A 56,849-nucleotide genomic window follows, 5' to 3' on the forward strand; every position below is an offset into this window, starting at 1 on the left:
TAGTACCTTGTTGCAGCCCAAGCCACGCCTGAATTCGAAAATGCGTCAAATACCGCTTGAATCTCGGCTTCTGAATACTTCCATCCCGGTGACCAACTGTTCCACAGTGCGCGAATTCGACCAAACTGGTTGACCAACAATTTGGCTGGCGCATTGCTCGATTGCATTTCAAGCATGTAAGCCGATTGCCTGAGTTGCCGGGGCATTAAACGCCAGGCTCGCTCCACTTTTTGAAACGGTGGTATGGCCAACAGGCTCAGTGATTTCCAGGCCTGCGCATCGGTGGCAGCGGCGGCCATTGCGGCCACAGCACCCCAATCGTGCCCGACCAGGTGAACATCACGGCCTTCAAATTTTGCACGCCACGCCAACAGGTCCAGCCCGGCATTGAACGGATCGTAAGCCGCATCAGGATTTACCGAGCCCGGCGTGTACCCGCGAAGCCAGGGTCGCACCACTTGGTAGCCTGCCTGCACCAACCCTTCGGCCACGCCGTTCCAGCTGTGTGGTGTATCAGGAAAACCATGTACCAGTATGGCAACAGCGCCCTGTTCAGGACCGTCAACCAAAGCGCTGAGCAGCAAGTTGTCTCGCTGCAATTGTAGAACCGAACGGGTCATAGGGAGCGGCTGAAGTTGCCCCGGAAGAATGCCTCCAGACGGAAGGTCAAGGCCACATAGGGATCGCGATTGCCTTCGGTTGGAAAATGAATTTCCGGAATGATGTCCATGAACAAAACATTCTTGTGAATATCTCGGCGGTAGTGAGCCTGCAAAATATAATCCTTAATCGTGTTCTCGCCACGGTCTTCACCCACAACAATCAGGGCGTAACGCAAGGCAGTGCGTGAATCCAGCACCTTGTTAATTTCTGCGGTTTGAGAAAACACGGTGGAATCACGCCTTTCCTCGTACTCGGCATAGGTCTGAAAGCGTAAGGTGTTTTTCTCGTCGAGCGGCTTGTTGACATCAAAATTTGTTCGCACCTGCAAGCCGCGCTGATTGAACTGGGTCACCCGGCTTGAAGAATTGATTTGCCATTTGCTCTCGCTGAAATTCCACTGCCGCAGGGCGGAATAACGCACATAAGGGTCAAGTGGTGTACCAAATTTCACACCCAAACCCAAGCCTTGAACCCATGCTTTGGTTGGGTCCTTTGAAGAACGCTGCTCCAGGCCAACGGCGGAATTGTTGGTGCTGAATCGTTCGCCACCGCGCACCTCGCGGACGCCCTGCTCCGAAAGTCGGCTCAGGGGCTCTTCAATGTCACTTTCAATAATCAGGCGCAATCGCTTTTTGGTCGTGGGCAAGTCCACCCGGAAACGAACGCTGGGATCGATCTTGGACTCCCCGGGCTGAAGCCGGGTGTCCAGCGCAACGCGAAGAAAAGATTGGTTTTCTACAAACAGGCTGTCTTCCGTACCAAAAAACTGGTCGATGCCGCGTGCCGTGTCATCAACCATTTCAGTCAAGTCGTAATGCACTGGCTCAAAACGTTCTTGAAGCCAAACAGGCAAATCACTCTCAGTGTTCGCAGCGTGGGCCACATTGCCCAAAGTAAACACGCACAAACCAACTGCAACAACGGCGGGGCCTATTTTCAAAGCCTTCTCCTGATCAAGCTGTACTGCAGGTCAATACACGATACCAATTTACGCCTTTAAACAAGGGGGCGTAAGTCCCTGAATCCAGTGATCAATGCTGCTAAACACATCGAATTCAAGTGATTGAATTGCCCTCCCCACTTTTTCTGCGTAACACGCTGACCACCAGGGTGATCACAGTAATGGGCACCACAAAACTCAACATAGTGTTGGAATAAAAGTCGAGCGCATCATGCCCCTGCGCATCGAGAATCAGATACACCACGTAAGCAGTGTAGTAGGCCATAAACACACCGCCTTCCCAACGTGCAATTTCCCTGCCTGTGAGGAAAATTGGCAAACAGGCAAAGGCCACAGCCAACATCACCCACATATCAAACGCCAACAGCGAAGGCGCAACTTGCAAGCCTAGCGGGGCTGCCACCAAGCTTGAAATACCCAAGCACGCAAAAATATTGAATGTGCAACTGCCGACCACATTGCCCACTGCAATGTCGCGCTCGCCTTTAAGCGCTGCTGCAATTGAGGTGGCGACCTCGGGCATGGAGGTACCGGCAGACACAATGGTCAGCGCAATCACCACATCACTAACCCCCATGGCCTTCGCAAACACAACAGCGGAACCCACCAACCACTCCGAACCCAACACCAGCAACACCAGACCCAACGCAATCAGTCCCAACTGCACGGGCAATCTGGAATCCCAACTGCCTTGATCAGCCGGGTGTAATTCTTCTTCAAATTCTGCCTGGGCTTCTTTGACCTGAGTTCGCGACTGAATAATGAGAAACGCGGTGTAAGCCACCATGAGCACGGCGAGAATACCGCCATCACTCCAAGACAGTTGCCCGTCCAGACTTAACAAAAGCAAAAGCACAGAGGCACCAATCATGATGGGCACCTCTTGGCGGATCAATTGAAGATTAACCACCAAAGGGGTAATCAGGGCGCTTAAGCCCAAAATGAAAAGCACATTGAAAATATTGCTGCCCACCACGTTTCCGATGGCGATGTCTGTAGTACCTGCGATGACAGCACCAACTGAAACAGCAATTTCAGGCGCGCTTGTACCAAAGGCCACAACAGTCAACCCCACCACCAAGGGTGAGATACCAAACCAGAAAGCCAAATTCGAAGCGCCGCGCACAAGCACATTGGCACCAAGCACCAACAGAACCAAACCGGCCACAAATAAAAATACATCGACAAGCATTCAACTTCCCCTGCGCAACAACCCCATTGTGAGGGATGAGAATTCGCTCGATTTCTCAACCCGGAACCATTTCTCGTACGATACAGATGTTACCGCCTGAATTCTATGAACGCATGAAACCTGTAATTTTCTGCCTCGAAGACTTTGAAATGCATCGTTTTCTTTTGGAAACGCATTTGACACGTCTACTCGCAGACCGGGTCGAGGTGAAATACTTCAGAAGCCTGTCGCAGCTAAAAGCCTCGCACGGCGGTTGCCAGTTGTTGATTTCCGACCTGAATGTGAGTGACTCCAAAGCAGAAAACACCGCCCGATTCCTGCTCGATTATTGCGAACACACCCCTGTCATTGTTCAATCCACTGAGGAGGACCTGCCAGGTCAACTGGAACAACAATCTGCAGGCCGCATTCAGGCCGCGGAAAAAGGGGGCCAAGGCCACCGATTTACCGAGGCGATTGAACATTTCATGGCGCAGTTTGATCAAAAAGTACTCTGAATAACAGGCAGGTTTTACAGCTTGTCACGGAAAATAAAATAGGCCGCGCCCACCAGGCAGAAACCGGCCCACAGGTAATCCAGCTTCAACGGTTCTTTCATGTAGAACACAGCAAAAGGCACAAACACAGTCAAGGTGATAATTTCCTGCATCACTTTCAGTTGCCCCACCGACAACACGGTGTATCCGATCCGGTTGGCAGGCACCTGAAACAGGTATTCAAACAAGGCAATTCCCCAACTCACCAGTGCCGCAATAATCCATGGTTTCTGGCTCATGTCTTTCAAATGGGCATACCACGCAAACGTCATGAAAATATTGCTGATCAACAACATGGCAATGGTGACCGGCACAGCGGGCATGGCAACTCCAAATGAATTGACGAATCTGCGGTAGTGTAACCAAATTGCCGTACCGAGCGAATACGCTAAACACACTCAATTCCAAATAACGGTGCCATTGATTCGCCATGCTTAAATTTGTTAAAACATTGTTACTGACTTTTGCCTTGTCACTGAGCAGCACCAGCTTTGCCGCCGAGTTTGACCACAACTACTCAGCCTGGAACAACCTGCTGGCCAAACATGTGAAATGGCTACCCGACAACAAGCAAACTGCCGTTGATTACGCAGGATTTCAGAAAGACCGGCAGGCCTTGAAAGCGCTATTAAACGACTGGTCTGCCGTTGGCCAAACCGAGTTCAACAGCTTTTCGAAAAACCAGCAAATGGCTTTTTTAATCAATGCCTACAACGGTTTTACCATTGAGCTGATTTTGACCAAATACCCCAAAATCAAATCCATCAAAGACATTGGCGGCGTATTCAGCAGCCCATGGAAACAGGAGTTTTTTACGCTGCTGGGTCAAAAGCGCCACCTGGACTGGATTGAACACGAACAACTGCGCCCCAAATACAAGGAACCCAGGGTGCATGCTGCGGTAAACTGCGCCAGCCTGGGCTGCCCCGCTTTGCGCAACGAAGCGTTTACAGCCGCCAAACTGAATGCACAACTTGACGACGGCATGCGCCGCTTTTTGGGTGATCCAAGCCGCAACCGGGTGAAGAACGGCGAACTTCAGATCAGCCCTATTTTCAAGTGGTTCGCCGAAGACTTCGAAAAGGGCCATCAGGGGTTCAATGAAGTGAAGGATGTATTTGCAAAATGGGCCAAAGAGATGTCAGCGGACCCGGAAATAGTGGATAAACTCGCATCCAAATCACTTCCTGTTGCGAATACAGAGTACGACTGGTCGCTTAACGACATCAAACGCTAACCTTACTTGCTATTCACATGCCTCATCCAAAAACACTGCTGCTGTTCAACTACGACTGGGATGAGCAAGGTGCAAACCGGCTTCGAACCCAGTGGCCCAGCGTGGTATCTGGTTTCGATTTATTCAGTTTCCCGAGTAATGCGCGCTTGGCCTGGTTTGACACCGAACGATTTGTAGCCAAAGCGGCCGTGTTCGCCAAATTACACGGTGCCAAGGCAGTGGCCTCGAACCATGAGCAGTTTGGCGCGCTTTGTGCAGCCTTACTTGCCGAGAAAATGGGGTGGCCGGGCACACCTGTGAACGCCATTCTGGCCTGTCAACACAAGTTATACGCCCGCAAGGTGTTGCAGCAAGTAGCCCCCGAGGCCAACTTGCCATTTGCCAGGCTTGACGCGGCATATGGCGGGCCTGTGCCCCAGGGCATTGACTATCCGCAATTTGTAAAACCGGTAAAAGCCGCGTTCTCGGTGCTGTCGCGGCAGGTCAAGAATGCCGAGGAACTGCACGCCCACACCCGCTTTGGCCCCTGGGAGCTGTGGGTGATCAAGCATTTGGTGGAGCCCTTCGAACGTATTGCAAAAAAGCGACTGCCAGAAGCCGGAACCGCGCACAGCATGATGCTTGAAGCCCCCATGCGCGGTCGACAATACAACCTGGATGGCTATGTCTGGCAGGGTGATGTTCGCCCGCTTGGTGTGGTTGACGAGGTGATGTACCCGAACACCGACGCCTTCATGCGTTTTGAATACCCCAGCAGGTTGCAGGCAGACGTGCAGGCGCGGGCAGCCGACGTGGCACGACGTTTTCTGAATGCTGTGGGCTTTGATCACGGATTGTTCAACATGGAATTTTTCCATGACGAGGCCACCGACAAAATCACGGTGATCGAGTTCAACCCCCGCATGGCTTCGCAATTCTCGGATTTGTATTTGCGTGTCGACGGCATCGACCTGCACGAGATTGCATTTGCGCTGGCACACGGCATCGACCCTGCAACACTGGCCCGAGCGGTGCCCACAGCCGGCGCTACAGCCAGCTTTGTTTACCGCTCCTTCAATCCGAAAGCCGCTGTACCATTTCCAGGTTTTGTGCAAAAAGCGGCCTTCCGCAAAGCATTTCCCGATGCCTTGCTGTTTGAGTACCCCAAAGACACCAAAGAACTGCACCGCGACTTCAAATGGCTGCGCAGCTACCGTTACGGCATTGTCCACCTGGGTGGAGAAAACCCGCGCGACTTGCGCCAGCGCTGCGAGCAGGCCAGCGCCCTGCTGGGTTGGCCTGCACCATATCTTGAAGATTTGCGGGAACAAGTCATTGATGCAGACAAATTGCCGACGGAACTGTTTGCAGGCAAACCAGTCAGTTAAAACACCAAATCGATTCAAACAAACAGGAGAAGTATTTTGACTTTGACACGCACACACAAACTTTTAATTACGGGCAGTTTGTTGTTGGGCCTAGGCGGTTGTTCCGCAATGACGGCGCAAAACCCCTCTACCAAATTGAGCCCGGTGAATGCAGCTGAAGTGGCCGGAGATGACCGCGTCATGCTGTTTGGTGCCGACGTGGTGGCATACATCACTCAAAACGCTTATGTCCAGGGCAAGCCCGAGTTCAGCAGCACTTACCAGGAAGTGGATTTTCATTTCTCAAGCGCTGACCACAAAGCCTTGTTTGACGCAGAACCCACCAAATACATTCCCCAGTACGGCGGCTATTGCGCCAACGGGATTATGTTCGGCATCCCATGGGGCGGCAATGCAGCCGACTTCAAAGTGGTCGACGGAAAAACCTACATTTTCGGCGGATTCGTTTCACAAGCCGCCTTCGAACTTGAGCTTGATAAGAACATCGCTTTGGCCGACGATTACTGGGCCCAGGAAGTCAACGGCAACAACAGTTTTATTCAACGCGCAAAGCGCTTGGTGATCCGGGTACCCCACTATAAAACCGGGGAAGAACAGGCGGCCGAAGTTCAGGCCGCTGGAAAACTGGGCAGCTAATTGTCTCAGTTCATCAGCCGGGTTCGGCTGATGTAACTGAGCACATCGACCAAAGCCACCAGAATCATCATTGACAGCAACACAGTGCTGGTTTCGGCCATTTGAAACAGACCCATGTGGTAGGACAACATTTGGCCCAGACCACCAGCACCAACCACACCCAACACGGCAGCGGCGCGAATATTGTTTTCCCAGCGATACAGGGTGTAGCTGATTAACTGCGGAAGTACCTGCGGAAACGTGGCGTACCAAAACACAGCCACTGAGCCAACACCCCGAGTGCGCAAGGCAAAAGCAGGCTCATCGGTTGCATTTTCAATACTTTCGGCAAACAGGCGTCCCAATACACCGGTAGTGTGCAGCGCCAATGCAAATGTGCCAGCGAAGGGACCCAGTCCCACCGCAATCAATAACAGCGCAGCCCACACCAATTCAGGAATACTACGCAGCACATTTAACACGCCGCGACTTAATGTGCGCCAGCGCGCAGGGTCTTCCACATAGGTTTTGCTGGCAGGCAAGGCCCAGAGCAAACCAAAAACAGCAGCGAGCAAAGTACCCAAGGCTGACATGGCCAGAGTCTCCACAGTCGCCCAGGCAACCTTGGCGAGGAATTCGGACTCGAAATTCGGACTCAGTAACTCCCCGATGAATTTGCCCATTCTCGCCATCGCGTCCATGGACGCGAAACGAGACCATTGCAAATCAAGGCTCCAAAAACTCAGGAATATGAGCACGATCAAACCAAAGACCATCCAGCAGGACTTGCATCGGGCATTGAACATGGGCTCGGGTAATTTAGGAGCAGAATTATTCAGGCGTGTATTCATGCCAACACACTCCGTAGCCAACTACTGACCCTGTCGGCCAACCACACCAGAAAAACAAAGACCAGCAACATGGTCCCCACTTCACCACCAGCAAACATTTTCATGGATGAGTCCAACTGTTGACCCAGACCACCTGCACCTACAAAACCCAACACCGCAGAGGATCGAATGGCACATTCCCACCGGTATACGGTGTAGCTCGCCAGCTCTGCGGCGTTCTGCGGCAATGCGCCGTAGAAAAAAGCCTGCAACCGCCCGCTGCCATTGCGCAATAAATTCTGGGTCACATGGGGATCGCCCGATTCCAGAATATCGGCGTACACCTTGCCCAACATACCCCCGTAGGTAAGCGCTATTGCAAGAACGCCAGAAGTGGGGCCCAAACCAACCACACGAACAAAAACCAAAGCCCAGATTAATTCGGGCACGCTACGCAAGACGATCGCAGCCCAGCGTACCAATTGGCGACACACTGCGGGCAAAGCGGCCATTCTTCCGGAAATGGCCGATATGGAAATAACACGAACTGACAACAATGCGATAGGCACTGCCAACAACCAGGCCAGTGCCAGGCCTGCTGTTGCAATTGCGACAGTGCGCCAAGCCTCCTTGACAACCATAGTTAGAAATTCCGGATCCGTCTTGGGCGGAATCATGTCACCCAGAAAATTCAAGGTAGGCCGAAAATTTTCCTCTTCCAACAAAATCCAGGGTCTGAATTCTGTCAGTTCAAACATGGGCCACACAATGACCAGTGCGGCCAAACACCAGAACACACGCATACTCCAGGCGGGGTCGCGCAATGCCGGGTTCTTGGATACAGGCGAGAGATTCATGAAATTACCTGCAATTCATCGCCACAGGCGCTGGTTTCGTCTGGCTGGGCGGGCGTTCGGGTGCAGGACCCGTTAATTCATCCAAATGCTGTGCATACAAATCAATGAGACGCTGTTCAGTAACTTCGGCAGAGGGCAAATCAAATGCCAGCTCACCGTCACGCAGGCCAATGACGCGCGGAAAATGCTTCAAGGCCATTTCCACCTGGTGAAGGGTAGAAATCAGGGTGGCGCCCTGCTCTCTAGCAGCCTGCGCCAAAGTTTGCATCGCTTGCTCGGCACGTGCCGGATCCAAAGCCGACAGAGGTTCGTCCACCAGGAACAAATTAGCGCCGGAAACGAGTCCCCGTGCCAAACCCACCCGCTGACGTTCTCCACCTGACAACCTGTCTACCCGCTCAAACAGTTTTTCAGCCAGATCGAAGCGTGCAAGGGCATCATGCGCTGCACCAGTATCCACCGGATAAAACAGGCTTCTCAAGCTAGTCCAAAAACCCATGTGCGGCAATTTACCAGCCAGCACAGAAGTCACCACCCGTTGGCGTGGCGGCAAAGGCGGTACCTGAGGTGCCAAAAACAGCCTGCGACGTACGTCGCGAAGTCCGCGCTTGCCCAAAGCCCAGGGATCGGTGTTGTCGAGCAACACCTTTCCTGCTGCAGGCTCAAGCGCGCAGGCAAGCAAGTGCAAAAGCGTTGTTTTGCCTGCCCCTGAGGGACCAATAATGGCGACCTGTTCACCCGCCTGAACTGAAAAACTGACGTTTTTCAAGGCAGGCGAGGTGTCGCGGCTGGCCGCCGGATGGCGGCCAGCAATTTGCTGCAGTTCAACTATCACTTCAACAAGCCCGCCGCACGTGCTGCACTTTCAATACCCGCATAATTTTCAACTTTGGTGGGTACAAATTTTGAAGCGCGTTGCAATTCCAGAATTTCTTTGCCCTGTGGAGTCGAAGGATCAAGCGCTAAAAACGCATCAACAATTTTCTTGCGTGTTTCAGCAGACACACCACTGTGTACAGTCCAGTTGTAGTCGTAATAAGCCGGGGTGGTATAAATTACCCGCACCTTGTCCGTGTCGACTTTTTTATCAGCCACAAACTTTTCCCAAACAGAAATGTTCAATGCGCCTGCGTCCACTTTACCTGCCGCTACGGCTGCAATCGTCGCGTCATGTGCGCCAGAGAAAGAGACTCGCTTGAAATCCTTGTCAGGATCAATTTTCGCTACAGTATTTAAAAAACTGCGGGGCATGAGGTGCCCGGAAGTGCTGGATGCTGAACCAAAGGAAACACTTTTTCCTTTCAGATCATCCAACGACTTGATATTGGGGTTGCTGGTGATGAAAACGGATTTGAATTTTTCATCTTCCGCACGTTGGATCAAGGGGATTACCTGGCCATTGGAGCGAACATTGGCCTGAACAAACGTGAATCCGCCAAACCAGGCCATGTCCACTTGTTTGTTAGCCAGCGCTTCAACAGAGGCTGCGTAATCCGTTACGGGGGTGTACTCGACTTTCATGCCGAGCTTGTCGGAAAGGTACTTCATCAGGGGAGCCGCTTTGCGCGCCAGTTCGGTGGGGGATTCGTCCGGAATGGCTGTGACTCTGAACACTTGCTCCGCATGCGCTAATCCGGCCAGGCCGATCATCGCGCAAGTCATCAAACACTTAAAGGTACGAGAAGGTGAAAAGCTGATCATTGCTAACTCCTGATAAATTAAAAGACCTTACCGACAGGTAAGATTTTCAGTATAGGGTAGAAAATAAGCCACAATGCCCGGGTAGACTCTAGGCAAGGTTTTGATTACTGCCCATTTCATTATTACACCGACCAAATATGACACCCACACCACAGTTCATCCAGATCTATCAAGCGCAAGCGGAGCATATCCGGGAAGAATTGCTGAGTGGCCTGCGCGCCAGCAAAGCTCACACTTCACCCAAGTATCTCTACGATGAATTGGGCTCCAAACTGTTTGAAGCAATCACTTGCATACCTGAGTATTACCCCACCCGCACGGAAGCGCTGATTTTCAACAGCCACGGGCATGACATGGCACAGCAAGTGCCCAAAGGCGCTGCGTTCATTGACCTGGGTGCAGGCAATTGTGAAAAAGCAGCCCGGTTGTTCAATGTATTTCACCCAGACCGCTATGTCGCGGTGGACATTTCCGTGGACTTCCTGAAAGGCTCACTGGAATGCCTGCAACGCCAGTTTCCAGATCTGGAAATGAGTGGGGTGGGCATGGACTTCTCAACTGAATTGAATTTGCCAGCTGGCCTGGCTCTGAACCCTGCACAACCCCGGGTCATGTTTTACCCGGGATCCAGCATTGGCAACTTCACCCCCGAGGAAGCACTGCTGTTTCTGAAACAGGTAAAAACGGTGTGTGCAGCGGCAGCCGATGGCGGCCTGTTGATCGGTGTTGACCTGGTGAAAAGCAAAGCTGTGCTTGAAGCGGCTTACGACGATGCCCTGGGCGTAACAGCTGCCTTCAACCGCAATATGTTGCTGCACTTCAACAAACTGGCTGGCACCAATTTCAAGCTGGAAGACTGGAAACACATTGGCCTGTTCAACACTGAACTCAACCGCATTGAAATGCACCTGGAAGCACTTCGGGATGTTTCGGTGAACTGGGAAGGTGGCGAGCGAGCCTTTGTAGAGGGTGAACGCATTCACACCGAGAATTCTTACAAGTGGACACTGACCGGGTTTGAAGACTTGCTCAAGCGCGCAGGTTTTGCCGAGAGCAAGGCTTACATCGACCCGGAACAAAAATTTGCGGTGTTTTGGGCAAAGGCTTGAAAGTCCTTAGGCAGCAGCGAGTCGCCACAAGCTGGTGACTTCCTTGCAACGTGCATCAAACAGCGCATCACTAGAATCAAATGCCTTGCCATGTTTCGGCTTGGCATCCATGCGGCTCAACACTTTCAAACCAGCCAGCTCGATCCAGCCCAGTAACTCTTCGCGTGTGCGCAGTTTCAGGTGTTCGGCCAAGTCGGACAAAATCAACCAGCCCTCACCGCCTGCATTCAAGTGCGCAACCAAACCCGCCAAAAACGCCTTCAGCATGCCGCTGTGTTCATCATAAATGGCGCGTTCAATCGGTGAGGTGGGCTTGCCCGGCAACCACGGTGGGTTACACACAATCAAATCGGCTTTGTTTTCAGGAAACAGATCGGCTTGCACCACCTTCACCTGCTTGCCCATGCCCAAATTCTGAATATTGAATTGCGCACATTCCAGCGCACGCGGATCGTTGTCGGTGGCCACAATATTGCTCAACCAGCGGTGCGCCAACACAGCGGCCAGCACACCAGTACCAGTGCCCACATCCACCGCCGAGCCATTGACTTCACAGGCTTTGGGCAATGGGGCTTTCAACACCAAATCCACATACTCGCCACGCACTGGCGAGAAAACGCCGTAATACGGATGAATTCGGTTGTTGGGCGGATCACCAAGCGCAGGCACATCCACGCCTTTTTTGCGCCATTCGTACGCACCCACCACGCCCATCATCTCCCGCAATGAACACACAATCATGGGGCCATCGGCCTGTGGCTCGCCCCATGCTTCAGTGCAGGCTGCCAACACATCGGGTGCACGGCGCAAGGAAATGGTGTAATCAGCGTTAAACGGAATCAGGATTGAACCCAAAATACGTGCGCGCTGGGCTTGTGCCTGGCGGTACAAATGAAATTTTTGTGGGTATTCAACATCGGTCTTGCTCGCTTTGGCAGCTTTGCTTTTTTTGTGCTCTGCGCTTTTATCCACCCGGCGAACCAAGGCCTGCATCAATTGGCGGGCATTTTGAAAATCACTTTGCCACAGAAATACATTGCCCTCGCAAGCCAGTCGGTAGGCGGTGTCTGCGGTCAACGTGTCGTCTGCCAGCATCACTTTGCCCGGCACGGCCAGGTTGCGCTCCGACTGCCAGCGTGCACGAAAGGTTTCTTCGCCCTTGGTCCATTGAATTACAGGGTTGTCTTGGGCTGGGTGCATGCGGGTTCTCGCGGTGATTGGCAGGGCATGGATCGTGTAAACTTCTTCAGGGTCGCAGTGTACCACCTTGGGTGGTTCATGCCCGAGTTTCCCTTCTGTCAAATTAAGTGGCTGTTGTCTTGATTAAACCGTCTGTCGTCATCGTAAGCCCCGCACTTGCCGATTCCAATAATGGCAATTGGCAAACCGCCCGCCGCTGGCAGCTGTTTTTGTCCGAGCACTTTAATGTGCGCATTGTGAAACATTGGGAAAACACGCCTGCCACCGTTCACGATGCAGTCATGATCGCGCTACACGCTCGTCGATCTGCCGATTCCATTGCTGCTTGGGCGCACAGTCGTGGCGTGAATAAACAAGGCAGCCCTGGCTTGGTGCTGGCCCTGACCGGGACCGACCTGTACCGAGACATTGAAACCGATGAAACCGCACAAAAATCGTTGGAACTGGCGCAGCACCTGATCGTGCTGCAAGAAAAAGGCATTGAGAAACTGAACGAAGCACTGCAGCCGAAAACCGCTGTGATCTTTCAGTCCACCTCGTCACGCAAAACACTGCCCAAACCCAAGCGCCGCTTGAAGGTGATCATGGTGGGCCATTTGCGCGATGAAAAAATGCCGCAAACCCTGATGGAAGCGGCGGTGCTGTTGCGTGGCTATCCGGAAATTTTCATTGACCACATTGGTGGCCCCCTGGACCCGGAACTGGCCCAAGCCGCTGAAGAAACCATGCAGGTGTGCCCCAACTACCGCTGGCTTGGCAACCAAGCCCACGGTGCAACCCGCACCCGTATTCAGCGTGCCCATGTGCTGGTACACGCCAGCAAAATGGAAGGTGGGGCACATGTCATTATGGAAGCGGTGTGCAGCGGCACACCTGTGGTGGCCAGTTACATTGATGGCAACATTGGCATGCTGGGTGCAGGCTACCCCGGTTACTTTCCACTGGGCAATTCCCATGCACTAGCCAACATGCTGACCCAGTTGCTTGAAGACATTGTGAATCCGAAACCCTTGCCACCGGGTAAATCCAGTGTGTACACCAAGCTGAAAAACCAGTGCGCCGACCGGGCCAGGTTATTTGCACCTGAAAACGAACAAAACCAGTTAATTCGACTCGTACAACGAGCCAATCAAAACAACAACGAAGTAGAAGTACACCATGCAAACATCTGACCAACCCATTCTTCGTGACATCGTGCTGGTAGGCGGCGGCCACAGCCATGTGGGTGTGCTGCGCATGTTTGGCATGAAGCCGTGGCCCGGTGTGCGGCTTACCCTGATTTGTACCGACATTCACACCCCTTATTCCGGCATGCTGCCTGGCTACATTGCAGGCCATTACAGTTACGACGACGTACACATTGACCTGGGCCGACTGTGCGCCTTCGCAGGGGCAAGGCTGTTCAAAGACGAAGTGGTGGGCATAGACCGCGCCAATCAAAAAGTCATTTGCAAAAACCGCCCCCCGGTTGCTTACGATGCCCTGTCGATCAATATTGGCAGCACACCGCAAGTGCAACTGGTGCCAGGTGCCCTGGAAAACGCAGTGCCGGTCAAGCCGATTGCGCGTTTCAACCAACGCTGGGTCAATTTGCTTGAACGTGTAAAAACCCATGCTGGCAAAACCACCATTGCTGTGGTCGGTGGCGGTGCAGGCGGTGTAGAACTGGCCCTGGCCATGCAGTTTCGCTTGCGCAATGAATTAAGCACCATGGGCCGCAACCCCGACGAACTGGAATTTCACCTGTTCACCGCAGATGCCGATGTACTGCCCACCCACAACCCCGGTGTGCGCGCACGGTTCGAAAAAGTATTGAATGAACGTGGCGTGGTGCTGCACCGCGATGCGGAAGTGGTTCAGCTGGACGGCCACACCCTGCAAACCAAACAAGGCGAGCATTTACACGCCGACGAAATCATGTGGGTAACACAAGCCGGTGGCGCTGCATGGCTGAAAAACACCGACCTTGAACTAGACGACCGCGGTTTCATCAATGTGGGCCCTACCCTGCAAACCACGCGCGATCCAAAAATTTTTGCAGCAGGCGACATTGCCAATTTAACCAGCACACCGCTGGAAAAAGCGGGCGTGTTCGCGGTGCGCATGGGCAAACCATTGACCAAAAACCTGCACCTGTTTGTGCAGGGGATCGACCTGCTGGAATACCGCCCCCAAAAAACCTGGCTGGCCTTGATCAGCACTGGCGACAAGTACGCGGTGGCATCCAAAGGAAATCTCGGTTTTGCGGGTGCTTGGGTGTGGCAGTGGAAAGACTGGATTGATCGCCGCTTCATGGCGAAGTTCAGCGAATTTCCCCAGATGGATCCGAATGCAAAACCCGCAGGTGGCAACACGCCCAACCTGGCACTCACGCAGGAAGAAAACCTTCAGGCCATTTCCGCAATTGCCATGCGCTGCGGTGGTTGCGGTGCCAAAGTGGGTTCCACAGTTTTATCTCGCGCCTTGGGTAACTTAAAGCCGGTGGATCGCGAAGATGTATTGGTGGGCCTGCACGCGCCCGACGATGCGGCCATTGTGAAAGTACCGCCCGGCAAAGCCATGGTGCACACAGTTGATTTTTTCCGGGCGTTTGTAGACGACCCCTATATTTTTGGCAAGGTGGCAGCCAACCACGCTTTGGGCGATGTGTTCGCCATGGGTGGCGAGGCGCAATCGGCCACCGCCGTGGTGACCGTGCCACCCGGCCTTGAATCCAAGGTAGAGGAATTGTTGTTCCAGATGATGAGCGGTGCCGTGGAAGTATTAAATGACGCTGGCTGCGCACTGGTGGGTGGACACACTGGCGAAGGCCGTGAACTGGCACTGGGTTTTGCAATCAATGGTTTGGTCGATGAAAACCTGGGCGGCGTGATGATCAAAGGCGGCATGCGCCCCGGCGATGCCATTTTGCTGACCAAGCCAATTGGAACCGGAACGCTGTTCGCCGCGCTGCCGCAGCTGAAAACCAAAGGTCGCTGGATTGATGCTGCACTGGAATCGATGGTGAAAAGTAATCGCGTGGGTGCTCAATGCCTGCGCGAATACGGATCCAAAGCCTGCACGGACTTGACTGGTTTTGGGCTGCTGGGCCACTTGGTAGAAATGACACGGCCTTCCGAAGTGGATGCTGAACTTGATTTAAGTGCCCTGCCCTTGCTGGACGGTGCCCTTGAAATGGTCAGTGCGGGCATTGTCAGTTCTCTGCAACCGGCCAATGTGCGTTTGCGCCGAGCCATTCGCAATCAGGCTGATTATGTGAACGATCCGCGCTACCCGCTAATTTTTGATCCACAAACCGCAGGTGGTTTGTTGGCGACAGTACCTGGCGAGCAGGCCGAGGCCTGTGTGGCCGCCTTAAAGAAACTGGGTTATGAACACACCGCGATTATTGGTCGAATTTTGCCGCAAGGCGATGCGATTGAACCGATTGTATTGAAAGGCTAAGGAAGCAGCGCATGCCCCATACAGTTCAACAACACTGGAAAAAAACAGCACTGCTGCTTGTCGCAGCTTTGCTGCTGTTGGTGTGGCTGAACACTGATGTGTCCCTGCAAGACATGCTAATGGCTCAACGTGAACTGACCATGCACTTCATGGACAACCCCACGCTGGTCACCTTGATTTACTTCGGTGTGTTTGTTCTGCTCACCGCGCTGTGCCTGCCGGGTGCGGGCGTGCTGATGCTGGTATGCGGTGGCTGCATGGGATTTGGTTTGTGTTTGGTGGTGTCTACTGCGGCGTCTGCCTTCGGCGCTTTACTCACCATGCTGTTTGCGCGCCACTTTTTTCGGTCCTCGGTAGAAAGCAGATTTACCAACAAACTGAATGAGATCAACAAAGGCATTGAAAAGAACGAAGTGACTTACCTGCTCAGCCTGCGCTTGGCTCCCATCATCCCATTTGTTGCGTTCAATTTGCTGGCTGGCCTTACGCGGGTAAAACCATGGACCTTTCTGTGGACCAGTTTCCTGGGTATGTTGCCCGGCACCATGTTGTATGTAAATGCAGGCAGTGAACTGTCCAAGGTCAACAAGCTTGAAGAATTGATCTCGCTGGAAGTGGTGGTGTCGCTGACTGCACTGGCCTTGGTGCCGTTCCTGATTCAATGGGGAACGCGGCAGTTTCAACTACGCAAAGTGGCTTGAAAACCCAATCAGCTTGGATTTCAATCTCTCGCCTGAAAACCTGTATTTCCCTTTTTGAGATTCACCCTGACTCACCTCGCTCGGCAAAAGGGCGGGCCGAGTCTCGGTGCCGGCCTATGGCCGACCGCGGCGGGTGAATTCAAACGGGCAGGTTTTCTTGAAGGCGAGGCGATCGAAACTCCGCCGCCGATTGGGCATTGAACCGCGGTGAGTTGCGTGGTGGTGGAGAAACGCTGGCGCCGGTTTAAGCCAACTCGGTAGTGGGAGTGCTTGGGGCGCACTTGAAGAAAACCGCCCCGATTGAATTCACCCGCCACGGTCGGCCTAAGGCCGACACCGAGACTCGGCCCGCCCTTTTGCCGAGCGAGGTGAGTCAGGGTGAATTTCAAAAAGGGATCAAGCGGTTTTCAGTGCGACACAAGTAACCCATGCCGAGTTGAGCTATATACCGCAGCAGCGACCCTTCAAGTTCAGATCCGGAGTCACCAGTGACAGGCGACACAAGTAACCCGCTATCCGCTTATCGGATGTCGAACAACTCCACATCAAACACCAAGTCCGTATTGCCGGGAATTGGACCCGCACCACGTGCGCCGTATGCCGTGTCTGAAGGACAGAACACGATTGCACGATCACCCACCACCATTTCGCACAAGGCCTGTGTCCAGGCAGGAATCACGCGGTTCAGCGGAAAGGAGATCTTTTCATTGCGCTTGATGGAGCTGTCGAACACGCGACCGTCCAGAAAGGTGCCTTCATAGTGCACTTCAACGATGGAGTTTGGTGTAGGTTTTTGTGTGCCAGTACCGCGCTTTTTAAAAGTCAGCTTCACGCCGGAAGGCAGTACGAGTTCGTCGCCAGCAGCGGCATTGTTTGCAGTTGAATCAGTCACGGCATTACCCCAGGGAAGAATTAAGACAAGCGCTTATTCTAACCCGGGGCGTTTAGCTGACCTGGAATTCGACCTTGAAATCAATAGGTTTTGTAAGGCAAGAATTTGCCACTCATGTTGATGCTCACCCGATCACCCATGGGGTTGGGCTCACGCTGCAAGTCCATTTTGAAGTCGATGGCGCTCATGATACCGTCACCAAACTCCTCGTGAATCAACTCCTTGAAGGTGGTGCCGTACACACTGATCAATTCATAGAAGCGATAGATCAACGGGTCGGTGGGCACGGCTGTTGGCAGTGATCCTTTGTAAGGCACCACTTGCAAACAATCCACCGCCTCGGGTGGCAAGGCCAAGTACTCACCAATTTTTTTAGCCTGTTCTTCAGTCAAGGTCATTTGGCCCAGCAGCGCGGCTGTGCTCCATTCCTTGGACTGGCCCAGTACCTTGGCGCAGTCGTCCCAAGTGCATTTTTTCTTGCGCTTGGCCAATACGATCATTTCGGTTACATCGGTTCGTTTCATGGTGCACTCCTTTGAATCAAATTTAGTGGGGGTGTTGTCTCGGTGCTAACTTTCGTGTTGCTCAAGGCTTTCAAGCCAGGGCGTACCACTGGGGGTTGTTTGTGCAACTCGGCATTCAGCGTGTTGCCATCTGGTTCCGTCGCCGGCGCGGCGCGGTTCACCAAGAAATCAACCAGGTGATTGCGAATGGCGTAGTACTGTGCATCATGGTGCACGGTGCTTCGGGTGCGTTCGCGCGGCATGGTGTTTTCAACAATTTCCGCAATGCGGGCACGCGGGCCATGGCTCATCAGCATCACCTTGTCGGCCAGCAAAATGGCTTCGTCCACGTCGTGCGTAATCATGAACACTGTTTGACCGGTCGCCTTCACGATTTGCAACAACTCGTCTTGAATGGTGCCGCGGGTCAGTGCATCGAGCGCGCCGAATGGTTCATCAAGCAACAGCATTTGCGGCTGAATGGCAAATGCGCGGGCAATGCCCACACGCTGCTTCATACCACCTGAAAGCTCGTGCGGTTTTTTGTTGGCCGCCTTGTTCAAACCCACCATGTCCAGGTACTTCATGGCGTGTTCGCTGATTTCCTCTGGCGACTTTTCAGGCCAACGCGACCGTACACCAAACTCCACATTCTTCAGCGCGGTCATCCAGGGCATCAGCGCATGGCTTTGAAACACAACGCCACGGTCCAGCGACGGGCCCACCACCTCTTTGCCGTTCATGATCACGTAGCCCTGAGTGGCTTCGTCCAAGCCAGCCAGAATGTTCAGAATGGTGCTTTTGCCACAGCCCGAGTGGCCGATGATGCAGACAAACTCGCCTTTCTGAATGTCAAAGTTCACTGCCTCAAAAACAGGCGGCACGTTGGTGTCATCTGGTGCGTAACTTTTTACCAAACCTTCCACCTGCAGAAAGGCCGCAGCTTTCTCAGTGGGCACCAGGTCTTTGCTGAATATCTTGTGTTCAGTCATTGTCATTGTTGTTTACTCCTTGTAGCTAACCAGCTTGGCCATGCGAGCCAGCAGCGTATCGAGCAACATGCCGATCAAGCCGATGAACAAAATGGCGCTGATGATGTTGGCAATCGACAGGTTGTTCCATTCGTTCCATACGAAGTAACCAATGCCTGTGCCGCCCACCAGCATTTCAGCGGCCACAATCACCAACCAGGCAATGCCAACAGAAATGCGCATGCCGGTCATGATGGTGGGGGCGGCTGCAGGCAATATCACTTGAAAAGCGGTGCGCAGCGAACTCACCTCCAAAGTTTTGGCGACGTTTAACCAATCGCGCCGAACCCCGGCCACACCAAAGGCGGTGTTCACCAACATGGGCCAAATCGAGCAAATAAAGATCACGAAAATGGCTGAAGTATCACTGTCTTGAATGGTGTACAAGGCCAGCGGCATCCAGGCCAAAGGCGACACTGGTTTCAGAATTTGAATGAAAGGATCAAGCGCCTTGTAAAGCAAAGGCGACATGCCAATCACAAAGCCCAAGGGAATGGCCACCAAGGCCGCCAAACCAAATCCCACCAACACGCGGAAAATGGAGTAGCCCAGTTGAATGCCAATGCCTTTGTCGTTGGTACCGCGATCGTAGAACGGGTCACTGACATGGCCCCACAGCTTTGCACCCACATCACCCGGTGTGGGCAATGGGGTTTCTCCGCCCGTGGAAGCAGCCTGCCCGACCAGGGCAGCGTACTCGGGGTCTACGATCACTTCGGATTCCTCGGGCATTGTTGCAATGGTCCATATCGCCAGCATCACGACCAGGATCAATGCAGACAATGCCGATGGCGCCCATTTCTGATTCTTGAAACTTTTCATGCCGCTTATCCCTTGGTTCTGGAAATTGCGAAGCTGTTGAGGTATTCCTCCGGCTTCTTGGGATCGAAAGGTTTGCCCATCACGCTGAATTTTTTATCTAAACTGGGTGGCGCTTGCATGCCCAGCTCTTTCATCAAACGGGTTGCGTCCGTGGCCAGGAAAACATCTTTCGCAATCTTGTTGTAATCGATGTCGCCCTTGACTTGGCCCCAGCGTTTCATCTGCGTCAAAATCCAGATCGCAAAGCTTTGATACGGGAAGGGGTCGAAGTCGATACGCTGCGGGTCTTTCTGAATGCCACCCAAGCCATCCGCGTAGGTGCCTGTCAACACCTGCTCCACCACAGTCAGCGGCTGGTTGAGGTAATTGGTGGGCGCAATGGCTGCTGCAATTTCCTTTCGGTTCTCTGCTTTTCGAGCGTAGGCCGTGGCATCCAGAACAGCCTTCAACAGCGCCTTGTAGCTGTTCGGGTTTTGGGTCACAAATTCCTTGCTGGCGGCAAACGCACAGCATGGGTGCCCCGCCCAAATTTCTTTTGACAGAATGTGAATGAAACCCACACCGTCGTACACGGCACGCTGATTCACAGGGTCGGGCGCCAGGAAGCCGTCAATGTTGTCGGCCCGCATATTGGCCACCATTTCGGGAGGCGGTACCGAGCGAATTTGTACGTCACGGTCAGGATCCAAACCAGCTTCGGCCAGGTAGTAGCGCAACAGGTAGTTGTGCATGGAATAGTCAAAAGGCACCGCAAACTTGAAACCTTTCCAATCTTTGGGGTTGCGCTTGTCCTTGTGCTTCATCGCCAATGTAATGGCCTGACCATTGATATTTTCAACAGCTGGCATGGTCCACGGAATGGCGTTTGAACCCACCCCCATGGAAATGGCCAATGGCATGGGCGAAAGCATGTGTGCTGCGTCGTATTCTTTGGCAAGCGCTTTGTCGCGCACCACCGCCCAACCCGCAGTTTTCACCACTTCAACATCCAGACCTTGCTTGGCATAAAAGCCCAAGGGCTGCGCCATGATGAGGGGTGTTGCGCAGGTAATCGGAATAAAGCCGACTTTCAGCTTTTGCTTTTCCAAGGGGCCATTGCTTTGTGCAAATGCTTCTTTGGCTGCCGCCAACGGAAACATGCTGCCGATTGCGGCCATGGCCGTGCCACTGCCCACAGCACGCAGAAAATTGCGGCGCAATTGGTCGTTGGGAAACAGCGCATGCATCACTGCATTCTCAACAGCACGCTCTTCCATTTGCTGCACTGCCAATTGCTGATCATGCTCAGCCTGGCTGTTGTGTTGCCCACAGGCGCAACGCATGCCGAGACGGGTGTTGGGGTCAAACGGGTTCTTGAAAAAAGACATGGTGAACTCCTAAGCGGTTTAAGCAACAATCAGGCTGAAGCGCGGTTCAAAGCGGGGCGAAAGTAATCAATGTCGTGCTGGTATTGCTGGTAGGCCTTGGTGTATTCCATCACTCGGGCCACCTCAGCGATAAACTCTTCGTCGTAACCTGCGCGGCGCAGCAAGTGAAAGCCAATTTCCATGCCGCTGGCGATTCCGCCACCGGTCACGATTCGACCTGCATCCACCACACGTGCATGGCTTACCTGACAAGCGGGTGCAATTTCCGCAAGGCGGTCGATCGGGGTTTTACCCAAGTGCGACGCTTCAAGGCGATCGGGTTCTTTGCGGTTGGTGGCAGCAAGGCCGTCGAGCAACCCCATGCGGGCATAGATCCACGAACCCGTGCACACACTGGTGAGCAAGCAGTTGTCAGAAAGGGTCCGAATGTAACGGTGCAAATTGCCATTGTTCATTTCTTGACGGGTACCAAAACCACCGGGAATCAGGAATGCATCCATGGCCGGTGTGTCAGAAAATGAATAGTTAGGCAGCACGGTAAAGCCCGCTTGCGTTTGCACAGGTCGCATGCTTTCAGCAACCAGGAACACTTCCAGTTCGGGATCGAAACGCTTGGCCACCGAGAACACACCGTAGGGGGCTGCGTAGTCCACCACCTCGGCCTCCTTGAATACGTACACACCCAGTCTGAAACCCTGCATTCTGGCCATTCGCGCTTCTCCAGCAACACTGCGTTGAATATGAATTCAGTGTGCCGTGCCCGCTTTGGGCTGGGTATCACGCCATTTGTGATTGTGTTGTAGTGCTGCCCCTACAAGAAAACTACAGGCCGTGTTGCTTGGTGTAGTTCACAAGATCAACAAGATTTTTCAGTTCCAGTTTTTCGAACACGCGGGCCCGGTAAGTTGAAACCGTATTGCCCGAAAGGCAAAGCGCCTGTGCAATGTGTTGAACTGTTTCGCCTTGCGCCATCAAACGCAGCACCTGCATTTCGCGGTTGGACAATCGTTCATGCGGCGCACGGTCCGTGGGCTTGCGCAAATCATTCGCCATTAAATTGGCCGTAGCAGGGGTTAGGTACACTTGCCCCGCGCAGGCCATTTGAAGGGCCTGCGTCAACTCGGCGGGCGAGCATCCTTTATTCAGATAAGCATTGGCACCGCTGCGAATAGCCCGAAGGGCGAATTGGGTTTCTGGGTACACAGACAACATGACAACGCCCAGCTTTGGGAATTCGCTCCGTACACTTTTAAGCACATCAAACCCATCTCGCTCGCCGAGGGCCACGTCCAGCAGTATTGCGTCGAAATTGCCTTTGCGCAGTTTCTGCATGGCCTCCACGCCATCGGCTGCCTGCTCGCTAATGTACTGCCCACCAAACTCATCAAGAATCTGGACCAGTCCGCGGCGAATAATCATGTGGTCATCCACGATCAGAATATTCATTAGGCCAGTACCTCGGGCAAGCGCAGTTTGATGCAAACACCCTGCCCCAAAATTGAATCAATCGAGCAACGCGCACCAATGTCCCAAGCCCGCTCCTCAATACCCATCAAACCAAACCCGGCATTGAAGGTACGAACAGCCATGCCTCGACCATTGTCTTTGACCTGAAACACAACGGCACGTCCTTCAGTGTGAACCTGTACATCTACCCGGTTTGCATCGGCATGCTTACCGACATTGTTCAAGGCTTCTTGCAGAATTCGATACAAGGCCGTTTCCGTCGCTTTGCTCAAGCGGACATGTTCCAGTGCCGGGTCAATGTCGAGCGAGCTCACCACATTGGTGCGTTGTGCAAACTCGCCCAGCAAATGCTCCACTGCCGCCCACAAACCAAGATGATCAAGAACCCCCGGGCGGAGGTCGGAAAGTATTCGGCGCAAACTCTCCATTGCACCCTGTGCAAGGCTCAACATGCTTTCAATTCTCAGGGTTAGTTTTTCGTCGTTTGCGCAACGATAGGAGAGCGCTTTCAACTCCAGATCAAATGCAGTCAACTTGGCGCCAAGATCGTCGTGCATTTCGCGAGCGATTCGGGTTCGCTCCTCTTCGCGAACAGTGGTCAGGTGTGCAGAAAGCCTGCGCATTCTGTCGTGTGCTTTTTGCAATTGTGCAGTGCGCTCAAACACGCGACGTTCCAACTCCACCTGTGCCGCCTGTCGAATATTTTGCGCTTCGACCCGTTCGGTGATGTCGTTGAACGTGACCACAGCGCCCACCACAGTTTGTTCTTCGAAGATTGGATAAGAAGCATACTCGGCGTGAAAGCAAGTACCGTCTCTGCGCCACAGCACTTCATTGTCCACGCGGCAACCCTTGTTCTCCTGAAAAGCTCTGAAAATATGGCACTCACAAACTGGCATCAAATCATTGTTGGCATACGAGTGGTGCATCAGGTAGTGCATGTTTCTGCCCAGCACTTCGTCGGCCGAGTAACCCAACATTTCCGCACCTGCTTTGTTGATAAAAACACAGCGACCTTTGAGGTCGATGCCGTAAATACCTTCGCCGGTTGAATCGAGTAATAACTCAAGCTGCCTTCGCCAGGCAGCGTGATGGGAAAGTTTGGAAAGATGCTTGAACAAGGTGGTGCACCTGAAGTTAATTCAACATCAAACTAGCAAGAGCGGTGCCAATAAATATCAGAAAAAATTATGAAAATTTGCACACGGTTGGTGCGAAAAAAAAACGACAAAAGCTATTGAAAAATACACACAAACGGGTTGTTGATCATGTATTGATGAAAAAAGCTTTTCAGTTAATTAAATTTGATGTACACATAACTCACCACACCGTTTAAGGAAGGTTACACAACATGGTTACAACAGATCAAAAGCCAGTCGAAGCCGAGGCAAGCAAAACAACCCCAGCTCCTAAAAAACCAGCAGCAAGAAAACCCGCTGCAAAAAAACCAGCCGCTGCAAAACCTGCCGCAGCTAAAAAACCAGCAGCAGCAAAACCCGCCGCCGCGAAAAAACCAGCAGCAGCAAAACCCGCTGCAGCGAAAAAGCCAGCAGCGAAACCTGCCGCAGCTAAAAAGCCAGCAGCGAAACCTGCTGCAGCCAAAAAGCCCGCCGCCGCAAAACCAGCTGCCAAGAAGCCGGCTGCCAAGAAGCCGGCTGCTAAAAAACCTGCAGCGAAACCAGCAGCCAAGAAGCCAGTCACATCCCGCGCAAAGGCAGCCACTGCCAGCGTAGCGAATGCTGCAGCCAAAGCCAAGAAGACTGTGGCCAAAGCAAAGCCAGCTGCCAAGGCGAAAGCCGCAGCAGCCAAGTCAGTGTTTAGCGCAACAGACCGCAAGAAATTGTTGAGTGATGTTCAGAAGCAGATCAAGGACCTTGAGAAACAAGTCAAGGGCATGGTCAAGTCAGTTCAAACTGACGTGATCGCCAAGATCAAAAAGCAACTGGGCATGAAGTAATCCAGAAATAGCAAAAATAATAAGACCGCTACACGACCTTTCGTATGAAAGGTCTTCTGTAGACTTCATTAAAACCCGTTGTGCGAAAGCACCGCGGGTTTTTTATTGCCTGCTTACTTCAATGGATTCATCTGAGGATCGAAATTGTCCAGACTGGGATACGAGACCCGCGAGCGGGAACCCAATGTATCTACTGCAGTGTCGAGTTGCTCGAGCATTTCGACTCGAGCTTCTGGAGAAATGTAAGGCACATGATAAGCAGCAAAGGGCTCAATCACATCGAACCCGGCATAACCCAGGCTGCCTCGCAGTACAGGGCGCAGCATGGTATTCAATTCGCCATGAATCGCCTCCTCACCAAACATGTGCTCCCGACCGCCCAAGGTAAAAGTCAACCAGGCCTGTTTGCCTTTCATCAAACCGCGGTCGTAGAAATTGCGCCCCCCGTAAACCACGCCAGATAAAAATATGCGGTCAATCCAGCCTTTTAAAATAGCGGGCAAGGAAAACCAGTACAACGGAAAATTCAAGACAAGCAGGTCGCAATTTTTGAGCAGCTGCACTTCCTCCGCGATGTCTACAGGCAGGGTATTGTTTTTTTCAGCGTGCCGTTGCTCCAGGGCATAGACCAGGTAGTCTGGATTGCCGCGGTCGGGAAAATCGCTGGCGCTGGCCACCGGGTTGAATTGCTTCGCATACAAGTCCGACACGGTCACGGTGTGGCCTTGTGCCTCGAAACGATCTCGCATTCGTTTCATCATCGCGGTACAAAACGATTGCGGCTCGGGGTGGGCATGCACAATTAGAACATTCATGGCGTAGGTATCTTTGTGAAAATTGACCAGCCATCCTACCAAAATAAAAGGGGCAGCCTGGTGACGGGCTCCCCCTTTGCGATTCAAACCACTGTGCTTTTAAATCACGCCATACGCCAGCATCGCATCAGCCACCTTCACAAAGCCACCCACATTCGCGCCTTTCAAATAGTCAATGTGACCATCTTCTTCGGCACCATACTTGACACAACGCATGTGAATATCGCCCATGATGGCACGCAGGCGTTGGTTCAGTTCATCGCGTGACCACGACAGGCGCATGCTGTTCTGGGTCATCTCCAAACCCGAGACAGCCACCCCACCTGCATTGGCTGCCTTCGAAGGTGCAAACAAAATTCGCGCTTTCTGGAACACATCAATGGCACCTTTTTCAGACGGCATGTTGGCGCCTTCAGACACACCCATGCAACCATTTTTAACCAGCAAGTCAGCTTCTTCCGCGTTGATTTCATTCTGGGTAGCGCAGGGGAAAGCCAGATCGCATGGAATATGCCAGGGACGTTTGTCCGCAATAAATTCGGCTTGCGGATACTTCTCGAGGTATTCACTGATGCGCGCGCGCTTCACTTCCTTGAGTTCTTTGATATGTGCCAGCTTTTCCAGGGTAATGCCGTCTTTGTCATGAAGCGTTCCGGAAGAATCCGACATGGTGATCACCTTGCCACCCAGTGTCAGAATTTTCTCAACTGCGTACTGCGCCACATTGCCCGAACCACTGACCGAACAAATCTTGCCGTCAAACTTCAGGCCCTTGTGGTTCAACATGTCTTCCATGAAATACACCACGCCATAACCGGTGGCTTCGACTCGAATTTCGCTGCCCCCAAACGCCAGGCCCTTGCCAGTAAGCACGCCCGTGAATTCATTACGAATTCTTTTGTATTGGCCAAACATGTAAGAAATCTCGCGACCACCCACACCAATATCACCTGCGGGTACATCGGTGAATGGACCAATGTGACGGGACAGCTCGGTCATGAAAGCCTGGCAAAAACGCATGATCTCGCGATCACTTTTCCCTTTGGGATTGAAGTCTGAGCCACCCTTGCCACCACCCATAGGCAAACCGGTCAGGCTGTTCTTGAATGTTTGCTCGAAAGCGAGAAACTTCAGGATACTTTGAGTCACGTTGTCGTGAAAACGAATGCCACCTTTGTACGGGCCAATCGCATTGCTGTGCTGCACACGGTAACCACGTTGGGTGCGCACATTGCCATGGTCATCTTCCCAGCACACGCGAAAACTGACAATGCGGTCAGGCTCGGTCAGCCGCTGCAAAATTTGTGCAGACTCATACTTCGGATTCTTGGCGACAAAAGGAATAATGTGCTGCGCAACTTCATGCACTGCTTGGTGAAACTCTGGTTCGCCGGGATTTCTGCGAATCAGTCCATTCATGAACTCTTCTAGTTCTGGCGAGCTGCTCATCTCTTATTCTCCTGTTAAAGGACGACATTGGACTGCGTGTAAGCAGTTTACCGAATCGATTGAAATTGAGCACTCTGGATTGCTGTGGATATCCCCAAAAAGTGGGCACAACCTAGGGGATAGCATGTGGACAAGTAGTCCAAGCCCTTCAAAACATGAGGAATTAGATGCCCTGACTAATTATTGTGCAGACTCGGTTCTGCAGCACTGTGTTTTTGAATCTGGGTATGCCGATAAATGATGGATGCCTCCATCCTGTTCTTGGCTTTGAGTCGCTCCAGGATGTCCTTCACATGGCCTTTGACAGTTTCTACGCTGATCTTTAAAAGCAGGGCAATTTCCTTGTTGCTGTGCCCGGCCCCAATCAACTCGAGTACTTCAACCTGCTTGTGGGTCAAGGCCTTGGAAAGCACAGGCATTTGGAGCAGTTCAATATTGGCTTGACTCAAGCCCACCCGAATCAAGTCGATCATTTTTGAAAAGGGAGTGAATTTTGAAAATGCGATGAACCGATCCAGCTGGTGGCGTTTTAAGTGTCCCATCACCTTGTCGTCGTTCGCAGTAATCAATACCGGGATTTCCGGAAACAAGGTTTCGAACAAACCAATGAAAGTTTCAGCTTGCACATCGCGCAAATGAAAATCGGTGATGATCAGGGCGGGAAACTCTTCTATTGCATGGCGTGCCGCTTCTTTCAGCGTGGAGAATTGGCGGATACGGGCATGGGGTGCAATGTCCTTCACCATTTCGACCAAACCGAAACTAATGATCGGGTGATCATCGATCACATACACCACTTGCCGCTCCAGACCTTCCAGTTTTTTAACCACCGCGCTTCTCACAGAAACAATTCACCATGATTTAACTTTAATTGACGAAGCGCCCACTCCGTGCGGCAAACAAACTTGATAAATCGATTCAAATCAGGGTTTCGAACAGTCGAATCAAAAAACCGTTGACACCATGTCAACGGTTAAACTAAGATCCATTCCATGAACTATGTGATCGAACGTCGAGAAGAAGAAAAGGAACGCCGCCGGGAAGAAATTCTGGACGCAGCCGAACTTGTTTTCTCTGAAAAGGGCTTTGACGCGGCCACCATGGGCCAGGTTGCGCGCAAGGCGAGAGTGTCTCGCGCACTCGTGTATGTGTACTTCAAAGACAAAGCAGCCTTGCATTTGGCCATTTGCCTGCGGGGTTTGCGCATACTGCGCGAAATGTTTGAAGCTGTGCGAAAACAGCATGTCACCGGTGAGGAGCAAATCCGCGCCATTGGACATGCCTACATGCAGTTTTCTGAAGAATACCCCACACACTTTGCCGCAATGTCCAAGTTTGAAGCGTCTTCGCCCGACATGGCATTTGGCGATCCATGTAACTCTGCGCTCGAAATGATTCAAGCGGGACAAAAAGTGCATGAAGAAATGGTGCTTGCTTTGGCCACCGGCATGGCCGACAAAACGTTGCGTGCCGACCTTGAAAACCTGATGCAAATTTCAATCACCCTGTGGGGTTTCACGCACGGAACCATTCAGTTGGCACAAACCAAAGCCAACTTCATGGCAACCATGGGTATCTCCAAAGAGTCTTTCATGAATCAAGCTGTAGAGCTGGTCATGCAATCCCTGATCAACCGCAATTGCGGAGGCAAGAAATGATCGAACATTTTCTCCCAAGCGCCCATCGAAGGGGCGCTTTTTTTTACTCCTTGCTTGACAGACGTCTAATGGCTGCATTGCTGTTGATGGCCTTTCAAATTCAACAACCCAGTCAAGCCAACGCCCCCCTTGATGAGTACTTGAGCCAAGCCATGGCCAATAACCCGGCCTTGGCACAGGCCAGCTTCGAAGTCGAAGCTGAGCGACAGCGACTTGAAAATTTACGTGCGCGCTTTTACCCCAGCCTTGCCCTGCAGGCGCGGGCAAGCGTGGCCGAAGGCGGACGCACCATTGATTTTCCGGCAGGCGATTTGCTGAACCCGGTGTACGCCACGCTGAACGCACAGGCCATTGCGGCAGGTCAGCCCGCGCGATTCCCCACTGTTGAAAATCAATCCATACCGCTGCTGCGCCCCACAGAACAAGACACGCGCCTGATTGTGCGAGGGCCGATTTACGAACCCGTACTGGATCGCCAACTGCAAGCGCAAACCCAGGCAGTGGGCGCGCAAGAAGCCGCGCAGTTGCAGGTCAAAGAAGAATTGGTACGCGACCTGCATACCGCCTACTGGCAGTACGCGCAGGCCAGGGCCCGTATCAACATACTTGAATCGAGCTTGCGCACTTTGCAAGAGAACGAGCGTATCAACACGGTGCTGTACAAAGCCGGTGAAACCACACTGGATGCGCCCAAACGCGCCGAGGCCGAAACACTTGAAATTCAGGTGGCTTTGCGTCAAGCCCAAACACAGGCTTTGCTGGCCAAGGAATATTTCAACCTGCTGCGCTATGCGCCCAACAACAGTGTTGTTGAACTGCCGCAAGAAGACCTCAGCCCCAGTGCCATTGATACATTGCTGAACGAACTCACTCCGAAAACGCTGGGCACTACCCCTGCCCCGGCACTAACCCGACTCGAACGCAGCCTGGCCGCCCAACGCGCGCAGCTGGATGCCAGCCGGGCCACTTACAAACCCACGCTGGGTTATTCAGTTGAAGGCGGCTACCAGGGCCGCGACTACAGCACGGGTCCGAACACTGGCTTTGCCAGCGCATCGGTGGTTCTGAACTGGACCTTGGCCGATGCGGGCATTCGCAGCAGCGAGGTGGCACGCAGCCAGGCACAGGTGCAAGCACTCGAAGCGCGTGCGCGACAGGTCAACCGACAATTGCAACTGGCCAAATTGCAGGCCAAAGAAAACCTGTTGGTGTCGCTGGACAGCATTCAAGCCCGCATGGCCCAACAGGCGGCATCTGAGGAAAGCCTTCGAATCAACGAGCGAAAACGCGATGCGGGTGAAACCACACAAGTTGAATTTTTGAGCGCAGAACAAAGTGCCACAAGAGCGCGCCTTGGTTTGGTGACTGCGGTTTATCAAGCCCGAATCGATCACGCAATTTGGCAATACAACAACCGAAACATTCCCGAGCCAAGCCAACAGGAAGGAGCTCAACCATGAAACCCGTATCCGTCTTTTCAGCCCTCTCCCTTCTCGTTCTGGCCGCCTGTGGCCCGGCAACGCCCGAGGAAGCGCCTGCGGTGGAATACCGTTTGGTAAAAACCGAAACGGTGCAAACCGGGCCAGCCGCCAACCTGATTGAAGTTGCGGGCATTGGTGCGTTTCGCGATGAAACACGTTTAAGTTTTAAAGTGGGCGGTGTGATCGAAACAATCACAGTGCGCGAAGGTGAAACTGTGGCAAAAGGCCAGCGCCTTGCCGCACTGAACAAGCAAGACGTCAACGCTGCGCTTAGCCAAGCCAGCGCAGGATTTGACAAAGCACAACGCGATTTGCAACGCGGCAAAACATTGCGCGCTCAGGAAGTCATTTCCAGGGTGCAACTCGACAACCTTGAAACCGCTGCACAAGCGGCACGCGCGCAACTGAGCCAAGCGCAGTATGCAAGCCAGACTGCAGAAATTCAGGCACAGGCCAACGGCGTTATTCTGAAACGATTTGCCCAAACAGGCGAGGTCGTATCACCAGGTCAACCAATATTGCTGCTTGGCAGCAAAAGCAGCGGCTTTGTCATGAAAGCGAGCCTGGCTGACAAGCAGGCCATACACGTTCAACTGGGTGCAAAGGCAGAAGTGCAATTTGATGCGCTTCCCGGTGTCAAATGGCCGGCCAAGGTGATAGAGCTGAGCCAGGCGGCCGACCCCGCCACCGGCACCTACGGCGTGTTGGTTGAAGTGGACACGCGCGCCAATGAAAAGCTAAACCTGCTCTCGGGCATGCAAGGCCGTACCCGCATTGAACCTGCCAATTTCAGCGGCACCCGCAGTTACCTGCCCATTGAAGCTGTCGTGGAAGGTGACAACAAAGCCGCCTGGATATACACAATTCAAGCTGACAACACCGTGAAGCGCCAAACTGTTCAAGTGGCTTTTATACAAGGTGACCGCCTGGCCCTTCAGGACACATTGCCAGAAGGCACACGGGTGGTCAGTACCGGTGCAGCCTATCTGCACGACGGTGAAACCGTGAAAGTTCAGGAGTAAAGCAAATGAAACTCTCGGACTTTTCAATCAAGAATTACCAGTTCACGCTGGTGATTTTTTTCCTGATGACCGCAATCGGTATCAGCGCCTATCAAAACATTCCCAGAACCGAAGACCCCTACTTCGACATCAGCGCGTTTCGCATCAACGTGATTTACCCCGGGGCCGACCCGCGCGAAATGGAGCAGCAAGTTGCCAAGCCCATTGAAGATGCACTTCGTAGCCTGGATGACTTGAAAGAAATGCTGTCAACCTCGCGAAACAGTGGTGGCGTGGTGTTTGTGCGTTTCAATGCAGAAGTGGATGTCGACAAAAAGTTCGACGAGGTCAACCGCGAGTTGAACAGCATTCGCGACAGCCTTCCGGCCGGCATTCAAAAACTGGAAATTGAGCGAATCAACCCGGGCTTCACCAACATCATTCAATATTCCCTGGTGTCTGAAACCGGCAGCTACGCCGACCTGGCCAATTATGCAGAGGATTTGTCAGAGGCCTTTGAGCGAATTTCTTCGGTACGCGAAAGCGAAAGCTGGGCCTATCCTGAACAGCAAGTGCGCGTTAGCCTGAACTTTAAAAAACTGGCAGAACTGGGACTGCAGGCAGCCGATGTGGCACGGGTTATTCAAGGCGAGTCGTTGAACATTCCAGGCGGCCCTGTTGAAGAAGGTGCACGCCGACTGAACGTACAAACATCAGGCCAGTACCGCAGCGTTGAGGAGATCAGAAACACAGTCATTGCAGGCACGGGTACGGGCGGCGATTTGGGTGGTCGCCTGGTTCGCGTAGGCGATGTGGCCGATGTGCAATGGGACTATGAAAACCAGGAAGTAATGGCCCGCTTCAATGGCCAGCGTGCGGTGTTTGTTACCGCCAACCAGAAAGACGAGCGCAATATTTTTGTGACCCAAAAAGCATTGCAGGAAACAGCAGACGAGTTCGAGAAAACATTGCCGCACAACATCAAGCTTGAACGCGGGTTTGAGCAATACAAAAACGTGGAGAAGCGAATTGATCGCCTGACCTTCGACTTTGGCCTTGCTGTAACGCTGGTGCTGATTACCTTGCTGCCACTGGGCTTGCGCGCCTCGGGCATTGTCATGGTGAGTGTACCGCTGTCCCTGCTTACCGGCCTGGCCTGTTTGTACTATGCCGGCTTTTCGCTCAACCAGCTTTCGATTGCAGGCCTTGTGGTTGCCCTGGGCTTGCTGGTTGACGATTCAATTGTGGTGATTGAAAACATTGCGCGTTACCTGCGCATGGGATACAACCGGGTGGATGCTGCACGCCTGGCAACCAAGCAAATTTCACTGGCTGTTTTGGGCTGCACTGCAACGCTGTTGTTTGCATTCCTGCCCCTGTTAATGCTGCCCGACAATGCCGGCAAGTTCATTCGCTCGCTGCCCGTTGCGGTGGTTTTCACCGTGATCGCATCCCTGTTTGTTGCGCTGACCATCATTCCGTTTTTGGCCAGCCGTGTGCTGAAAAAAGAGGAAAATGAACACGGCAACATTGTGCTGCAAAAGCTGATGGGGTTGATTGACAAAATTTACACCCCCCTGCTTCACCGCGCCTTGCAAACCCCGAAAACAGTGGTTACCGCTTCGCTGATCCTGTTTGTAGCCAGCCTCGGCCTGGCACCACTTATGGGTATGTCGCTGTTTCCCAAAGCGAATACACCCCAGTTTGTCATCGAAGTGGGCTTGCCTCCGGGCTCCAGCCTGACCGCCACCGACACCGTGGTGAAACAAGTTGAAAACAAGCTAAGCCAGTTCGACGAAATTACTGCTGTCATGGCCACGGTGGGTGAAGGCAATCCGCAAATTTATTACAACGTGTTCCAGCAAGACAAACAATCCAACGTGGGTGAACTGTTTGTTCAACTGAAGGAGTACAACGACGACACCCCCAAGCTGCTCGATACCATTCGCGGCGAGCTAAAAACCATTGCGGGTGCCAATTTGATTGTGCGTGAGTTCGAGAATGGACCGCCGATTGATGCGCCCATTGGTATCCGTTTGGTGGGCCCCGAAATTGAAACGCTTCGCGAATTGTCTGCACAGGTTGAGCGAATCATGCTGGCCACCCCGGGTACACAAAACGTCGACAATCCCCAGCGCACCGGGCGTAGCGACCTGCGCTTGAAAGTGAATTTCGAGAAAGCTGGTTTGCTGGGTGTGAACTCGGCCGAGTTGGACAAGGCTGTACGCTTGGCGATTGCAGGAGCCAATGCAGGGGAAATTCGCCAAAGCAACGGTGATGCCTACACCATCAGCGTACGAGGCCCTGCGGGCGCACGAAGCAGTTTGAGTGCGCTGGATGACTTTCATGTGATTGCCCGCACAGGGCAAGCCGTGCCGTTGACCCAACTCACCACGCTCGAACTGGACGACAACCTGAACAGCATTTACCGCTTTGACCGAGAGCGCGCAGTGCTACTCACCGCCTACACCCGCACGGGTTACAACACGGAAAAAATCAGCAACGAAGTGGCCAGGCAAATTGATGAAATGGGTCTGCCTACTGGATACCGCTACAAAATGGCCGGAGAAGTCAAAAGCCGACAGGAAAGCTTTGCAGGTTTTGGCACAGCCATTTTAGTTACCGTGTTCGGCATACTCGCCATTCTGGTGCTGGAATTTGGCAGCTTCAAAAGCACGCTGATTGTGCTGTTCGTGATTCCACTGGGAGTCACTGGGGGCATGGTGACGTTGTTCCTGACCGGCAACTCGCTCAGCTTCACGGCCATGATCGGTTTCATTGCGCTCATCGGGATTGAAATCAAGAACTCGATTTTGTTGGTGGACTTTACCAACCAGTTGCGCGAAGAAGGCAAGGGACTGGACGAATCGATTGAAGAAGCCGGCCGCACGCGCTTTCTGCCGATTTTGCTGACCAGCGCCACCGCTGTGGGCGGCCTGTTGCCACTGGCGTTACAAGGTGGCGGACTTTATTCGCCACTGGCGTGGGTCATTATTGGCGGATTGATTTCATCAACCTTTATTGGTCGCCTGGTCACCCCTGTGTTGTACAAGCTGTTGCCACCCGATCTGCAGAGGACATAGCCTAAGCCATTGATTTCACCTACAATACGGCCTCAATGCACAAGGACACCCTGAAATCATGAAAAAACCCGCAGGCCGCAATGGCAGCGCAGGCCGCAGTGGCGACTCGGGCCGTTCTGGCCCACCCGCACGCCCCAGCAACCGAAACAAAACAGCCGTGGCTGAGAAACCTGCCACGGCCGGTCGTGGCCGACCGGGTGCAGCAAGCAGCAAGGCAGCTGTACCGGCAAAACCCGACCGCAACCGTGCCGCCCTGCGCAGCGCCCCCACCGCCCCAACGGCAGGCACAGCGCGCCCACGCCGCAGCAAGGTGACTGGCACCAACACACTCGACATGCTGGACCCATTCGAGCCGCAACGATTGAGCAAGATCATGGCGGCCAAAGGACTGTGTTCCCGTCGCGAGGCCGATTACCTGATCGAAAACGGCTGGGTCCGTGTGAATGGCAAAGTAGTCGACGAACTGGGTGCCAAAGTGCTGCCCACCGTCACGATCGACCTGGACGCTCGCGCGAAAAATGTGCTGGGCAAACAAGTCACCATTTTGTATCACAAGCCGATTGGCGTGGTATCCGGTCAACCCGAAGGCCGCTACAAAGCCGCCATGGAATGCTTAAGCCTTGAAAACCAGGCGGATCGAAAAACATCCACTCCATTTCAGCCTGCCATGTTGAAAGGTTTGGCACCGGCTGGCCGCCTGGACATCGACTCCACGGGCTTGTTGGTATTGACACAAGACGGCCGCATTGCCAAGCAATTGATCGACGCCAACAGCACGGTGGAAAAAGAGTACCTGGTTCGAGTTGAAGGTGAATTGACTGACCGTGGGCTGGAAATGCTGCGTTATGGCCTGAGCCTGGACGGTGAAGCCCTGAAACCTGCCCGCGTGAGTTGGCAAAACGAGGACCAGCTTCGCTTCATTTTGAACGAAGGCAAAAAACGACAAATTCGCCGCATGTGCGAGATCGTGGGCCTAAGGGTCGTGGGCTTGAAACGGGTAAGAATTGGCCGCGTGATGCTCGGTGACCTGCCCGTGGGGCAGTGGCGTTTGCTGACCCCGGAGGAACGATTCTGAAGGGGTGAAAATCCACTCTATTCAGGTGATTGATTGGAAATAACTTCCGGTACTCTCGAAATTAACATTTGGACAAAGTCAATTTCGAGAATTCACCATGCATGCCCAGCACTCGGCCCTGAAACAACACGCCTCCCACACCCGGGTGCAACTACCCTCTAGCGGGTTTTTCGCATTTTTAAGCAAGCTGTCTGGCGCGGCAGCCAACGCCACTGATTTCGCCTCAATACGCATCAATGCCGACTGGCTGTGCGTGGTGGTCAGTTTTGTTTGCCTTGCATTTGCTGCGCTGGAAGGCTTTGCCTACAACAACATTGCCCAAGCCCTCGGCTGGGGAATTCCTTTGTTTCTAGGCAGCCTGGTGGTCACCCGGCTGTATGCAGGCCACCCCTTGACCATGCACATCAATGCGCTGCTGCTGGTCGGCATGGGCGCGCTGCACGTGCACATTTCACGCGGTTTGCCTGAATATCATTTCAGTTTTTTCATGTTGCTGCCAGTCATGCTGGCCTATCGGGATACACGCCCCCTGCTCAGCATGGGCCTGTTCATTGTGATTCATCACATTGTGTTCGACATGCTTCAACAAGCTGGTTTCGACTGTTATATATTTCGCGGCCCCTTTTCAGGTCTGCCCGCAGTAGCCCTTCATAGTTTCTATATCGCCACCGAAGTGCTGCTGCTCACAGTGATTGCACAGGTGCTTCGCCAACACGCACTGGCTGCCGAAGAAAGCACCAAATTACTGGCCTATCTGGACAAAGAGAAAGGCATTAACCTGCGGGTTCGCGCACAAACCGATGAACTGGGCAGAACATCCCCCATGGGCCAGGTGTTCAATGATTACGCCGACAACATGGCGTTCGTGGTTGCTGCATTCAAAATGCTCCGGACCGACATTCGCGAATTGTCGCAAATTGCCAAAGAATTGGGCTCGGACAACAACCAGCAGCTGGAAGAGAGTTCGCTGGCTTCCAAAAAGCTGCGCGACTTCGTCCAAAGTCTGGGCAATCAAACACGCATGGGTCAAAGCACTGCTGAATTGTCCAAAAAGGTCACAGAGGACAGTTTTGATCTGCTCAATGAACTGAATCAATCTTTGGAGCACTTGCAACGCATCAGCAAACAGGCATTTGATTCAAGCCAGCAAATACAGGCCTTGCACAAGGAAGTCCAGAAAGAGCTGTCGCCAGGCGCTGCCCAACAACTGCAAGCCACCCTGACAACACTGGACAATCTGAATGAGCGTACCAATGCTTTCATGGGCAGGATGGATGTTCTGAAAAGTGGTCTGAGTGCCATTGAAAATCAGCTGGTGTCGATCGACAGATCAACGCACCAATGGGTTGAAAATGGTCATGGCAATCAACGCCAGGGCTGGGAAGTTCTGGGTGCCATGGAAGGCATGCAAACGCGCACCGAGAGTACATTCCGTACGCTGGCCAGCACGGTTCAAACCATTTTGCGCTCCGATGATTTGATGCGTGAAATGGAGAAGCGGCTTTCGAGGTTCGATGTATGAGCCTGAGCAATATTCTGGATGATCCACTGATCAATGAATTGCTGGACAGTGGAGCCTTTCGCTACGCCTTGTTGGGACACGTCACGGATGAACTCAGCCTGATCGCTGCAAGCAAACTGTTTCGGCAAGAACTGGGATTCAAATCGGGCGGTGAATTAATTGTGAGCCGGTATGGCATGTCCATTTACCGCGCCCTGTCCAACGCCTTGCTTCGCCAACAAGGCTGGACCGGCCATGTCAAGGTGAATGAGCAGTGGTTTCGTTTGCAAATGCTGGCCCATGGCGAATTTGGCGTGCTTCACGAACAAGAGGTCAAGCATGGCAAACCGTCATCGGCACTGCCAACGACCAACACCCCAGAGCAACGGCTTGATTCAGCCGAGAGCGCCGACAAAAAAATTCCAACCAGCGTGTTACTCAGTGTTGACGACAAAGGGCGAATCAAAAAGGTCAGCCCTTCGCTGGAGGAGTTTTTGGGGCAAAGCAGCGAACAACTGCAAAACCTGGATGCTGCAAACCTGGTGTTTCGAACCGATGTAGGTCAGTTCAAGCGGGTACTTGACCAGGTGAAATATCAAACCGGCTCTACCGATGGTTCCTTTCGCCTGCGCAACACCTTCAATGATGTGGTGTACTTCGACTGGACAGCTGCCTGTATTGGTGCAGACATTCTCCTGATTGGCCGTTCGAGCAATATTCATCTTGAAGAAGCCTTGCTGAAAAGCGAAGAACGAATCAACAACATTCTTGAGTCCATGGACGATGCATTTTTTGCCATCGACATGAATGGCTACGTGAACTACCTGAATGAGAAAGGCGCCGAATTGCTGGGCAAAAGTGCTGCACTTTTGCTGGGTCGAATGGTGTGGGAACGTGCCCCCCACTTGAAGAAAACCCCGCTGTTTAAATATGTGAATCAGGCCAAAGGCAGCATGCAGCCTGAAACATTTCAGTGGCAAGACCCCGCCAATGACATGTGGTACCAAGTAAAGGCTTACCCCAGCGACGAGCTGATCTCGATTTTCTTCACCGACATCAGTTCGATCAAGCGCAGTGAAAGCAAAATGCGGCATCAAGCCACACACGATCCGTTAACGGGTCTTCCCAACCGCCTGGCCTTGTCGCAAACCCTGCAAGAACTGCTTGGCAACGACCAGGTTCAGGACTTCAAACTGGGCTTGCTGTTCATCGACCTGGACGGCTTTAAAGCGGTGAACGACACGCTTGGCCATGACCGGGGAGACGACCTGCGGATTGCCGTATCCAAACGCTTGCGCAGCGTGGTTCGAAGTTCAGACATTGTTGCCCGTTTGTCGGGCGACGAATTTGTAATCACCCTGCCCTACATTGCCGACCAAGACACCGCATTCAATGTGGGCCGCAAGGTGGTAGATGCCGTCAGCAAAAAACCGTTTGAGCTGGGTGAAAAGAAAATTTATGTGGGTGCCTCTGTGGGTGTGGCCCTGTTTCCAACCGATGCCACCGATGTTGAGGGCTTGCTGAAACATGCCGACATTGCGATGTATCAGGCCAAGCAGGCCGGGAAAAATACGGTGCGCGTGTTCCACACGAATATGAGTGCCACCTTGCAAACCAAGGTTGATCTGGAAAATGATTTGCACGATGCAATTTTGCACGACCGCATCGAATTGCATTACCAACCGCGATTCAATGCCAACGGCTCCATTTGTTCCGTTGAGGCCCTGGCTCGCATGCGTTCACGCACTGGCGAGCTGATTCCCCCTGCCCAGTTCATTCCGATCGCCGAGGAAACAGGACTGATCATTCCCATGGGTGAACAGGTCATGCGCAAAGCCTGCAAATGGCTGAAAGACACCAATAAAAAACTGAAGAATCCAATCAGTGTTTCTGTGAATGTATCGGGTATCCAATTGCTGGATGGCAAACTGTGCGGTACTGTCGAAAAGGTGCTTAAACTGAGTGGCCTGCCACCCAAACTGCTTGAGCTTGAATTGACCGAAACCGTATTGATGCAGAATCAGGACACTGTTTTACAAGACCTGAACCGCTTGCATGAACTGGGCGTTTCTTTGTCGATCGATGATTTCGGCACGGGTTATTCCTCGCTGGCCACCCTGCACCGCATGCCGGTTCAATCCATCAAACTCGACCGCTCGTTTGTGAGCAATTTGCCCAACAAAACCGACAGCGTTATCTTGTCCCGAACCGTATTGGCCATGGCGAAGGCGCTTGGCCTGGGCGTGGTGGCTGAAGGCGTTGAAACCGCCGAGCAACGGGACTTTCTGATTGAATCGGGTGTACTTGAACTACAGGGTTTTGGACTGGCCCGACCAATGACTGCCGACGACTCAAGGCAGTTTGTGTGGGCGCAGCAGATCACCAGCGACAAGGCGAAGAAAATTTTGGCGTAATATTTTTACCTCACGCCCGGCCTTCCGCCTTCGCATCTTCCAGGTCAAACTCAACCCCGAACCCGATTGACCCGCGAAACACTTTCACTTTGATCAAAGGTCCGACCGGGCGAAGCTGATCCCAAATCCAGCGGGCGATATTTTCCGAGGTGGGCAGCTCAATAAATTCATTCAAATAAGAATGATCAAGGCGCTTGTGCACAGCGCCCACCTGCTCGCTCAGCAGGCTTTCAGGCACCACATAACCATCTTTGGCTGGACCTTCAAACCACACCTCGGCGGTGTAGCTGTGCCCATGTAGACCGGGCCAGTCTGGCAATTGGTGGGCTACATCAAAGGTAAATTGCTTGAATACTTTCATGGCATTCCGATCACTTTGTGGGTTTGAACGCTCAAACGCCACTGGGGTTTGTGCAGGCAGGTTTGAATGGCCACCTGCATATTCTTTGCTTTCCTGGCTGGTTCAGCGTCGTCCATGGCTTGCACAAAATAATGCTCAAAATCCAGTTGACCCAATGCATCCAGGTCTTGGCCCAACTGCGGTACCACCACTTTCAATTCGTGGCCGGTGGTTTGCACCAGCTCACTGCCAAATTTCGGGCTGACGCAAATCCAGTCCACGCCCGCAGGCACAGGCAAGGTGCCGTTGGTTTCAATGGCAATCTCGAATCCCTGGGCATGCACTGCCTCAATCAAGGCTGTATCCAACTGCAGCGTGGGCTCTCCACCAGTAAACACCACATAGGGTCTGTTCCATGTTGAATCGCCTTCAAATGCATTGGCAATGGCCAGCGCCAGCGCTGCTGCATCCTTGAATTTGCCCCCACCCACGCCATCGGTGCCGACAAAATCCGTGTCACAAAACTTGCAAACAGCTGTTGCCCGGTCTTCTTCGCGACCCGTCCACAAATTACAGCCTGCAAACCGGCAAAATACAGCCGCCCTGCCAGCTTGGGCGCCTTCGCCTTGCAGGGTATAAAACATCTCTTTGACTGTGTATGTGGCCACGGCTTGATCGCTTGTTTGTTACAGGCGCAATGCTACTTGAATTGGGAAACAGTGCCCAGAAAATAGGCAAAAAAAATGCCCGATATGGTTAATCGGGCAAACCTCAGAAGCAAAAGAGGAGGGATGTGAGCCCTTAGTTTGCAAGCACCCCGATTTCCTTTCAACTAGATTTTTCGAGGCTTTCCTCGAAACTCCAGAGTTACATCCAAGGTTTTGGACTAGAAGAAAAACTCAAAAACCGCGGAAATATAACCACCGCTTTACTTTGCGTTAAGGCGGCTGTTTTCTTTTCTCGAATTAGAGTCAAACACCAAATCTGAAAGATTGTGGTGTGTGGCACCACAACCGTTTTATTCATCAACAAATATTCAACAATCAATCCAGCAAATCAGCCGGAATGTTGCCCCCGTTGTCCGCCAGTTTTTGAAGCACGGTTTTGTGCAGCCACATGTTCATTTGAGCAGAATCGCCCATTTTCTCGGCCGGGCATCCCAACTCAGCGGCCAATTCCTTGCGCGCCGCCAAACTGCTGTCCAATCCCAACAACTTCATCAAATCAACAATCGACACTTTCCAGTTCAACTTCTCTGGATTGGCTTTGGCCATGTTTTCCAACTTGTAACGTTAATTCACAATGTGAAGCGAACTCAGAATCAGCGACCTGCCCCAGAATCGTTGCGCAAACAGGCTTCAAGCAAAGCACGCATTTTCTCCACACCTTGCTCATTCATGCATTCAATATTGCGCTCCGGGATCAAATCAACTTCCGGGTAGCTGTCGATTGCGTCGCTCAAACTGTCTTCACGCAGCAGGTGAAGCATTGGGTAGGGGGAACGGTTCGTGTAGTTTTCGGCATCGTCAGGTTCTGTGCCGCCAAATTGATACTCCGGATGAAAGCTGGCCACTTGATACACACCTTCCAGGTCCATATCCACCAAGAGTTGGTCAGCCAATTCCAGAAAATCGTTGTACTGGTAAAAATCCTGCAATACCCGGGGATGAATAAGCAAAGTGGTTTCCACTGATTCATCCACATTCAGCAGCGCCAATTCATGGGCCAGCTCATCCAGCAAAGTGGCTTCATCAACTGCCTGGCTCACCACAAAACGCACCCGGTTTTTCACCAATTCTCGTTTTGCGAATGGGCACAGGTTAAAGGCCACAACCACCTGCTCCACCCACAGCCGAGTGGCCTCGATCATTTCAGAATCGTTCACGGTACTCATTTAGAAAGGCAATTTAACTGCGGGGGCCACGGCAAGAATAGCCGCCTTGAATTCACCTTGAATGCGTGCCAATGCTTCATCACTGTCGGCTTCAAAGCGCATGACCACCACCGGTGTTGTATTGGACGGGCGTGCAAGCCCGAAGCCATCTGCATATTCTGCACGCACACCATCAATGGTATTCACGGATTCTGAAGTCGGAAACTTTCCTTCAGCTTGCAAGCGCTTGACGATTTCAAAGTTCACGCCTTCGGCAGTTTGCAACTGCAATTCAGGCGTGCTGGATGAGTTCGGGAGCGCATTCAATTCTGCGCTGGGGTCACTGCCGCGCGACAAAATTTCAAGCAGACGCACACCTGCATACAGACCGTCATCAAAACCAAACCAGCGTTCTTTGAAAAACACGTGGCCACTCATCTCGCCAGCAAGCGGTGCCCCAGTTTCCTTTAACTTGGCTTTGATCAGGGAATGTCCTGTTTTCCACATCAAGGGTTCGCCGCCCGCTGCTTTCACAGCCATGGCCACATGGCGCGTGCACTTCACATCGTAAATCACCATGGCACCCGGGTTGCGTGCAATTACATCGCGGGCAAACAAGATCAACTGGCGATCGGGGTAAATGATTTCACCGTCTTTGGTCACTACACCCAGGCGGTCGCCATCGCCGTCAAAAGCCAAGCCAATTTCAGCATCGCCGTTTTTCACGCAGGCAATCAAATCCTGCAAATTCTCAGGGTGGGCTGGGTCGGGGTGGTGGTTGGGAAAGTTGCCATCCACTTCACAAAACAATTCGGTGACTTCACAGCCCAAGGCTTCGTACAGGGTTTTGGCAAATGCGCCAGCCACTCCGTTGCCGCAATCGACTGCAATTTTCATGGGGCGCGCCAGTTTAATGTGGCCCAGAATATTGCCCAGGTAATCGGGCCACACATTCAGCTCGCGGTAGCCGCCACGCTGCACACCAGGCACCACGCCACGCACAGGCTTTTCATTTTGAATCCATTTCAGCAAACCCTGAATGGTGTCGCCATACAGCGTTTCACCAGCCACCATCATTTTCAGGCCGTTGTACTGCGGAGGGTTGTGGCTGCCGGTGACCTGCACCCCGGTGCCATCGCCCAGCAAGAATGTTGCAAAATAAACCAAGGGGGTGGCCACCATGCCCACATCCACAACATTCACACCGGCATCGCGAAACCCGTCAGCCAAAGAACCGCACAGGCGCGGGCCGGAAAGGCGACCGTCGCGCCCTACCACTGCCTCGTTCTTGCCACGGCTTAGTGCCAATTGCCCCAAAGCACGGCCCACACAATACGCTGCGTCTTCGGTCAATGTGTCGTCCACAATGCCGCGAATGTCATAGGCCTTGAAAATGGAGGAGGAGATGCTCATGGGTGAATACCTGAATTAGTCAAATAAGGAAAAAGAAGACGCAATGGCCTTGTCGCATTGAAAGCACATACACAAGGCATAATACTACTTTCGTTGTTTTGGTTTGTTTTCAATATGGCCAACTATGTGATTGGCGACGTTCAAGGTTGTCTGGATTCTTTACTCAAGCTTTTGGACAAGGTGCAATTCAACCCCCAGCTTGACGAGCTGTGGTTTGCAGGCGACCTGGTGAATCGCGGCCCAAAATCGCGGGATACCCTGCGGTTTGTAAAAAGCCTGGGGAAACGCGCCCACGCCGTGCTGGGCAATCACGACTTGCACCTGTTGGCCCTGTGGTGCAACAGTGGCCGCAGCCACGAAAGCGACACCATTGCTGAAGTGGTCAACGCGCCCGACGGCCAGGAACTGATTGATTGGCTACGCAGCCAGCCTTTGGCCTTGCGCCTGCCGAACGTTAACCACACACTGCACAATGCTTTGCTGACGCATGCGGGCATTCTGGCCCAATGGAGTTTCAGCGATGCCGTTCAGTTGTCCGGTGAAGTGCAACAAATGCTGGCGGGCCCCGAATGGAAAACATTCATGGCCGAATTGTATGGCAACAAGCCCAATCGTTGGGACCCCACCCTCGAAGGATTTGATCGCCTGCGTTTGATTGTGAATGTGTTTACTCGCATGCGCATGGTGCGCGACGACGGCAAAATTGATTTCAAATACAAACTGGAACCTGCCGACGCGCCGCCCGACCTGAAGCCTTGGTTTGATACCCCACGCGAGTTTGCAAACGAAGGGCCAATTGTATTTGGGCACTGGTCTACATTGGGGGCGCTGAAAAACAAGGCGGGATATTGTCTGGACACAGGTTGTGTGTGGGGCGGGCAACTGACGGCGCTGCGGCTTGAAGATGACGCCATTATTCAGGTAGAGGCGGTCGAGCCACCCTTGCCTGCCATTCCTTAAACCCGGCCTACTCGCTTGAACTTGCACCACTGGTTTGCCGGCACAATTCGCAGATCTTCAGGTGCGCTTCATCGCTGAGTTCATGCCGGGTTCGCCCATCGGTATCAATCGGTGCATGAATGTACAACTGCACCACGAAACCGGTCTTGCTGTTCATCAAAACCTGAATGTTCTCCAGCAGCGTTTGCTCGCCCACAAAGGCGGGCTCGGCTGAAAACTGTCCATCGGGGGTGAAGTACTGCAAGCTCACAGGCAACATAGGCACATGGGCCTGAATGGCGGGTTGCACAAAGTTGCTGTGGAAATGCAAAGGCGCATCGCCAGGCCCGGTTGTTCCTTCGGGAAACACAGCCACACAGCGCCCCGTGCCCAGCACTTTCACCGCAGCGTGAATCACATCGCGCACGGCGTGGCGTTTGCCCCGCTCAATAAACAGCGTGCCGCTGCGCTTGGCCAGCAAACCACCAATGGGCCATTTTGAAATTTCAGACTTGGCAATGAAGGTCACAGGATGAATGCTATTGAACGCAAAAATATCGAGCCAGGACACATGGGTGCTGTAAAGCAAACAGGGTTGGTGAATGGCGTAATTTGATTCCGCCGATTCGTACACCACTTTCACCTGCACATTCAAAATGCCCAGTAATTGGCGTGCCCAACGCTTTTCAACACCCTGCCTCAAAGCCTTGCCCAACAACGGCCAAAACACCAAAGCCACTACAAAACCGTACAACAGATGCGTCACCAGACGAAGCAACATGAACACTTTACGCATGCCTTGAAGTCCCTAAGCCTGAAAGCCCTTAAGCCGCCAACACTTTCATTTTGCTTTTATCAAGGCTGCTGTAGCCTACATTCCCGTTGACCATGGTCAGTTGTACTTTGCCCTGCATGGGAAAACCATTGAATGGCGTGTGTTTGCCCTGGCTGATCAAACTTGCTTCACCCACCACCCAGTCCACATCGGGGTTGAACAAACAAAGGTCTGCCGGCATGCCAGTGCGCAGGCTGCCTGCCTGAACTTTAATAATGTCGGCTGGGTTGCCGCACAACAATTCCACAATTCGAGCAGGCGGCACATTTTGCTCACGCATCCATTTCACCGCCAAGGTCAGCAGCAATTCCAGCCCGGTTGCACCGGCTTCGCTTTCGGCAAACGGCAATAACTTGGCGTCGTCGTCCACGGGGGTGTGGTCCGAGCAAATGGCATCAATGGTGCCATCGAGCAAACCGGCGCGAATGGCGTCCCGGTCGCGTTGTTCCCGCAAAGGCGGAATCAGGTGGGCATTGGGGTCGAAAAAGCCAATGTCCAAATCGGTCAAATGCACATGGTGAATTGCCACATCGCAAGTGACCGGCAAGCCTTCCGCCTTGGCTTGACGAACCAGCTCAATACCCTTGGCAGAACTGATGCGGCAAATGTGCATGCGCGTACCGGTGGCCCGCACAAGCTCAAAATAGGCCTGTAAAGCGATCGTTTCCGCCATCACGGGAATACCGCTCAAGCCCATGCGAGAAGCATAAGCACCCGCGTGGGCCACACCGCCTTTGCTGAAGTTGGGTTCGGTTGGGCGTAAAAAAACCGTGAGCCCAAAGTTGCGGGCGTACTTCATGGCTTGCAACAGCACCCGCAAATCGCGAATGGGCGATTCCGCCTGGCTAAAACCAACACAACCCGCTTCTGTCAGTTCGGCCATTTCAGTCAACGTTTCGCCACTTAAACCAGTAGTCAGGGCGCCCAGCGGGTACACCTTGGACAGGTTCAATTGGCGGGCCTTGAACTTGAGCATTTCGATCAAGCCAGGTTCGTCCAGCACGGGTTCTGTATCAGGTGGACACACCAGCGAGGTAATGCCACCCGCCATGGCCGCTTCCATTTCGCTCTCCAGCGTGGCGCGGTATTCATAGCCAGGCTCACGAAGGCGTGCGGACAAGTCCACCAGTCCGGGAAATACCCACAAGCCAGTGGCGTCAATGGTTTTGCTGGGCGCGAAGTCGGCGGGCATTTCACTTTTGGGGGCCACCGCCACCACGCGGCCTGCGGCCACGGCAACATCCATGATCGCATCGATACCGATGCTGGGGTCAATCACACGTCCGCCAGAAATCAACACTCGCATTGTTTGTCCTCGTTGTTCAATTTAAGCGCTTTTGCTGGACGACGCCAGAATACTCATCACCGCCATGCGCACCGCAATCCCGAAAGTCACCTGATTCAAGATCACGCTTTGGGGACCATCGGCGACCGCAGAATCAATTTCAACCCCGCGGTTCATGGGGCCAGGGTGCATAACAATTGCATCGGGTTTGGCATGGCGCAACTTCTCTTCGGTCAAACCAAAATGCTTGAAATATTCTTGGGCAGAAGGAATCAGCGCGCCTGTCATGCGCTCTTTCTGCAAGCGCAGCATGATGATGACATCGCAATCCCTGATGCCTTCCACCAGGTCGTGGCATACACGCACACCCATGTTGTCCAGGTGGTTTGGCAGCAAGGTGCTGGGGCCTACTGCGCGCACTTCCGGACAACCCAGCGTGGTCAATGCGTGAATATCTGAACGTGCCACCCGACTGTGCAAAATATCGCCAACAATCGCGACACGCAATTTGGTGAAATCTTTTTTGTAGTGGCGAATGGTGTACATGTCGAGCAGCGCTTGCGTAGGGTGGGCATGCCGACCATCGCCTGCGTTGATCACATGAATGGTGCCGCCACTGGTGCGGTTCAAGTGCTGGGCCATGAAGGTTGGCGCGCCGCTTTCCGAGTGGCGCATCACAAACATGTCAGCCGACATGGCTGCCAGGTTGTCGATGGTGTCGATCAGCGACTCACCCTTGCTGGTCGACGACGAACCAATGTTCAAGTTCACCACATCGGCGGACAAACGCTTGGCCGCAATCTCGAACGTGGTACGGGTTCGGGTGGAATTCTCAAAGAACACATTGAACACCGATTTACCGCGCAGCAAAGGGACTTGTTTCACTTCGCGATCGGTCACCGACAAAAATGACTCTGCCGTGTCCAGAATGCGATGGATCATCGCCTTGGGCAGCCCTTCAATACTCAACAGGTGAATCAGTTCACCCGCGGCGTTCAGTTGAGGGTTATTCAATTTGGTTTTACCTCCAGCTCCAGGCGGAAAGCACCTTGATCATCTTGGGTCAATACAAACGCTTCATTTGGTTTTAAGGGCAAGTGCTTGCCCACGTACTGTGCATCAATCGGCAACTCTCGGCCACCACGATCCAGCAACACGGCCAGCTCAATTTTTGCGGGGCGACCAAAATCGAACAGGTGATTCACAATGGCACGCGTGGTTCGACCGGTGTACAGCACATCGTCCACCAACAAAATGGTGCGTCCCTGTACGTCAAATGGAACCTCTGCAGGTTTGGGCGTCTCTTTTAACCCACGCTCGGAAAAGTCGTCACGGTAAAAAGCGCTGTCCAGAAATCCGCAAGGCAAGCTGAAGTTCAAGTCTTTGTGCAAGCGCTCAGCGATCCATGCGCCACCACTGTGAACGCCGATCAAACCCAATTCGGAGCGGTCAGGAAAGGCTTTCTCAATTTGATCTCGCAATCGGGCATACAGGGCTTCGGGGTTGGGCAGGCTCATCGTCCCTCCAGAAAAAATTGTTCCAGAATCAGGCAGGCACTGCCCATGTCGACTCGGCCCTTGTTCTCGCGGGCGGCCTTGCCTCCCATGCAGCTTTCCATGATCGCACTGGTGTAACGCTCGTCCACCATGGCACACGGCAGGGCAAAACGCCCCTCAAGTTGACGGGCAAAGCGTTCGCATCGAGTGGTTAATTCGTTGCTGGCACCGTCAGGCTGGCGTGGTACCCCCACCACCAAACCTTCTGGCTGCCATTCTTTAATCAAACTTTCAATTTTGCCAAATCGTTGATCGTCGTTTTGAGCCTCGACCACCGCCACACCGCTGGCCGTTTTGGTCAGCGAATTACCGAATGCGACACCAATTCGTTTTAATCCAAAATCAAAAGCCAGGTATTGGGTAGGCTTGGGTGTTTGCATGTTGTTACGCATGCCCCGCGGAACCGCTCATCAAGGCGGGGTCGATGCCCAGCATGGCGTAGGCGCTGGCAAATCGTTCTTCCAAAGGCGTGTCGAATAATATTTCGTGATTGGCCGAGACGGTCAGCCATGCATTCTGGGCAAGCTCTTCTTCAAGTTGCCCCTCGCCCCAACCCGCATAGCCCAGGGTGATCAGCCATTTGCCGGGCGCTTCGCCGCGGGCCACGGCTTCAAGAATATCGCGCGAGGTGGTCAGGGAAATTTCGTCGTTCACCTTCAGGGAGGAGTTCCAGTTCAAAGGCTCGGTGTGCAGCACAAAACCGCGCTCGGCGGCAACGGGCCCGCCCATCATGACCGGGTAATGCGTAGGCAAGTAGCCTTCAATGTCCACATTGATTTTCTCGAGCAATCCTTCAATGGGCAGGTCGGTTGGTCGGTTAATGACCAAACCCATGGCACCCTTGCCAGAGTGCTCACACAAATACACCACGGACCCCGCAAAACTGGGGTCGAGCATATTCGGCATGGCGATCAACAACTGACCAGACAAGCTAAATTCAGTGGGTGTAGAAATTTCGGTCTCGCTCATGCCAAAATTGTAATGCCTTTTAACTGTGCAAAAGTGGGTAGGCGTTCCTCTACCCTCCTTAAAGCGCACAGACCAACCCAATTTAAGTTGTTCCCCATGGCTGCATCACTTCTCGAGAACCACCCTTTATCTACCCAACCCAAGCCAGGCGAGTACGCCAAAGGTCTTGTTTGGTTCCGACGCGACTTGCGTACCCACGACAACGCCGCGCTGTTCTACGCCCTGAAGCACTGCAAACAGGTGCATTGCGTATTTGTTTTCGACAAAACCATTCTGGATGCACTAAGCAACAAGGCCGACCGCCGGGTTGAGTTCATTTGGGAAAGCTGCATGGCCTTGAAGAAAAAGCTTCAGGACTTTGGCGGCGACCTGCACCTGGTGCACGACCACGCCGATAAAACGATTCCTGAACTGGCTTTGAAACTGGGTGTGCAAGCCGTGTTCACCAACAAAGACTATGAACCGGCTGCCATTGACCGAGACATTACGGTGGGCAAAACCTTACAGGGCAAGGGTATTGAACTGTTCCGCTTTAAAGACCAGGCCATTTTTGAAGAGGACGAAGTTTTGACCCAGGCCGGTAAGTTTTTTAGTGTGTTTACGCCATTCAAAAACGCCTGCCTGAAAAAACTGGATGCATTCCACCTAACCCCCTACCCCAGCGAGGCACACATTGATTCTTTGGCGGCCGACAAGAACCTGCCGTCCCCCAGCCTGGAAGACATGGGATTCACGCGCACCAATTTGCTGGACATGATCAAACCCGGCGAAGAAGGTGCACTCGATGCATTTGAGGATTTTCTGGAGCGCATCGACAAATACAAGGACAAAAGAGACTTCCCTGCGGTGAAAGGGGTGAGCTACCTGAGTGTGCACAACCGCTTTGGCACCATTTCCATTCGCAGGCTGGCCAAGGCGGCCTATGACAGGTTCAAATTCGATGGCAGCGAAGGTGCCATGGGCTGGCTGAACGAGTTGATTTGGCGCGACTTCTACTTCCAGATCATTTACCACCGCCCCGATGCTGCCGAAAAAGCCTTTAAGCCTGAATACGACCAAATTCGCTGGGATGATGATGAGAAGGCAAAACGCCTTTTCAAGGCCTGGTGTGAAGGCAAGACAGGCTACCCCCTGGTCGACGCAGCGCAACGCCAATTGAACCAAACCGGCTTCCAGCACAACCGGCTACGCATGGTCACCGCCAGCTTTTTGACCAAAGACCTTGGGATTGACTGGCGCTGGGGCGAGCGTTATTTCGCTGAACAATTGAACGACTTTGACTTGTCCGCCAACAATGGTGGCTGGCAATGGGCTGCCAGCACAGGCTGCGATGCGCAACCCTACTTCCGCATATTCAACCCCCACAGTCAGTCTGAAAAATTTGACGCCGACGGCAAATTCATTCGCAAGTACTGCCCCGAACTGAGCAAGCTTTCCAACAAGTACATTCACAACCCCGCTGAATGCCCGCCGTTCGAGCTGCAAATGGCAGGGGTTGTGCTGGGCGAAACCTACCCAAGGCCTGTGGTGGAACATGATGTGGCGAGGAAGAAAACGCTTGAGCGATATGCGGTGGTGAAAAAACAGAAAGAGTGAAATCGGTTTTTGTCCGAACTTATGATGGTCAGTGCAAGTGCCTTCACCCATAATCAGCGGTGAAATTTCAAGCACACAAACTGATTCAATCAACAAGAAGGAGACAAAACAGTGAACGCTTACACCACCGTATTGCTTTACGCCGGATGGATTTTAGTTCTGGCGTTGTTCTATGCCCTGCCGCGAGTGCCCCAAGCCTTGCTGGGCCAAAAGCGTATTGACAGCTGGGAGCGTGGCAAAGAACCAATCGACCCGATGTTCTTGCAGCGAGCAAAATCTGCCCACCTGAATTGCCTGGAAAACTTCCCGGTGTTTGCAGGCGTTGTGGCGATGGCTGGGCTAATGGGTGAAATTGAAGCGATCAGCGCGATTGCCGTATTTGTTCTGTACGCCCGCATCGCGCAAGGCATTTCACATCTTCTTGGCACTTCATTTATTTTGGTAATGCTACGCGCTACCTTCTTCTTGATTCAGGTGTTCATCACCTTGTACATGGTGTATTTGTTGGTCTGCTAAGCAACACCCCACAAATAAAAAAAACCGCCTTGGGTGCAAACCCGGGCGGTTTTTTATGGCAACCCGATATCAAATCTTATTTGATTGCAGAAAACGCCTTGTCAATCGCCACCTTGGTGGCCTCAATCACTGAATCGTCGTGCGTCACGGACACAAACCCAGCCTCGTAAGCCGACGGCGCCAGGTAAACCCCGGCGTCTAGCATAGCGTGAAAAAACTTGTTGAAGCGATCCCGATTCGACGCACTCACTTCCGCAAAACTGGTGGGTACTTTTTCGCTGAAATAAATGCCGAACATGCCGCCAATGCTGTCTGCGCAGAAGGTTTCACCATGCGCATACGCCACCTGGTTAAAGGCCTCCACCAATTTGCGGGTTTGAGTTTCCAGCTTTTCGTAAAAGCCTTCCTGCTTAAGCAGGCACATGGTGGTTAAACCTGCAGCCACCGCAACCGGGTTGCCACTCAAAGTACCCGCTTGGTAAACAGGTCCCAACGGCGCAATACAGGCCATGATGTCTTTGCGACCACCGAATGCACCCATGGGCATGCCGCCACCAATAATTTTGCCCAGCGTGGTCAAATCAGGCGTGATGCCGTACACGCCCTGCACACCTTGCGGCCCCACGCGGAAACCAGTCATCACCTCGTCAAATATCAGCACGGCTCCATGCTGGGTGCACAAGTCACGCAAAGTATTCAAAAACTCGCGCGTGGGCTTGATCAAATTCATATTGCCCGCTACCGGCTCTACGATGACGCAGGCAATGCTGCTGCCGCTGGCCTTGAACAACGCGTGCAACTGCTCCACATTGTTGTAGTCCAGCACGCGCGTGTGCTTGGCAAAATCTTCAGGCACACCGGCCGAGGTGGGGTTGCCAAAAGTCAACAAACCAGAACCCGCCTTCACCAACAAGCTGTCGGCATGGCCGTGGTAACAGCCTTCGAATTTCACAATGGTGTCGCGACCTGTAAAGCCACGGGCCAATCGAATGGCACTCATGGTGGCTTCGGTACCGGAACTGACCAGGCGCACCTGCTCCAGCGAAGGCAACATCTCGCACAGCGTTTCAGCCATCACAATTTCGCCCTCGGTGGGCGCGCCAAAGCTCAGACCACCCACGGCGGCTTCTTGCACAGCCTTGATTACGTCCGGGTGGGCGTGGCCCAATACGGCGGGCCCCCAAGAACCAATGTAATCAATGTAGCGTTTGTCATCTGCGTCCCACACATAAGGGCCATTCGCACGTTTGAAGAATCGGGGTGTACCACCAACAGAACGAAAAGCACGCACGGGTGAATTCACACCGCCAGGAATTGTTTTTTGTGCGCGTTCAAACAGCACTTCGTTTTGGCTCACTTCTTGACCACTCATTGTTGAAACTCCAAATTATTAATACTGCGTTTCCACTGCATCCACCCACTGCTGCGCCACACTGCAAACCTGCGCCGCATCCGGCTTCACGCCAAACAAACCATTCACCACCGCCACCGCATGGGCACCAGCTTTCATCAACTCGGGCACATGCGCCAGTGTTATTCCACCAATGGCCACTGTGGGCACCCCCAAGTCGCGGGCCTTTGACAACAACTCGAGTTCAGCGCGCACCGCATTGGGCTTGGTGCCGCTGGGGTACATGGCACCAAAGGCCACGTAGCTTGCGCCATTGCGCACAGCTTGTTCTGCCAGTTCAAACTGATTGTAGCAAGAAGCACCCACCACCCATTTGGCCCCAAGGCGGCTTCGCGCCTGCGCGATGGCTTCGTCGGTTTTGCCCAAATGCACACCCACCAGCGCGCCACCGTCAAATTTTGAAAACTCGCCAGAGGGCACATCATTCAAAATCAGTGCCGCATCGTACTTCTCGCACAGGGAGTTCAGTTGCCCGACAAACTCAATCAACTCTGCTTGGTCCCAATTTTTTTGTCTGCACTGAAACAAGCGCACGCCACCCTCCAGCGCAGCAGCCACACAATCCACAATTGCATCGGGGGTCCAGATGGCGGAGCGTTCGGGGGTAATTGCATACACCCCTCGAACAAGCGCATTGGTCGGCTCATTGGTGAGCTCACTCATCTTCATCCTCTCCCAAATGCTGCATCAGGTGCATGCGGTCAGGAATTAACTGCCCTTGACCCACGGCGAACCCGTAACTCAAGGCCTGCCAGGTGTATTCCAGCGCCAATTCAACCGCCTCCTGCACACTTAAACCCTGGCCAAGGCCCACGGCGCAAGCACTGGCCAATGTACAGCCAGAACCATGGTATTGCCCTGGAAGGCGCTCACAGGGAAATTCAACAAGCTGCTTGCCTGCCACATACAGTCGGTTGACCACGTCGCCTGAGTCCAGGTGCTCGCCTTTCAACAGCACCGCCTTGCAACCCATTTGCAGCAGGCGTTCAGCCGCCTCGTCAATATTTTTAGTCCCGGTGAAGGCTTGGGCCTCGGGCCAATTCGGAGTTAACAGATCAACCACCGGGAATAGCTCGTTTCTGTAACTATCAAACAAGTCCTGTCCGCCAAAAGCATCTCCACGCCCGGAAGCCCGCACGGGGTCAACCACCAGTGGCACATGGGGCCATAAGGCTTTGGCCTTCAACACCGCGGCCACAGCCGCCGAACTGCCCAACACACCGGTTTTGAGGGCACTTGGCGCGACACCGTCCTCAAGCAAGACGTTAAACTGGGCATTGATCCAATCGGCCGAACATGGCTCGAAGCGCTGAACACCCACGGTATTCTGGGCGGTCAAGCCGGTAAGGATGGTCAAAGGATGTGCGCCAAGCGCCGAAACTGTCAGGGCATCAGCTTGCAAACCCGCGCCAGCAGTGGGATCCGATGCTGAAAAGGTCAGCACCAAGGGTACGGTCAGTGTCATTCAAAACCCAAAAAAAACCGACAACCTTTGTAGTCGGCTGCCAAACTCAGTATTATCCACCCGTTGCAATTTTTTTTCTGGAAGTAGCTCAGAATGAATACTTGGATTTGTTTGATTTGCGGTTGGGTATACGATGAAGCCGCTGGCGTGCCCGATGAAGGCATTGCTCCTGGCACCAAATGGGAAGATGTTCCACCAAACTGGGTTTGCCCGGAATGCGGTGCCCGCAAAGAAGATTTCGAGATGACTCAAATCTAAAAACCAAAAAACCATGGATCAATGACCGAACAACCAGCCGACCCTGCCAAAGCGTTTGAAGACCACGCCCCAACGCCGGTCAGGCCCAAGTTTGTTCGGCAACTGGGTCAGTTTTCTGCGGGCTTGCTGGTCGCAGCTTTGGTCTTATTGGTGGCCGGTTTGTTTGCCAAAAGCCAATCGGACAACATTCGCAATACCCAACTGACCCAAATCAACCTGGTGGAAGGCCGCGTTCAACAAGAATTGCTGGCGCTCAATGGCCCGGGCAGTGAAACCGTGCAACCTCAGGGTTTAAAAGCCCTGCTGGGAATTGGCCAACAGGTCAGCCAGCAAAACAAAGGGGCACAGTGGTTCGGTGCGCTGCACAGCCAAACCCTTCAGGTGCTGTTGACCCAAACCATTGAAGCACTCTCGCGCCCCGTGGCTGGTGTCAATTCCAGCCTGGAAACCCAGCGCCAACTCGAAACACAGCTTCGGCTCGATACACTGCCCAAACTTGCCCAACTGAAGGCGCACATTGCCCAAGCCACCAATGGTTATCTGGTGTTGCTGTTTGGCCTGGCCACCTTGCTGGCCGCGATCGGCCTTGCCCTGGGCGTTCAATGGAACACCCACCGGAAAACACTTGCCTTGGGTCGCCGCGTGCAAATGCTAAGCCGCGCGCTGCACAGCCAACAGGAAAATGACCAGAAACGGGAAGGCGCTCACGCTGCGCTTGAGGGAGTGCTGAAAGCCCTGAACAGCAACCAACAGCTGGAGCACCGTGGCACGCTGATGCAAATTGGCCAACAGCTGGAAGAACTGAACCAAAGCGGAAGGGCGGTATTGCAGTTTGCGAAATCATTTCACCAGCTGTCCACCCAAGGCACCCAGGTGGTGAAATCAACGTTGAACAGCGAGCAACGCAACGCCAAGGCCGAAAACCACATGGAAATCATGCAAACTCAGCTCGAAGGTCTGCGCTCCGACATTCGAAGTGCGGCACAGGGTTTGCGCAAGGCGGGCGAGGTAAGCCGACAACTTTTAGGCCGGCTTGACGCATCGCAAATGGAATTGACCCTGACAGAACCGGAAAACAGCCGGCAATTGCAGCAATTGGTGGAGCAAAGCCAGCAGGCCCTGAAAGAATCCATTGAAGGTTTGGTGCTGGCCAGCCAGAAAATCAATATGGGCCAACATGAATCGAACAAGTTGGCCGAGTACATGGCCGTGAATCAAACCGCTTGGTCCAACTTGCTCAGCCAGGTTGAACAGGTTGCTGAATCTGCGTCGCAAGAATCTGAAAGTGCCTTGCGGCTGGCCAAACGGCTGATGGAGAAAAGCCAACAGACCGCGCTGGCTTCACCGGGCAGTCAAGCTGCCAAAGCGCCACCGCAACTGCTGCCCTGACCCGCCGTGCAACCGTAGCAATGGTCGCCCACCACCACTTCGATGGAATCCAGTGCAGTTTGAGTTAAATCAGCCAAAGTCAGCGCCCGGCCTTGCGAATCACGCACAGGCCAACCCAACTGTTGATTGAAGTCGCAATCGTACAGCGTGCCCTCGTAGTCGATCGACACCAAACTGCGGCACATGACCGCGTCCAGATTGCTTTCCCGGTACGCGCCTTTCAGCGTATTCATGTACGTTTCAAACGTACCCTTGCTGATCAAGGTGCTGCCAAAACGGGCAATCGGCATGTTGGTAATGGTCACCAAACCGGTGAAGCGAATACCAAACTTCTCAAACAAAACTGCCTTGTAATCAGCTTCCAGCGCCTCTTGCGGGGGTGGCAAGGCAGGGCCTTGCGGGTTGAACACCAGTGTCAAGCGCAGCCTGTCGCCATAGCCCAAGGCGTTCAGCTTTTGCAAGCCCGCAATACTGGCATCAAATACGCCCTTGCCGCGCTGCTTGTCTACGTTGTCCTCGAGGTAACATGGCAATGAAGCGAAGATTTCAACTTCGTTGTCGGCCAAAAACTGGGCAAGGTCTTCATAACCCGGTTCGCTCAAAATGGTCAGGTTGCAGCGATCAATCACATGCACACCCGCCTTGCGGGCCGCCACCACCAGGCGCTTGAAGCGCGGGTTCATTTCGGGTGCGCCACCGGTTAAATCAAGCTTTTTCACCCAACCCTGATTCATCAGGGTAATCAGCTGATCAATTTGCTCGTCCTGCATCAACTCGGTGCGATTGGGGCCTGCATTCACATGGCAGTGGGTACAACTTTGATTGCACAGGTAACCCAAATTGACCTGAATGGTTTCCAGGTTCAAGCGCTTTACGCTAGGGAAGGTGGTACTTTTCAACAAATGAACTACTGAGTGCATGTAGGCTCCGGTTTCTGTGCGCCGCGCGGTTATTTCGTTTTCAGATAATGAGAGAATCAATGCTCGGAAGCAAGATTGATGCAGTTTATTTATCGCGTTAATCGATAGTAACAAACTTACATAAGCTCATTCGCTCAAGCCATGATTCAAGTTACAGTCAACGGTGAAAATCGTGAATTACCGAGCAACAGCACGGTTGCCCACTTGGTGGAAAGCCTCCAGTTAACCGGTAAACGCATTGCTGTAGAACTCAACGGCGAAATTGTGCCCAAAAGCCAGCACGCCACCACAACCCTCAGCCAAGGGGCCAGTCTGGAAATTGTGGTCGCAGTGGGCGGCGGCTAAACCATCAGGAGCAGTACCCAACATGCAAAACACCAAGGACACATGGAAAGTAGGTCACCGTGAGTTCACCAGCCGTTTGCTGGTGGGCACTGGCAAATACGCCAGCATGGAAGAAACCCGCGAGGCCATCACTGAAAGTGGCTCCGAAATTGTAACTGTGGCCATACGCCGTACCAACATTGGCCAAAACGCCGGCGAAGCCAGCCTGCTCGACTACATTTCACCCAGCCAATTCACCTACCTGCCCAACTCCGCGGGTTGCTACACGGCCAAAGACGCAGTGCGTACCCTGCGACTTGGCCGCGAATTGCTCGACGGCCACAACCTGTGCAAGCTCGAAGTGCTGGGCGACCCCACCAACCTGTACCCCGACATGGAAGAAACATTGGTGGCCGCCAAAGAACTGGTGGCCGATGGTTTCGACGTGATGGTGTATTGCTCCGACGACCCCATTTACGCCCGCAAGCTAGAAGATGTGGGCTGTTTGGCCATTATGCCGCTGGCTTCCCTGATCGGCTCAGGCATGGGCATTTTGAACCCGTGGAACATCAACCTGATTCTGGAAAAAGCGCAAGTGCCGGTGATCGTGGACGCTGGCGTGGGCACCGCTTCCGATGCAGCCATTGCCATGGAACTGGGTTGCGCCGGTGTACTCATGAACACCGCGATTGCCAAGGCCCAAAACCCGGTACAAATGGCGCGCGCCATGCGTTTGGCCACACAGGCCGGTCGCGAGGCCTTTCTTGCAGGTAGAATGCCGAAAAAGTTTTACACAGCCAGCCCTTCTTCCCCAGTGGAAGGCGTTATTTC

The 56,849-nt window shown here is 53.2% G+C and carries 57 protein-coding genes and 1 pseudogene (2 of these 58 cut by a window edge); 23 read left to right on the forward strand and 35 right to left on the reverse strand.

The window, feature by feature from the left end:
- The 3 genes from P0D43_RS00295 to P0D43_RS00305 form a co-directional block, all read right to left on the reverse strand.
- A protein-coding gene (locus P0D43_RS00295) for an alpha/beta fold hydrolase (RefSeq protein WP_394672949.1) crosses the window boundary here: on the reverse strand, nt 1–620 show its 5' portion. 274 nt of this gene lie to the left of the window's left edge; the window shows 620 of its 894 coding nt (coding positions 1–620); it begins with the start codon at nt 618–620; its stop codon lies off the left edge, out of view.
- Nucleotides 617–1,603 carry a hypothetical protein gene (locus tag P0D43_RS00300; RefSeq protein WP_341237541.1) on the reverse strand — a complete coding sequence of 329 codons (987 nt, stop codon included), beginning with the start codon at nt 1,601–1,603 and terminating at the stop codon, nt 617–619. The genes P0D43_RS00295 and P0D43_RS00300 overlap by 4 nt, the downstream gene beginning before the upstream one ends.
- Nucleotides 1,604–1,718: 115 nt before the next feature.
- Entirely contained in the window at nt 1,719–2,816 is a 1,098-nt protein-coding gene (locus tag P0D43_RS00305; protein WP_394672950.1) for a calcium/sodium antiporter, read from the reverse strand.
- Between the two features lie 176 nt (nt 2,817–2,992).
- Here P0D43_RS00305 and P0D43_RS00310 point away from each other — a divergent pair, with 176 nt between their 5' ends.
- The gene (locus P0D43_RS00310) at nt 2,993–3,313 is read left to right on the forward strand and encodes a hypothetical protein (RefSeq protein ID WP_394672951.1); all 321 of its coding nucleotides are present in this window, start codon (nt 2,993–2,995) and stop codon (nt 3,311–3,313) included.
- Between the two features lie 14 nt (nt 3,314–3,327).
- Here the strand turns inward: P0D43_RS00310 and P0D43_RS00315 are convergent, their stop codons facing one another.
- Complete coding sequence (locus P0D43_RS00315; protein ID WP_159568825.1) at nt 3,328–3,675, reverse strand: DMT family protein; 348 nt, start codon at nt 3,673–3,675, stop codon at nt 3,328–3,330.
- 107 nt (nt 3,676–3,782) lie between these two features.
- Between P0D43_RS00315 and P0D43_RS00320 the strand changes: the two genes are divergently transcribed.
- From P0D43_RS00320 to P0D43_RS00330, 3 genes are read left to right on the forward strand one after another with little or no spacing between them, the layout of a single operon-like run.
- A complete protein-coding gene (locus P0D43_RS00320) occupies nt 3,783–4,589 on the forward strand; it encodes a DUF547 domain-containing protein (RefSeq protein WP_394672952.1) in 807 nt (268 codons plus the stop codon).
- Between the two features lie 17 nt (nt 4,590–4,606).
- Nucleotides 4,607–5,956, forward strand: coding sequence for an acetyl-CoA carboxylase biotin carboxylase subunit family protein (locus P0D43_RS00325; RefSeq protein WP_394672953.1), 1,350 nt, complete (start codon nt 4,607–4,609; stop codon nt 5,954–5,956).
- Between the two features lie 36 nt (nt 5,957–5,992).
- Nucleotides 5,993–6,592 carry a YHS domain-containing (seleno)protein gene (locus P0D43_RS00330; protein WP_394672954.1) on the forward strand — a complete coding sequence of 200 codons (600 nt, stop codon included), beginning with the start codon at nt 5,993–5,995 and terminating at the stop codon, nt 6,590–6,592.
- A gap of 5 nt (nt 6,593–6,597) precedes the next feature.
- Here the strand turns inward: P0D43_RS00330 and phnE are convergent, their stop codons facing one another.
- From phnE to P0D43_RS00350, 4 genes are read right to left on the reverse strand one after another with little or no spacing between them, the layout of a single operon-like run.
- Nucleotides 6,598–7,422 (reverse strand): phosphonate ABC transporter, permease protein PhnE, encoded by an 825-nt coding sequence (gene phnE, locus P0D43_RS00335; RefSeq protein WP_394672955.1) that lies wholly within the window; start codon nt 7,420–7,422, stop codon nt 6,598–6,600.
- Nucleotides 7,419–8,258: a PhnE/PtxC family ABC transporter permease gene (locus P0D43_RS00340; protein WP_394672956.1), complete on the reverse strand. Its 840-nt coding sequence runs from the start codon at nt 8,256–8,258 to the stop codon at nt 7,419–7,421. The genes phnE and P0D43_RS00340 overlap by 4 nt, the downstream gene beginning before the upstream one ends.
- Nucleotides 8,259–8,262: 4 nt before the next feature.
- The gene (locus P0D43_RS00345) at nt 8,263–9,093 is read right to left on the reverse strand and encodes a phosphonate ABC transporter ATP-binding protein (protein WP_394672957.1); all 831 of its coding nucleotides are present in this window, start codon (nt 9,091–9,093) and stop codon (nt 8,263–8,265) included.
- Nucleotides 9,090–9,959: a putative selenate ABC transporter substrate-binding protein gene (locus P0D43_RS00350; protein ID WP_394672958.1), complete on the reverse strand. Its 870-nt coding sequence runs from the start codon at nt 9,957–9,959 to the stop codon at nt 9,090–9,092. The genes P0D43_RS00345 and P0D43_RS00350 overlap by 4 nt, the downstream gene beginning before the upstream one ends.
- 137 nt (nt 9,960–10,096) lie before the next feature.
- On the opposite strand from P0D43_RS00350, the gene egtD reads away from it, so the two are divergent.
- Nucleotides 10,097–11,068, forward strand: coding sequence for an L-histidine N(alpha)-methyltransferase (gene egtD / locus P0D43_RS00355; protein WP_394672959.1), 972 nt, complete (start codon nt 10,097–10,099; stop codon nt 11,066–11,068).
- Between the two features lie 6 nt (nt 11,069–11,074).
- On the opposite strand, the gene P0D43_RS00360 is transcribed toward egtD, so the two are convergent.
- On the reverse strand, nt 11,075–12,268 hold the full coding sequence (locus tag P0D43_RS00360) for a methyltransferase (RefSeq protein WP_394672960.1): 1,194 nt from the start codon (nt 12,266–12,268) through the stop codon (nt 11,075–11,077).
- Between the two features lie 119 nt (nt 12,269–12,387).
- Here P0D43_RS00360 and senB point away from each other — a divergent pair, with 119 nt between their 5' ends.
- Genes senB through P0D43_RS00375 form a run of 3 tightly spaced genes read left to right on the forward strand, consistent with a single transcriptional unit; the run spans nt 12,388 to nt 16,413 of the window.
- On the forward strand, nt 12,388–13,440 hold the full coding sequence (gene senB / locus P0D43_RS00365; protein WP_394672961.1) for a selenoneine biosynthesis selenosugar synthase SenB: 1,053 nt from the start codon (nt 12,388–12,390) through the stop codon (nt 13,438–13,440).
- A complete protein-coding gene (gene selD / locus P0D43_RS00370; protein ID WP_394672962.1) occupies nt 13,427–15,712 on the forward strand; it encodes a selenide, water dikinase SelD in 2,286 nt (761 codons plus the stop codon). The genes senB and selD overlap by 14 nt, the downstream gene beginning before the upstream one ends.
- An 11-nt stretch (nt 15,713–15,723) precedes the next feature.
- Nucleotides 15,724–16,413, forward strand: coding sequence for a TVP38/TMEM64 family protein (locus P0D43_RS00375; protein ID WP_159568836.1), 690 nt, complete (start codon nt 15,724–15,726; stop codon nt 16,411–16,413).
- 520 nt (nt 16,414–16,933) lie between these two features.
- Here the strand turns inward: P0D43_RS00375 and P0D43_RS00380 are convergent.
- The 8 genes from P0D43_RS00380 to P0D43_RS00415 all read right to left on the reverse strand — a co-directional run bounded on the left by P0D43_RS00380 (nt 16,934) and on the right by P0D43_RS00415 (nt 23,616).
- On the reverse strand, nt 16,934–17,305 hold the full coding sequence (locus P0D43_RS00380; RefSeq protein WP_201301414.1) for an FKBP-type peptidyl-prolyl cis-trans isomerase: 372 nt from the start codon (nt 17,303–17,305) through the stop codon (nt 16,934–16,936).
- A gap of 80 nt (nt 17,306–17,385) precedes the next feature.
- Nucleotides 17,386–17,829, reverse strand: a complete 444-nt coding sequence (cynS, locus tag P0D43_RS00385) for a cyanase (protein ID WP_008250133.1) — start codon at nt 17,827–17,829, stop codon at nt 17,386–17,388.
- A complete protein-coding gene (locus P0D43_RS00390) occupies nt 17,826–18,800 on the reverse strand; it encodes an ABC transporter ATP-binding protein (protein WP_201301445.1) in 975 nt (324 codons plus the stop codon). Before P0D43_RS00390 ends, cynS begins: the two co-directional genes overlap by 4 nt.
- 12 nt (nt 18,801–18,812) lie before the next feature.
- Nucleotides 18,813–19,661, reverse strand: coding sequence for a nitrate ABC transporter permease (ntrB, locus tag P0D43_RS00395; RefSeq protein ID WP_159568838.1), 849 nt, complete (start codon nt 19,659–19,661; stop codon nt 18,813–18,815).
- A gap of 5 nt (nt 19,662–19,666) precedes the next feature.
- Nucleotides 19,667–21,028, reverse strand: coding sequence for a CmpA/NrtA family ABC transporter substrate-binding protein (locus P0D43_RS00400; RefSeq protein ID WP_394672963.1), 1,362 nt, complete (start codon nt 21,026–21,028; stop codon nt 19,667–19,669).
- Between the two features lie 29 nt (nt 21,029–21,057).
- Entirely contained in the window at nt 21,058–21,738 is a 681-nt protein-coding gene (locus P0D43_RS00405; protein WP_394672964.1) for a DJ-1/PfpI family protein, read from the reverse strand.
- Between the two features lie 112 nt (nt 21,739–21,850).
- Nucleotides 21,851–22,474, reverse strand: a complete 624-nt coding sequence (locus P0D43_RS00410) for a response regulator transcription factor (RefSeq protein ID WP_159568841.1) — start codon at nt 22,472–22,474, stop codon at nt 21,851–21,853.
- The gene (locus P0D43_RS00415) at nt 22,474–23,616 is read right to left on the reverse strand and encodes a PAS domain-containing sensor histidine kinase (protein WP_159568842.1); all 1,143 of its coding nucleotides are present in this window, start codon (nt 23,614–23,616) and stop codon (nt 22,474–22,476) included. Before P0D43_RS00415 ends, P0D43_RS00410 begins: the two co-directional genes overlap by 1 nt.
- A gap of 230 nt (nt 23,617–23,846) precedes the next feature.
- On the opposite strand from P0D43_RS00415, the gene P0D43_RS00420 reads away from it, so the two are divergent.
- The gene (locus P0D43_RS00420; RefSeq protein ID WP_201301415.1) at nt 23,847–24,452 is read left to right on the forward strand and encodes a hypothetical protein; all 606 of its coding nucleotides are present in this window, start codon (nt 23,847–23,849) and stop codon (nt 24,450–24,452) included.
- A 113-nt stretch (nt 24,453–24,565) separates the two neighbouring features.
- On the opposite strand, the gene P0D43_RS00425 is transcribed toward P0D43_RS00420, so the two are convergent.
- The 3 genes from P0D43_RS00425 to P0D43_RS00435 all read right to left on the reverse strand — a co-directional run bounded on the left by P0D43_RS00425 (nt 24,566) and on the right by P0D43_RS00435 (nt 27,546).
- Nucleotides 24,566–25,267, reverse strand: a complete 702-nt coding sequence (locus tag P0D43_RS00425) for an NAD(P)H-dependent oxidoreductase (RefSeq protein ID WP_394672965.1) — start codon at nt 25,265–25,267, stop codon at nt 24,566–24,568.
- A 99-nt stretch (nt 25,268–25,366) separates the two neighbouring features.
- Nucleotides 25,367–26,716, reverse strand: a complete 1,350-nt coding sequence (gdhA, locus tag P0D43_RS00430) for an NADP-specific glutamate dehydrogenase (protein ID WP_159568844.1) — start codon at nt 26,714–26,716, stop codon at nt 25,367–25,369.
- A 176-nt stretch (nt 26,717–26,892) separates the two neighbouring features.
- Nucleotides 26,893–27,546: a response regulator transcription factor gene (locus P0D43_RS00435; RefSeq protein ID WP_341238121.1), complete on the reverse strand. Its 654-nt coding sequence runs from the start codon at nt 27,544–27,546 to the stop codon at nt 26,893–26,895.
- Between the two features lie 162 nt (nt 27,547–27,708).
- On the opposite strand from P0D43_RS00435, the gene P0D43_RS00440 reads away from it, so the two are divergent.
- The 7 genes from P0D43_RS00440 (at nt 27,709) to P0D43_RS00470 (ending at nt 38,929) form a co-directional block, all read left to right on the forward strand.
- The gene (locus tag P0D43_RS00440) at nt 27,709–28,374 is read left to right on the forward strand and encodes a TetR/AcrR family transcriptional regulator (RefSeq protein WP_394672966.1); all 666 of its coding nucleotides are present in this window, start codon (nt 27,709–27,711) and stop codon (nt 28,372–28,374) included.
- A gap of 68 nt (nt 28,375–28,442) precedes the next feature.
- On the forward strand, nt 28,443–29,834 hold the full coding sequence (locus tag P0D43_RS00445) for a TolC family protein (protein WP_341238123.1): 1,392 nt from the start codon (nt 28,443–28,445) through the stop codon (nt 29,832–29,834).
- Nucleotides 29,831–30,877, forward strand: a complete 1,047-nt coding sequence (locus P0D43_RS00450) for an efflux RND transporter periplasmic adaptor subunit (RefSeq protein ID WP_341238124.1) — start codon at nt 29,831–29,833, stop codon at nt 30,875–30,877. The genes P0D43_RS00445 and P0D43_RS00450 overlap by 4 nt, the downstream gene beginning before the upstream one ends.
- Before the next feature lie 5 nt (nt 30,878–30,882).
- Nucleotides 30,883–33,939: an efflux RND transporter permease subunit gene (locus P0D43_RS00455; RefSeq protein ID WP_394672967.1), complete on the forward strand. Its 3,057-nt coding sequence runs from the start codon at nt 30,883–30,885 to the stop codon at nt 33,937–33,939.
- A 334-nt stretch (nt 33,940–34,273) separates the two neighbouring features.
- Entirely contained in the window at nt 34,274–35,014 is a 741-nt protein-coding gene (locus tag P0D43_RS00460) for a pseudouridine synthase (RefSeq protein WP_201301446.1), read from the forward strand.
- 97 nt (nt 35,015–35,111) lie between these two features.
- Nucleotides 35,112–36,536 (forward strand): hypothetical protein, encoded by a 1,425-nt coding sequence (locus P0D43_RS00465; RefSeq protein ID WP_394672968.1) that lies wholly within the window; start codon nt 35,112–35,114, stop codon nt 36,534–36,536.
- Nucleotides 36,533–38,929: an EAL domain-containing protein gene (locus tag P0D43_RS00470; protein ID WP_394672969.1), complete on the forward strand. Its 2,397-nt coding sequence runs from the start codon at nt 36,533–36,535 to the stop codon at nt 38,927–38,929. Before P0D43_RS00465 ends, P0D43_RS00470 begins: the two co-directional genes overlap by 4 nt.
- Before the next feature lie 10 nt (nt 38,930–38,939).
- Here P0D43_RS00470 and P0D43_RS00475 read toward each other — a convergent pair whose 3' ends face one another.
- The 5 genes and pseudogenes from P0D43_RS00475 to P0D43_RS00495 all read right to left on the reverse strand — a co-directional run bounded on the left by P0D43_RS00475 (nt 38,940) and on the right by P0D43_RS00495 (nt 42,555).
- On the reverse strand, nt 38,940–39,290 hold the full coding sequence (locus P0D43_RS00475) for a 6-carboxytetrahydropterin synthase (protein ID WP_159568853.1): 351 nt from the start codon (nt 39,288–39,290) through the stop codon (nt 38,940–38,942).
- Nucleotides 39,287–39,937: a 7-carboxy-7-deazaguanine synthase gene (gene queE / locus P0D43_RS00480; RefSeq protein ID WP_256366101.1), complete on the reverse strand. Its 651-nt coding sequence runs from the start codon at nt 39,935–39,937 to the stop codon at nt 39,287–39,289. Before queE ends, P0D43_RS00475 begins: the two co-directional genes overlap by 4 nt.
- Nucleotides 39,938–40,312: 375 nt before the next feature.
- A pseudogene (locus P0D43_RS00485) lies at nt 40,313–40,552 on the reverse strand (DUF3597 domain-containing protein); the annotation flags it as partial.
- 38 nt (nt 40,553–40,590) lie between these two features.
- Nucleotides 40,591–41,163: a DUF1415 domain-containing protein gene (locus tag P0D43_RS00490; protein WP_394672970.1), complete on the reverse strand. Its 573-nt coding sequence runs from the start codon at nt 41,161–41,163 to the stop codon at nt 40,591–40,593.
- Nucleotides 41,164–42,555, reverse strand: coding sequence for a phosphomannomutase/phosphoglucomutase (locus P0D43_RS00495; protein WP_394672971.1), 1,392 nt, complete (start codon nt 42,553–42,555; stop codon nt 41,164–41,166).
- Nucleotides 42,556–42,669: 114 nt separating this feature from the next.
- Here P0D43_RS00495 and P0D43_RS00500 point away from each other — a divergent pair, with 114 nt between their 5' ends.
- Nucleotides 42,670–43,515: a symmetrical bis(5'-nucleosyl)-tetraphosphatase gene (locus P0D43_RS00500; RefSeq protein WP_394672972.1), complete on the forward strand. Its 846-nt coding sequence runs from the start codon at nt 42,670–42,672 to the stop codon at nt 43,513–43,515.
- A 7-nt stretch (nt 43,516–43,522) separates the two neighbouring features.
- Here the strand turns inward: P0D43_RS00500 and P0D43_RS00505 are convergent, their stop codons facing one another.
- The 6 genes from P0D43_RS00505 to P0D43_RS00530 are packed head-to-tail and all read right to left on the reverse strand — an operon-like array spanning nt 43,523 to nt 48,139.
- A complete protein-coding gene (locus tag P0D43_RS00505; protein WP_341237955.1) occupies nt 43,523–44,290 on the reverse strand; it encodes a lysophospholipid acyltransferase family protein in 768 nt (255 codons plus the stop codon).
- A 28-nt stretch (nt 44,291–44,318) separates the two neighbouring features.
- Nucleotides 44,319–45,635 carry a dihydroorotase gene (locus tag P0D43_RS00510; protein ID WP_159568858.1) on the reverse strand — a complete coding sequence of 439 codons (1,317 nt, stop codon included), beginning with the start codon at nt 45,633–45,635 and terminating at the stop codon, nt 44,319–44,321.
- A gap of 21 nt (nt 45,636–45,656) precedes the next feature.
- Nucleotides 45,657–46,628, reverse strand: a complete 972-nt coding sequence (locus P0D43_RS00515) for an aspartate carbamoyltransferase catalytic subunit (RefSeq protein ID WP_159568859.1) — start codon at nt 46,626–46,628, stop codon at nt 45,657–45,659.
- Nucleotides 46,625–47,131, reverse strand: coding sequence for a bifunctional pyr operon transcriptional regulator/uracil phosphoribosyltransferase PyrR (pyrR, locus tag P0D43_RS00520; RefSeq protein ID WP_341237956.1), 507 nt, complete (start codon nt 47,129–47,131; stop codon nt 46,625–46,627). Before pyrR ends, P0D43_RS00515 begins: the two co-directional genes overlap by 4 nt.
- Entirely contained in the window at nt 47,128–47,562 is a 435-nt protein-coding gene (gene ruvX, locus P0D43_RS00525; RefSeq protein WP_394672973.1) for a Holliday junction resolvase RuvX, read from the reverse strand. Before ruvX ends, pyrR begins: the two co-directional genes overlap by 4 nt.
- On the reverse strand, nt 47,555–48,139 hold the full coding sequence (locus P0D43_RS00530; protein WP_159568862.1) for a YqgE/AlgH family protein: 585 nt from the start codon (nt 48,137–48,139) through the stop codon (nt 47,555–47,557). Before P0D43_RS00530 ends, ruvX begins: the two co-directional genes overlap by 8 nt.
- A gap of 96 nt (nt 48,140–48,235) precedes the next feature.
- Here P0D43_RS00530 and P0D43_RS00535 point away from each other — a divergent pair, with 96 nt between their 5' ends.
- Nucleotides 48,236–49,735, forward strand: a complete 1,500-nt coding sequence (locus P0D43_RS00535; protein WP_394672974.1) for a cryptochrome/photolyase family protein — start codon at nt 48,236–48,238, stop codon at nt 49,733–49,735.
- Between the two features lie 111 nt (nt 49,736–49,846).
- Nucleotides 49,847–50,251, forward strand: coding sequence for an MAPEG family protein (locus tag P0D43_RS00540; RefSeq protein ID WP_394672975.1), 405 nt, complete (start codon nt 49,847–49,849; stop codon nt 50,249–50,251).
- 76 nt (nt 50,252–50,327) lie between these two features.
- On the opposite strand, the gene hemL is transcribed toward P0D43_RS00540, so the two are convergent.
- The 3 genes from hemL to P0D43_RS00555 are packed head-to-tail and all read right to left on the reverse strand — an operon-like array spanning nt 50,328 to nt 53,127.
- A complete protein-coding gene (gene hemL, locus P0D43_RS00545; protein ID WP_159568865.1) occupies nt 50,328–51,623 on the reverse strand; it encodes a glutamate-1-semialdehyde 2,1-aminomutase in 1,296 nt (431 codons plus the stop codon).
- Nucleotides 51,624–51,641: 18 nt separating this feature from the next.
- Nucleotides 51,642–52,325, reverse strand: coding sequence for a thiamine phosphate synthase (gene thiE, locus P0D43_RS00550; protein WP_394672976.1), 684 nt, complete (start codon nt 52,323–52,325; stop codon nt 51,642–51,644).
- Nucleotides 52,318–53,127: a hydroxymethylpyrimidine/phosphomethylpyrimidine kinase gene (locus P0D43_RS00555; RefSeq protein WP_394672977.1), complete on the reverse strand. Its 810-nt coding sequence runs from the start codon at nt 53,125–53,127 to the stop codon at nt 52,318–52,320. The genes thiE and P0D43_RS00555 overlap by 8 nt, the downstream gene beginning before the upstream one ends.
- A gap of 93 nt (nt 53,128–53,220) precedes the next feature.
- Here P0D43_RS00555 and P0D43_RS00560 point away from each other — a divergent pair, with 93 nt between their 5' ends.
- Together P0D43_RS00560 and P0D43_RS00565 are read left to right on the forward strand one after the other, a co-directional pair.
- Nucleotides 53,221–53,385 carry a rubredoxin gene (locus P0D43_RS00560; protein ID WP_008249735.1) on the forward strand — a complete coding sequence of 55 codons (165 nt, stop codon included), beginning with the start codon at nt 53,221–53,223 and terminating at the stop codon, nt 53,383–53,385.
- A gap of 21 nt (nt 53,386–53,406) precedes the next feature.
- Nucleotides 53,407–54,774, forward strand: coding sequence for a hypothetical protein (locus tag P0D43_RS00565; RefSeq protein ID WP_394672978.1), 1,368 nt, complete (start codon nt 53,407–53,409; stop codon nt 54,772–54,774).
- Here P0D43_RS00565 and arsS read toward each other — a convergent pair.
- Nucleotides 54,738–55,694, reverse strand: a complete 957-nt coding sequence (gene arsS, locus P0D43_RS00570; protein ID WP_159568869.1) for an arsenosugar biosynthesis radical SAM (seleno)protein ArsS — start codon at nt 55,692–55,694, stop codon at nt 54,738–54,740. The genes P0D43_RS00565 and arsS overlap by 37 nt on opposite strands.
- Nucleotides 55,695–55,838: 144 nt before the next feature.
- On the opposite strand from arsS, the gene thiS reads away from it, so the two are divergent.
- Entirely contained in the window at nt 55,839–56,039 is a 201-nt protein-coding gene (gene thiS / locus P0D43_RS00575) for a sulfur carrier protein ThiS (RefSeq protein WP_201301448.1), read from the forward strand.
- 22 nt (nt 56,040–56,061) lie between these two features.
- Nucleotides 56,062–56,849, forward strand: the 5' portion of a protein-coding gene (locus P0D43_RS00580) for a thiazole synthase (protein WP_159568871.1). It continues 16 nt past the right edge of the window; only the first 788 of its 804 coding nucleotides appear in the window; the start codon lies at nt 56,062–56,064; its stop codon lies beyond the right edge, outside the window.

Origin of the sequence: Limnobacter sp., from assembly GCF_043511195.1 — a bacterium.
Lineage (GTDB): Bacteria > Pseudomonadota > Gammaproteobacteria > Burkholderiales > Burkholderiaceae_B > Limnobacter.

What these genes read in the sequence shown, in the direction of transcription:
- P0D43_RS00305 (WP_394672950.1), bottom strand. Translation starts at nt 2,816, where the DNA reads ATGCTTGTCGATGTATTTTTATTTGTGGCCGGTTTGGTTCTGTTGGTG.
- P0D43_RS00315 (WP_159568825.1), bottom strand. Translation starts at nt 3,675, where the DNA reads ATGCCCGCTGTGCCGGTCACCATTGCCATGTTGTTGATCAGCAATATT.
- P0D43_RS00320 (WP_394672952.1), top strand. Translation starts at nt 3,783, where the DNA reads ATGCTTAAATTTGTTAAAACATTGTTACTGACTTTTGCCTTGTCACTG.
- P0D43_RS00325 (WP_394672953.1), top strand. Translation starts at nt 4,607, where the DNA reads ATGCCTCATCCAAAAACACTGCTGCTGTTCAACTACGACTGGGATGAG.
- phnE (WP_394672955.1), bottom strand. Translation starts at nt 7,422, where the DNA reads ATGAATACACGCCTGAATAATTCTGCTCCTAAATTACCCGAGCCCATG.
- P0D43_RS00340 (WP_394672956.1), bottom strand. Translation starts at nt 8,258, where the DNA reads ATGAATCTCTCGCCTGTATCCAAGAACCCGGCATTGCGCGACCCCGCC.
- P0D43_RS00350 (WP_394672958.1), bottom strand. Translation starts at nt 9,959, where the DNA reads ATGATCAGCTTTTCACCTTCTCGTACCTTTAAGTGTTTGATGACTTGC.
- egtD (WP_394672959.1), top strand. Translation starts at nt 10,097, where the DNA reads ATGACACCCACACCACAGTTCATCCAGATCTATCAAGCGCAAGCGGAG.
- P0D43_RS00360 (WP_394672960.1), bottom strand. Translation starts at nt 12,268, where the DNA reads ATGCACCCAGCCCAAGACAACCCTGTAATTCAATGGACCAAGGGCGAA.
- selD (WP_394672962.1), top strand. Translation starts at nt 13,427, where the DNA reads ATGCAAACATCTGACCAACCCATTCTTCGTGACATCGTGCTGGTAGGC.
- P0D43_RS00375 (WP_159568836.1), top strand. Translation starts at nt 15,724, where the DNA reads ATGCCCCATACAGTTCAACAACACTGGAAAAAAACAGCACTGCTGCTT.
- cynS (WP_008250133.1), bottom strand. Translation starts at nt 17,829, where the DNA reads ATGAAACGAACCGATGTAACCGAAATGATCGTATTGGCCAAGCGCAAG.
- P0D43_RS00390 (WP_201301445.1), bottom strand. Translation starts at nt 18,800, where the DNA reads ATGACTGAACACAAGATATTCAGCAAAGACCTGGTGCCCACTGAGAAA.
- ntrB (WP_159568838.1), bottom strand. Translation starts at nt 19,661, where the DNA reads ATGAAAAGTTTCAAGAATCAGAAATGGGCGCCATCGGCATTGTCTGCA.
- P0D43_RS00400 (WP_394672963.1), bottom strand. Translation starts at nt 21,028, where the DNA reads ATGTCTTTTTTCAAGAACCCGTTTGACCCCAACACCCGTCTCGGCATG.
- P0D43_RS00405 (WP_394672964.1), bottom strand. Translation starts at nt 21,738, where the DNA reads ATGGCCAGAATGCAGGGTTTCAGACTGGGTGTGTACGTATTCAAGGAG.
- P0D43_RS00410 (WP_159568841.1), bottom strand. Translation starts at nt 22,474, where the DNA reads ATGAATATTCTGATCGTGGATGACCACATGATTATTCGCCGCGGACTG.
- P0D43_RS00420 (WP_201301415.1), top strand. Translation starts at nt 23,847, where the DNA reads ATGGTTACAACAGATCAAAAGCCAGTCGAAGCCGAGGCAAGCAAAACA.
- P0D43_RS00425 (WP_394672965.1), bottom strand. Translation starts at nt 25,267, where the DNA reads ATGAATGTTCTAATTGTGCATGCCCACCCCGAGCCGCAATCGTTTTGT.
- gdhA (WP_159568844.1), bottom strand. Translation starts at nt 26,716, where the DNA reads ATGAGCAGCTCGCCAGAACTAGAAGAGTTCATGAATGGACTGATTCGC.
- P0D43_RS00440 (WP_394672966.1), top strand. Translation starts at nt 27,709, where the DNA reads ATGAACTATGTGATCGAACGTCGAGAAGAAGAAAAGGAACGCCGCCGG.
- P0D43_RS00445 (WP_341238123.1), top strand. Translation starts at nt 28,443, where the DNA reads ATGGCTGCATTGCTGTTGATGGCCTTTCAAATTCAACAACCCAGTCAA.
- P0D43_RS00450 (WP_341238124.1), top strand. Translation starts at nt 29,831, where the DNA reads ATGAAACCCGTATCCGTCTTTTCAGCCCTCTCCCTTCTCGTTCTGGCC.
- P0D43_RS00455 (WP_394672967.1), top strand. Translation starts at nt 30,883, where the DNA reads ATGAAACTCTCGGACTTTTCAATCAAGAATTACCAGTTCACGCTGGTG.
- P0D43_RS00460 (WP_201301446.1), top strand. Translation starts at nt 34,274, where the DNA reads ATGCTGGACCCATTCGAGCCGCAACGATTGAGCAAGATCATGGCGGCC.
- P0D43_RS00465 (WP_394672968.1), top strand. Translation starts at nt 35,112, where the DNA reads ATGCATGCCCAGCACTCGGCCCTGAAACAACACGCCTCCCACACCCGG.
- P0D43_RS00470 (WP_394672969.1), top strand. Translation starts at nt 36,533, where the DNA reads ATGAGCCTGAGCAATATTCTGGATGATCCACTGATCAATGAATTGCTG.
- P0D43_RS00475 (WP_159568853.1), bottom strand. Translation starts at nt 39,290, where the DNA reads ATGAAAGTATTCAAGCAATTTACCTTTGATGTAGCCCACCAATTGCCA.
- P0D43_RS00490 (WP_394672970.1), bottom strand. Translation starts at nt 41,163, where the DNA reads ATGAGTACCGTGAACGATTCTGAAATGATCGAGGCCACTCGGCTGTGG.
- P0D43_RS00495 (WP_394672971.1), bottom strand. Translation starts at nt 42,555, where the DNA reads ATGAGCATCTCCTCCTCCATTTTCAAGGCCTATGACATTCGCGGCATT.
- P0D43_RS00500 (WP_394672972.1), top strand. Translation starts at nt 42,670, where the DNA reads ATGGCCAACTATGTGATTGGCGACGTTCAAGGTTGTCTGGATTCTTTA.
- P0D43_RS00505 (WP_341237955.1), bottom strand. Translation starts at nt 44,290, where the DNA reads ATGCGTAAAGTGTTCATGTTGCTTCGTCTGGTGACGCATCTGTTGTAC.
- P0D43_RS00510 (WP_159568858.1), bottom strand. Translation starts at nt 45,635, where the DNA reads ATGCGAGTGTTGATTTCTGGCGGACGTGTGATTGACCCCAGCATCGGT.
- pyrR (WP_341237956.1), bottom strand. Translation starts at nt 47,131, where the DNA reads ATGAGCCTGCCCAACCCCGAAGCCCTGTATGCCCGATTGCGAGATCAA.
- ruvX (WP_394672973.1), bottom strand. Translation starts at nt 47,562, where the DNA reads ATGCGTAACAACATGCAAACACCCAAGCCTACCCAATACCTGGCTTTT.
- P0D43_RS00530 (WP_159568862.1), bottom strand. Translation starts at nt 48,139, where the DNA reads ATGAGCGAGACCGAAATTTCTACACCCACTGAATTTAGCTTGTCTGGT.
- P0D43_RS00535 (WP_394672974.1), top strand. Translation starts at nt 48,236, where the DNA reads ATGGCTGCATCACTTCTCGAGAACCACCCTTTATCTACCCAACCCAAG.
- hemL (WP_159568865.1), bottom strand. Translation starts at nt 51,623, where the DNA reads ATGAGTGGTCAAGAAGTGAGCCAAAACGAAGTGCTGTTTGAACGCGCA.
- thiE (WP_394672976.1), bottom strand. Translation starts at nt 52,325, where the DNA reads ATGAGTGAGCTCACCAATGAGCCGACCAATGCGCTTGTTCGAGGGGTG.
- P0D43_RS00555 (WP_394672977.1), bottom strand. Translation starts at nt 53,127, where the DNA reads ATGACACTGACCGTACCCTTGGTGCTGACCTTTTCAGCATCGGATCCC.
- P0D43_RS00560 (WP_008249735.1), top strand. Translation starts at nt 53,221, where the DNA reads ATGAATACTTGGATTTGTTTGATTTGCGGTTGGGTATACGATGAAGCC.
- P0D43_RS00565 (WP_394672978.1), top strand. Translation starts at nt 53,407, where the DNA reads ATGACCGAACAACCAGCCGACCCTGCCAAAGCGTTTGAAGACCACGCC.
- arsS (WP_159568869.1), bottom strand. Translation starts at nt 55,694, where the DNA reads ATGCACTCAGTAGTTCATTTGTTGAAAAGTACCACCTTCCCTAGCGTA.